Genomic DNA, 54,798 nt, shown 5'->3' with positions numbered 1-54,798 from the left:
CAACACATTTGCCAGGCGGAACCTCGGGGTTGACGGCCGTGCAACGTTCAGCAGCATTTCCCCGCCGCATACCCAAGGTGTCATACGATCTGAGCATGCCGGATCTTGCCGCGTCGATCGGACTGGTGTCCGAAGTGCTGACGTGGGCTGCCCTGGTCCCGGGACTGCTGTTGCTCTTCGTGGCCGCTGTGCTCCGCCTGGCCGGAACCCGGTGGCACCGCGCCGACGGCGTCGCGTTCGACGACGGCCGGCGCCGCGGCGTGCGCTGGTTCGACACCCGGCACGGATTCCTGGAGGGCGTCTTCCCCACCGGGACGGGCTCCGATGTAGCCGCCGGGTCGGACGTGCTGGTCTTCTACGACGCGCGGCGGCCGGACCGCTGGCAGGTCTCGGAGCCGGAGCGGCCGGGCCGGATCGTCTTGCTGCTGGGCAAGATCCTCACCGCCGTCGGCGTGCTCTCCGCCGTCGTCGGATTGTTGGCGATGGTCCTGGCCGGGGGCTAGCGGGGCCGGCCGTGGTGCTCGCCGCCCGGCTTTGGCGCTCGCCGCGTGCCCGGGTAGGGTGGAACCCGGTGCGCCGGGAAGTCTGGTCGGCAGTTCTGTTGTCGACCCTTTGAGGACCCGCCATGGCCGCCAAGACCCCCGAATCATCCGCCAAGCCCAAGGTTTTGGGACGCGGAAGTTATGCCGAAGCGCTGCGAATCGGCGAAATCCTGCGCAAGGAAACCGTCGGCGGAGCCCTGCTGGTGGCCGCCGCCGTCGTCGCCCTGATCTGGGCCAACTCGCCCGCGGCAGACAGCTACTTCGCCCTGCGCGACTTCACCGTCGGCTACGAGCCCTGGCACCTGGAGCTGAGCCTGGGGGCGTGGGCCGCCGACGGGCTGTTGGCGGTGTTCTTCTTCCTGGTGGGGCTGGAGCTCAAACGCGAGTTCGTCGCGGGGGACCTCAGCAGCCCGCGGAAGGCCATGGTGCCGGTCGCCGCCGCCGTTGGCGGAGTGGTGGTTCCCGCCATCATCTACGCAGCCATCAACTGGGGCAGTCCGGAAACCATCCGCGGCTGGGCCATCCCGACGGCGACGGACATTGCCTTCGCGGTCGCGGTCCTGGCCGTCATCGGCTCGCACTTGCCCAGCGCGCTGCGGATTTTCCTGCTGACGCTGGCCGTGGTGGACGACCTCATCGCCATCGCGATCATTGCGTTCGTCTACACCAGTGAAATTCAGGTCCCGGCCCTGCTGCTGGCCCTGGCCCCCATCGCGCTCTACGCCTTCCTCGCCCAGAAGTTCCGCAGCTTCTTCGGGAAGCATCACGCGGCGTTGTGGGCGGTCCTGCTGCCCGTCGGCATCGTGGCCTGGGCCCTGGTCCATGCCTCCGGCATTCACGCCACCATCGCCGGCGTGGTGCTCGGTTTCACCGTCCCGGTACTGCGCAGCAAGGCCAGCGGCGGACCGGAAGCGGGTCCGGGGCTCGCCGAAATCTTCGAACACCGGCTCCGGCCCGTTTCCGCCGGCTTCGCGGTTCCGGTCTTCGCGTTCTTCTCCGCGGGTGTCGCCGTGGGCGGGGTTGATGGATTTACCTCCGCCCTCGGCGATCCGGTGGCGGTCGGCGTCATCGCGGGCCTGGTGCTCGGCAAGCCGATCGGCATCCTCGGCACCACGTGGCTGATGACCAAGCTGACCCGGGCGGAGCTGGACACGTCGATGAAGTGGGTCGACCTGTTGGGCATCGCCATGCTGGCCGGCATCGGCTTCACCGTCTCCCTGCTGGTGGCCGAGCTGAGCTTCGGGCTTGGCACGCCGGCCAATGACCACGCCAAGGTGGCCATCCTCGCGGCGTCCTTGCTGGCCGCGCTGCTGGCATCGGTGGTGCTGCGCGCCCGCAACCGGCACTACCGGCGCATCGAGGCCGAAGAACATGTCGACGCCGACAACGACGGCATTCCGGACGTCTACCAGGACGGCAGGGCGTAGCCGCACCGGCTTTCGGCCCCCGCAGCGTAGCCGCCCCGGCTTTCGGCCCCCGCAGGCGCGGCTTCCGTCCGCTGCCGCGCCGGCATGGCAACACCGGCCCGGGGGCCGCTGCTCCGCGGGCTGTCAGGCCTCCAGGTCACGGCGCCGGAAGGCCAGCGTCCCGCCGACGGTGAGCAGCAGGGCGACCGCCGACATCCAGGCCAGCGGCAGCACGTCCACGTCCGCGGCCGGAACCCGCGGGACCAGTCCGAACGGCTCGGCGTCCAGCACCGCCTCCGGCAGGTTGAGCACCGGCCCGTACATGCCCGCCAGCAGTGCAGCAATCAGCAGGATCCAGACCCACCAGGTACCGCTGTGCAGCCCGTAGGCGAGGGCGCCGGCACCGGCGAAACAGAGGATCAAGGGCAGGAAAACCAGCCCGGCGGGAGCGAATTCCGCGATCACCGAGCTGTCGCCGACCACCGAGAGCGCGCCCAGGGCCAGGCCCAACCCTGAGACAACGAGCATCAGCGCCGAGGCCAGCGAGGTGACGAGCAGCGCGCTCAGGACCCAGTGCGCCCGCCCCACCGAGGCGGCGAGCACGGCCCCGGTTCGGCCGTCGGCTTCTTCCTTGCCGAGCCTGCCCATGGAGACCACGGCGAACACGGCCACGGCCATGGCGAAATACTTCAGGAACGCGGCCAGCGCGGTCCGGAGGAAGTCGGAGCTGTCGTCCAGGCCCAGCACCGCGGCCAGTTGCGGCTGTGACTCGTAGCTGTCCACCACCGCCTGGGCCAGGGACCCGGTCAGCACGGCGAAGACGAACAGGCCAAGCGACCAGCTGACGATGCTGCCGCGCTCCAACCGAAGGAACAGCCCCGGCAGCCGCACCAGCAGCGGCGTGGCATTGGCGCGGCCCCGGCGAGCGGGCACCAGCCCAGCGGCCAGGTCGCGCCGGCCCTGCAGCAGATACGCCGCCGGCACCAGCAGCGCCGCGAGCGCCAGGCACAGCAGCAAGGGCCACCAGCGCAGCTCGACATAGGCCCGCGCCTGCTGGACCCAACCGATGGGGGAGAGCCACGACAACGCGGTGCCGCCCAGCGCCTGGGCGTCGCCGATGCCGCGGAGGATGTACGCCAGCCCCAGCAGCGCCCCGGCCATGCCGCTGGCCGTCCGCGCATGTTCGCTCAGCTGCGCGGTCAGCGCCGCCACCGCGCCGAAGACGACCCCGACCAACGCCGCTCCGGCCGCCATCGCCAGGGAATCGAGTGCCGCGAGACCGTTGGCCACCAGTGCCGCGAACAGGGCCGCTGCCACCGCCAGGTTGGTGAGCAGCATGACCGCCAGCGCGGCAGTCAGCGGTGCGCGCCGTCCCACCGGCGCGGCCAGGATGAGCTCGGCACGTCCGGCTTCTTCATTGGCCCGGGTGTGCCGGATTACCGAGAAGATGGACATCAACGCGGTGGCCACCGCCAGCATCCCCAGCACTTCGTTGGCCAGCATCGGGCCCAGGCCGTAGTTCTCCAGGCCGTACCCCGGGCCTGCCAGCAGGGCGCCGGACGGGTCCTGCATGATCGCCGCCCGGCTCTGCCATGCCGCCTGGTCGCCGTACACCTGGGGCAGCACCAGCGCGAAGTAGCTGATGAACCCGCCGAGGGCCAGCGCCCAGACCGGGATCCGCACCCGGTCGACCCGCAGCGCCAGGCGGAGAAGCCGGCCGGTCCCGGCCAGCGCCTGATTCCGTGGGCTGCGCGCACGGGAGATCCCCGGCGCCGCGGTAGCGGTGCTCATGACCTGCCGCTTTCGGCCGCGGCCCGCCCATCGGGGCCGTACTGGTGAACGAACAGTTCCTCCAGCGTCGGAGGCGTGCTGGTCAGGCTGCGGACACCCAGCGGGAGCAGGGCCGACAACGCGGCCGGCAGCGCGGCTTCGTCAACGGTGAAGTGCACGCGCCCGTCTTCGCGCCGGAGGTCGTGCACGCCGGTGAGGCTGCCCACCGCGGTGGCATCGCCGTCGGCCACCACGACGACGGCGGTGCGCCGCAGGTGCCTCAGTTCCGCGAGCGAACCGGTTTGGACAGCGCGGCCGGCCCGGATGATGGTGACCTTGTCGCACAAGGCTTCCACCTCGGCCAGGATGTGGCTGGAGAGCAGCACCGTCTTGCCGGCGTGCCTCGACTCGCGGATGCACTGCTGGAATTCCAGTTCCATCAGCGGGTCCAGTCCGGACGTCGGCTCGTCCAACACCAGAAGCTCGACGTCGCTGGCCAAGGCGGCGACGAGCGCGACCTTCTGCCGGTTGCCCTTCGAATAGGAGCGTGTCTTCTTGGTGGGATCCAGCTGGAAGCGTTCCAACAGTTCGGCCTTGAGCCTGCGGTCGATCCCGCCGCGGAGGCTGGCAAACAGGTCGATCGCCTCCCCGCCGGTGAGCTTGGGCCAGAGGCTGACGTCACCGGGAACGTAGGCCAGCCGGCGGTGCAGGGGCACCGCGCGCGACCACGGGTCCTCGCCGAAGAGCCGCACGGTTCCGGCGTCGGCCTTCAACAGGCCGAGAATGATGCGGATGGTGGTGGACTTGCCGGCACCGTTGGGGCCGAGGAAGCCGTGGACCTCGCCGGGTTCCAGCACCAGGTTGAGCTGGTCCAGGGCGCGGACGGAGCCGAAGGCCTTGTCCACTTGGTTCAGGTCGATTACTTCAGACATGGAAACCACCTGCTTCGGGGCGGAATATGGAAGGAACAAGGGTGCGCGGGGCGCGGACGGGACAGAGACGCGGCGGGTCAGGAACCGGGCGGGTCCGTCACATACATCAGGTAGGCGTCGAGCAGGTCGCGGGTGGTCATCAGGCCCTGCGTGTAGAGTTCCACGTTGGCAAGGCCGTGCCGGTCCAGGTAGCCGCGCATGATGGCGGAAAAATCGGTGGGATCCTCCGGGGGGTGAAGCGTCAGGTCCAGCAGCATGGCACCGAATCCCTGGATGGTCAGATAGCGGGCGCGCGCCTGCTCGTCGACGGACGGGTGGATGGTGCCGGCGGCGACGCCTTGGGCCAGCCAGGCCTCGGCGTCCGCGGCGAAGTGCTCGATGAAGGACTGGGCCAGCTCGCCGCCGGACTGCAGGCTCCGCAAGGCGTAGCCGACCAGCGGCGCCGTTTCCTCCAGCTCCGCCATGGCCGCCAGCAGTTCCGTCGGCGAGCCGGAGTGGACTGCCTGCTGCTTGTAGGCGCCGATTTTGGCCAACACGTATTCATCGCAGGCCGTCCGCAGACCGTCTTTGGAACCGAAATGGTGCAGGATCAGCGCGGGGCTGACCCCTGCCGCGTCAGCAATGGCGCGGACACCCACCCGGAAACCCCGGCTGCCGAACAGTACGACGGCGGTGTCCCGGACCCGGGCACGGGCGGTGAGATCACTGGGTGCGGCAGCCTGCGGCGGCGCTGCTGAACGCATGTTCAGCAGTCTAAACCTGTGTTCAGCCTACGGCAATGGTTTGGTGAGGCCCGGCCGCCGTCGGAACCCGCTGCCCCTACTCAGCCGCGCGGCCGTCCCCTAGGGTGGAAGGCATGGAAGAGGTCGTCCTGGTGGGATTCGACGGCTCGGAAACCAGCGCCCGGGCGCTGGACTGGGGGTTGTTCGAGGCCCAGTCCCGCGGATGGCCGGTGCGGCTGGTCACCGTCGTCTCAACCGCGGGCGTGGACGATCCGCAGGTGGACCACCAGTATCTGGCCACCGCCCGGCGCGGCGGGGAAGGGGTGCTGCAGGCGGCGCTTGACCGCGCCGGAGCGTTGGGGCTCCAGGCCGAAGGGCACGTGGTGGCCGGGGACCCGAGCGAAGTGCTGGTGGACGAATCTGCTTCCGCCGGACTGGCCGTGGTGGGCAAGCGCGGCCGCGGCGGCTTTGCGGGACGGCTGCTGGGCAGTGTCTCCTCGGGCCTGGCGGCCCACGCCGCCTGCCCCACGGTGGTGGTGCCGCAGCGCTGGAAACCGGGCGCGACGGCCGCCGAACTCTCCCCGGATGCCGCGGCCGAACTACCCGGCGGACCGGTGCCCTGGCTGCTGCCGTCGCCGCGGGAGGGGTCGGACCGGGGGCTGCATCCGCCGGATGCCTCCGAAAAGTTCAGCTACGCGGGGCAGGTGGTGGTCGGCGTCGACCAGTCGGGGAGTGCGAATCCCGCCCTGTGGGCGGCGGCCGAGATAGCCAGCCGCCGCTCAGTCCCGCTGCGGATGCTTTCGTCCCGGGCGCCTTTCTACCGCGATTCGGTCTGGCTGGACCACGCCGAGGGTGCCCACCGGTTCCGCGAGGAGGTCGCCGCTGAGCTGGACGGCCCGCTGCGGGAGGTCCGCGGCAGCTACCCGGACCTGGATGCGAGCTGGAACTTTTATCTGGCCAAACCCGCGGAAGTCCTGGTCCACGCCACCCGCACGGCCCAGCTGATGGTGTTGGGGACGCGCGGCCACGGCGGATTTCCGGGCCTGTTGCTGGGCTCGGTCAGCCAGGCGGTGCTGCACCACGGCCTCTGCCCCATGATGGTGGTGCCCAAGGGCGTGGGGGTCAGCCGGACCCCGTGACGCCGGGAGCCCGGTAACGGACTTCGCCGGCCATGCGCAGGGCGTCGATGGTCTCGTCGATGGTCAGCAGCACGGTTGTTTCGAAGGAACTCAGCGCACCGCCTCCGCTGATGGCCAGGGCGACGGCGGCCATGGAGACGTTGTTCGGGGCCTCCCACACGCTGTAGCCGTCGTGCGCGCCGAAGGCGTACCAGAAGCCGTGCAGTTTCCCGCCGACGGATTCGATGTAGGCCTTGGCCGCCTTCCCCCGGTCCTCCGGGTTGTTGATCATCCTGGCCCAGGTCTCCGGGGTGTAGCTGAACTTCGAGAGATACAGCACCATCGGCTTTCCTTCCGAACGTGTCCGGCCCCGGATGGGCGCGGAGCAGGCGTTGGCTCAGACCTTGGCGGAACGGCGTCCCCGCCGCAGTGCCTGGGTAAACGTGGCCACGGCATGGCTGGGCAGGGACTGCGCCGCCACGAACCCGTCGGGGCGCACCAGGTACAGCTGGTCCGGATCGAGCTTCTTGTTCCCGTTGCGCGGCAGCGCGTGCATCGGCAGCCCCAGCGCTGCCTCCACGTGATTGACGACGACGGCGCCCGGGTCGCCGTACGAGTGCACCTGCCACTGAAGGCTGCGCAGGACGTCGAAGTTGCTGCCGGTGTACGGCAGCCGCCGTCCCACGACGCGGCCCCGCCGGCCGCGGGCCGCTTCCTTGGCGCCCGGGGCCATCCAGTAATGGATCCGGGTCTGCGATAGATAACCGAACACTCGGGAGGCACCGGAGGACCGCGGCACCACCCGCGCCGCCACGGGAATGAGGAACGGCAGCACCGACCTCCGGGCGGCGAGCGCCCACGGTGCCGTCGACGTGATGAAGGCGAACACCCGGTCCGTGCTTTGCAGCAGCCGCACCGCCACCGGCCGCCGTTCGGCCTCGTATCGGTCCAGGTAGGAGTCCGCGGCCCGGCCGGCGAGGACATCGGCGAACTTAAAGGCCAGGTTGTGGGCGTCCTGCAGGCCGGTGTTCATGCCCTGCGCACCGACGGGGGAATGGACGTGGGCCGCATCCCCGGCGAGGAAGACCGGCCCGTCGCGGAACCGGGCGGCGATCCGGTGATGCACGCGGTAGGTGGAGAACCAGTTCGAGGCGCCGTAGCGGACGCCGAACTTCTGAACCAGGCGCTCCCGGAGGGACTCCTCGGAGACGTCCGCCCCGCCGTCGTCGTCCCGCCCCTGGAAGCCGCCTTCGGGATCACGGATTACGCCGATCAGCCGGAGGTGGTCCGGCCCGCTCATGGGAAAGGCCAGCAGGAACTCGTCCACGCCCGCGCGGATATTGACCACGTCGCCGAAGAGGCCCCGGACCTCGGTGGCGTCGTTGACAAAGAAGGTGTGCGGACTGGTGGAGCCCTCAAACCCGATGCCGCGGCTGGTCCGCACGGTCGACGAGGCGCCGTCCGTCCCCACGCAGTAGCGGGCGCGGACCGTCGCCTTGCCAGCGGGGCCCGTCAGCTGCGCCGTGACGGGGTGGTCCGGGTGGCTGCCGCCCGCGACGTCCAGGGCGGCAACGCGGCACTCCCACAGCACCTCGCCGCCGAGTGCGTGCAGGTTCTTGAGCAGCAGCTCCTCGTTCTTGCTTTGTTCGTAGAACATGATGCCCGGGAAAGGCGTGATCCCGCGGCCCATCCGGCCCAGCGGGACCCTGCCGCGCGGCTTCGTGCCGAACCCGATGACCACCGCTTCGGCGAGGACGCCTTCGGCCATGACGGTGTCGGCGACGCCCAGCTGGTCGTAAATTTCCATGCTGCGCGCCTGCACCCCGAGGGCCCGGGATTCCCTCGTGGGGCCCGACTTGCCGTCCGCGATGATGTGGTCGACGCCCAGCTTGGCCAGCCAGTTGGCGAGCATCAGCCCGGTGGGACCTGCCCCGACAATCAGCACATCGGTTTGGAGTTCGGCTGCCATGGCGGTACCTCCTCCTCCGAGGTTACCGCTGCCCCGGGAGCAGCGGCAGGGGGGAGGGGTCCGAACGGGCGGGACCGGCGGTCACCGCCCGCGCAGGTCGCTGATGAACTCGTCCGCCCGGGTCAGGTTCAGGGCGAGCTTGTTGCGTTTTTCGTCGGCGCGCCCGATGTAGTCCTGCAAGAGTTTGCGTTCGGCTGGATGGACGGCGCCGTCGGCTAAAACGTCGATGATGTCCAGGAGCTCGGCCATCTCCTCCAGCGTGAAGCCAAGCGGTTTCATGGAGCGGATGATCAGCAAACGGTCCAGATCCGACTGGGTATAGACCCGGAAGCCGCCCTCGGTGCGCGTGGTGGCCGGCAGCAGCCCGATGTCGTCGTAGTGGCGGATGGTCCGCAGCGACAGGCCTGTGGCCTCCGCGAGTTCGCCGATGTGCATCGTGCGCGTGCCCGACGCGGTACTTTCGGCCTTGCTCATGGTCCATCCCTCCCGTGGTCACCCGGTTACAACTCTACCCTTACGTTAGGTTAGGGTTGTAACCGATATCGACGTTCTTGTCCGTCGACTACTTCCCCGCGCATCGCCGCGCCCCCAGACTTTAGATGTACGCGAAGGCCTGCCGCCTTCAGGATGCGAATGGAGCCCCCATGCCCACGACAACCGCCGCTGCCCGGCCTGAGCTGACTCCCGAGGAGCGCCAGTCCGTGCTGCGCACCCTCAAGTCGCCGCGGCTGCTGAAGACGGAAGTGCTCGGCGGTTTGGTGGTCGCGCTGGCCCTGATCCCCGAGGCCATCGCGTTCTCCATCATCGCCGGGGTGGACCCGCGCGTCGGGCTGTTCGCCTCCTTCACCATGGCTGTCTCGATCGCGTTCCTGGGCGGCCGCCCGGCGATGATTTCAGCTGCCACCGGCGCGGTGGCGCTGGTGATTGCCCCGCTGGTGGAAAGCCACGGCCTCGACTACCTGGTGGCGGCGGTCATCCTGGCCGGCGTGTTCCAGGTGCTGCTGGCGGCGCTTGGCGTCGCCAAGCTGATGCGGTTCATTCCGCGGCAGGTGATGGTGGGGTTCGTCAACGCGCTGGCCATCCTGATCTTCATGGCGCAGGTGCCTGAACTGCTGGGCGTTCCGTGGCTGGTGTACCCGCTGACCGCGCTGGCGCTGGCGATTGTTTTCGGTCTTCCGAAGCTGACCAACGCGGTTCCCGCGCCCTTGGTCGCCATCGTGGTGCTGACGCTGATCACGGTGTTCGCCTCGGTTGCGGTGCCGACCGTGGGCGACAAGGGCGAGCTGCCGGACAGCCTGCCCGCGTTGTTCTTCCCGGCAGTACCGCTGACCCTGGAAACCCTGAAGGTTATCTTCCCGTATGCCTTGGCGATGGCGTTCGTGGGGCTGCTCGAATCGCTGATGACGGCCAAGCTGGTCGACGACGTCACGGACACCCGCTCCAACAAGACCCGCGAGTCCTTGGGCCAGGGCGCCGCGAACATCATCACCGGCTTCTTCGGGGGCATGGGCGGCTGCGCGATGATCGGCCAGACCATGATCAACGTGAAGGCCTCCGGAGCCCGCACCCGCCTCTCCACCTTCCTCGCCGGCCTGTTCCTGCTCATCCTCGTGGTGGTTCTCGGCGACATCGTGGCGCTGATCCCGATGGCGGCCCTGGTGGCCGTGATGGTCTTCGTGTCCTGGGCGACGTTCGACTGGCACAGCATCAAACCCTCGACCCTGAAGATGATGCCGAAGAGCGAGACCGCGGTCATGCTCGTCACCGTCATCGCCACCGTCGCCACGAACAACCTGGCCATCGGCGTCGGGCTCGGCGTGCTGACCGCCATGGTGCTGTTCGCCAACCGGGTATCGCACCTGGTGACCGTCGAGCGGACGGTGCTGGAACTGAACGGCGAGGAGACAGCCACCTACGTGGTCGACGGCGAGCTCTTCTTCGCGTCCTCGAACGACCTCTACACCCAGTTCCAGTACGCACTGGACCCGGACAAGGTCATCATCGACATGCACGCCTCGCACCTGTGGGACGCCTCGACCGTGGCGGCACTGGACGCGATCACCGAGAAGTACCGCGCCCACGGCAAGGACGTGCGGATCATCGGGCTGAACTCGGCCAGTGTGGCCATGCGGGAGCGGATGGCCGGCAAGCTCAACGGCTGACCGGCTGACCGGATAACGGCTGACGGGCCCGGCTGACCGGCTGACCCGGCCCGGCCGCCACCGGCTGACCTGACCGCCGCCGCGGCGGGGAGCGTCCCGTGACAGGCGTCCACCCCATGTACCGCGGCAACGGCGTATTCTAGGGGCACCCTGGTCCGGACCTGCCGGACCGTCCGGCCGACGGGAGGCACAGATGAGCGAGAGCTTGACCCACGACGATGTGGAGCACTTCGCCGCGCTGCTGGACGCCCGCGAGGCGTCGGACCGCGCCCAGGTGGAGCGCCTCACGGTCGACATTGCCGAGGTCACCGCGGCGACCCGGGACGTCCCGGCCGACGACGAACACGACCCCGAGGGCTCCACGGCCACGCTGGAACGCGCGCGCGAGGTGGCGCTGCTGGCCAGCACGGAAAAGGCGCTGGCGGACATCGCCGCCGCCCGGGCCCGGCTCGCGGCCGGCACCTACGGGACGTGCGCCTCGTGCGGCAACCCCATCCCGCGCGAACGCCTGGAGATCCGGCCGGAAGCACAATTTTGCGTGACCTGTGCGGCGAAGCGGCGCCGTGCCTGAGCGAAGCACCGTGGATCATGCCCAGCCCGGGGCCGGCACCGCCGTCGTTGTTCCGGAAGGCGCCCCCGTCACCGCGGTGACCGCGACCCGTTTGGCGGACGGCCGGGAGTTGCTTTTTTTCGACGACGGCGCGCGGCCGGTTCCGCGGGATTCGCGGGACACCCGGGACCTGCCGGAACGGCCGCCGGTGGGGGAGCTGCGCTACGACGTGCTGACGGGGGAGTGGGTGGCGCTGGCCGCGCACCGGCAGACCCGCACCTACCTGCCGCCGGCGGACGCGTGCCCGCTGTGCCCGAGCACGCCGGACTACGCCTCCGAAATCCCGGCGGCCGACTATGACGTGGCCGTGTTCGAGAACCGGTTTCCGTCGCTCGGGCCGGACCTGCTGGCAACGCCCGAGGACCCGGAGTGGGGCCGCGCCTACACCGCCGGCGGGCGCTGCGAGGTGGTCTCCTTCACCTCGGCGCATACCGGATCCTTCGCCGGGCTGGACACCCGCCGCGTGCGCTCCGTGATCGACGCGTGGGCGCACCGGACCGCGGCGCTCAGCGCGATGGACGGGATTGCCCAGGTCTTCTGCTTCGAAAACCGCGGCGCCCAGATCGGCGTGACGCTGCACCATCCGCACGGTCAGATCTACGCCTACTCCTACCTGCCGCCCCGCGGGGCAGTCATGGCGGCGGCGGCCCGGAAACACTTCGAGGCCACCGGCGGGCGGCAGACGCTGACCGGGGCGGTGCTCGGCCGCGAGCGCTCCGACGGCTCCCGGATGGTTCTCGAAGGCGAACACTTCAGCGCCTACGTGCCGTTCGCCGCGCGCTGGCCGCTGGAGGTGCACCTGGTGCCGCACCGGCAGGTCGCGGATCTCGCCGGGCTCACGGGCGCGGAGCGGGACGAACTGGCGGTGCTGTACCCGCAGCTGCTGGGCCGGTTCGACGCGCTCTACGACAGCCCCACCCCGTACATCGCCGCCTGGCACCAGGCGCCGGTCGCCCGGGCGCTGCGGGAAGCGGGTTACCTGCACCTGCAGCTGACCTCGCCGCGACGGGCCGCCGACAAGCTGAAGTACCTGGCGGGCTCCGAGGCAGCGATGGGCGCCTTCATCAACGACACCCTGCCGGAGCAGGTGGCCGCCGCCCTGCGGGACGCGGATCCTGGCCGCATTCCGGGTGCCGGCAGCGGCGGACCGGACGGGACACGCGCGGCGGGCGAAGGGACCCGGGCCGCCGGCGGGGCGCCGGCGGGGAGGCCCCGTGACCGCTGAAGCTTTGGCCGCACGCACCGCCGACGCCTTCGCCGCACGATTCGGGCGAGACCCGGACGGGGTCTGGGCGGGACCGGGACGGGCCAACCTGATCGGCGAACACACCGATTACAACGGCGGCTTCGTGCTGCCCTTCGCCATCGACAAGATCACGACGGCGGCGCTCGCCGTGCGCGGCGACCGCACCGTTCGGGCCGCCTCGGCGCTGCCGGGCGCCGAGGCGGTGGAGATCGGGCTGGACGATCTCGGCCCCGGCTCGGTTTCCGGTTGGTCGGCGTACCCGCTGGGCGTGGCCTGGGCGCTTGGGCAGGCGGGAGTACGCCTGCCCGGCTTCGACCTGCTGGTGGATTCGGACGTTCCGGTCGGTGCCGGCTTGTCCTCGTCTGCCGCGCTGGAATGCGCGGTAGCCCTCGGCCTGGCCGAACTGGTGGGAGGGCGGCGGGCGGATGCAGGGCCGGATAGGGCGGCGCCGGACCGGGCGGGGCTGGATCGGGCAGGGCTGGCTGCCGCCGGGCGGCGCGCGGAGAACGAGGTGGTCGGCGCGCCCACCGGCATCATGGACCAGTACGCCTCCCTGTTCGGGGCGGCCGGGTCCGCGGTGTTTCTGGACTGCCGCAGCGAAGCCGTGGAACTGGTGCCGCTGGACCTCGAGGCTGCGGGCCTGGCCTGCCTGGTCATGGACACCAGGGTTTCGCACGCCCATGCCACCGGCGACTATGCCCGCCGCCGCGACTCCTGCAACCGGGCCGCGGAAGCCCTGGGTGTGCCGCTGCTGCGCGACGTACCGCTCGACCGGCTGCCGGAAGCTCAACGGCTGCTCGACGATGAGACCTTCCGCCGCGCCCGGCATATCGTTACCGAAAACGCGCGCGTGGTGGAGACCGTGGAATTGCTGCGCTCCGAGGGGCCCGCGGCCGTCGGCCGGTTGCTGGACGCCAGCCACGTTTCCATGCGCGATGACTTCGAAATTTCCTGTCCGGAGCTGGACCTGGCCGTAGAGACCGCTCAGGCGAACGGCGCCCTGGGTGCCCGCATGACCGGCGGGGGATTCGGCGGTTCAGCCGTCGCCCTGGTCCCGGCAGACGAGGTGGATGCGGTGCGCGATGCGGTCTTGCCGGCGTTCGCTTCGCGCGGCTTCCGGCAACCGGAAATGTTCACCGTCACCTCCGCGGACGCTGCCCGCCGGCTGTTGTAAGCCCGGGACTATCCGGGCAGCGGGCCGGCCAGCGCGACCACGAGCGTGGCGGTGATCATGGACGGGCCAAACGGGATGTCCGAATCCCGCTTAAGCACGCGGGCCAGCATGAGCAGGACGATGGCCGCGGCGTTCAGCAGGAACGCCCCCAGCAGCACGGCCACCCAGGCCGCTGCGCCGTCATAGCCGGCATACAGGCCCGCGACGGCAGCAAGCTTCACGTCTCCCATGCCGATGCCGCCGGGCTTGATCAAGGCCGCCAGCAGGTAGGCGGCAAACATCGCCAGCGAGCCGAGCAGCCCGGCCAGGACCGGCCGCCACATGGAGCCCGTCAAGGCAGGCAGGAGCAGCAGCGCCACTGCCGTCCCCAGGAACGGAAGGACCACGCGATTCGGCAGCAACTTGTGCCGCAGGTCGATCGCGGCCAGCAGCACGCCCAGGACGGCGAGAAGGCCGAAGGCGGGAAGCTCTGCGGCTTCCCGGGCCGGAGCCAGGAGGCCGCAGAGGATGCCCGTTGCGGACGCCATCGGCCAGCGCCACGCTGCAGGAAGTACCGTGCGGTCCTCCCGCTGCGCGAGTGCAAAGACGCACCAGCCGGCCACGGCTCCCAGCGCGGCAAGCAGGAGCGGTAACACCACGGTCACCGGACCCGCTCACAGGCCACAGCCCTTGTTCCTTTAGGTCCCTCGGCTCTGTGGATCGTTGGTCACCCTTTCATCACATCACTGCCCGACATAGGCTCACAGTAGAAAGAATCGATTAACCTCTAGGAGTATCAGAGATCCGGGCTTCTGCAGAGGCCCGTATGGCCTTCGGGCAGCCCGACGCGGACCGTGCAGGGAGGAGATGCAAAATGAGTGACCCGGGTGCGGCCGTAGTGATCGAAGACGACGTGGACATCCGCAATCTGGTGAGCGCCGTCCTCCTGCAATCAGGATTCGACGTGCAGGCGGCCGCGAGCGGGCGGGAAGGGATCCATGCCGTGCGGCAACGGATCACCACCGTCGTCACCCTGGACATCTCGCTGCCGGACATCGACGGCTTCGAAGTGCTCCGGCGGATCCGCCAGTTCAGCAACTGCTACATCGTGATGCTCACCAGCAGGAACGAAGAACTCGACACGCTCACGGCGTTGCAGCTTGGCGCAGACGACTATATGACGAAACCGTTCCGTCCCCGCGAGCTGCGGGCCAGGATCCATGCGATGATGCGCCGGCCCCGCACCCCCCATCCGCTGGAAGCCATCCCGGCCAACGCGCCGCCGCTGCCGGCGGCCCCGCCCGCCGACAGCAGAATCCTCGAGCACAATGGGCTCGTCCTTGATTCGGATCGGCGTACGGCGTCGCGCGAGGGCGAGGAATTGCGGCTCACCAGGAGCGAGTTCAACGTGCTCCAGGAGATGCTGCGCAGCTCGGGGGCGGTCCGCTCGAAGGCCGAACTGGTCAAGGTAGTGCGCGGGGACTATTACCCGGAGGACGCCTATATCAGCGAAGCCGACGAGCGGGCGATCGAAGTCCACGTGGGCAATCTGCGGCGCAAACTGAAGGAAGATCCGCACCGCCCGCGCTGGCTCGTTACGGTGCGGGGAATCGGTTATCGGCTGGCTCCGGAGCGCTCGGTGTAGCGGGTGCTTCTGGCTCGGCCCTCATGCCCTGCATTTCGCTGACCGTGGCCGTACCGCACTGCTGGATGAGACCAAGCAGGGCCGTTGCCTCGGCGAAATCCGCCGCACGAATATGAGCCTCCACCTCGCCGGCCAGCCAGGCGAGTCGGCTGGCACCCACCATCATCGAGGCGGTCTTCAGGCTGAGGGCTGCGTCCAGGGAATCGGTCCGGTCCTGGCTGTCCAACGCGGTCTCCAGACAGCTAAACCGTTCCGGCCATGCCTCGGAAAAGTCTTGGACCAAGCCGCGGGCGATGCCGTGGTCGGCCAAACCGTCGCCGAGGTCCTCCACTACCGCGCGGTCAACCAGCGGCAGGACGTCGTGCTGGTCAGCGGCCATCATGGCAGGCGCCGCACGCGGCGGGTCCCCGCCGGGGCCAGCCCGGTCGGTGCACAGTGGGTGGATGGGGAGGGCATGGTTCGAGACTACTTTCCGATGTCGGGCGGGTCTGCCGGTTTTCCGGTTTCTTTGGCCAATGTTGCGGGATTGCTGAGGTTGCCGACGTGCCTGCCGGTCCTCGTCAGCCGCCCAGGGTGGCGATGATGTTCAGTGCCGCAGGGCCGAGCAGCGCGATAAAAAGCACCGGAAGAATGCAGAACATCAGCGGGAAGACTACCTTGACCGGGATCTGCATGGCCTTTTCCTCGGCGCGCTGGCGCCGCTTGACGCGCATTTCGGCCGCCTGCGTGCGGAGCACGCCGGAGACGGAAACGCCGTAGGCGTCCGCCTGGATGACGGCGCGAACGAACTGCTGCAGGTCCTTCGAGGTGGTCCTGCCGGCCAGCGAGTCGTAGGCCTCGCGGCGCGAGCGGCCTACCTGCATGTCCTGCAGGACGCGGATCAGTTCGGCGGCCAGCGGACCGGAACCGTTCGCTCCTACCCGGGCGACCGCCGCGTCAAAGCCCAGGCCGGCCTCCACGGCGATGGTCATTTGGTCCAACGTGTCCGGCAGCTCCTCGCTAATCGTCGCCTGGCGCTTCTGGCCCGCGCTGTGCAGCAGAAGATCAGGGAGGCAGTAGGCGACGACGGCGATGACGATGGCCAGTAAAACGCTGGACCCCCCGGATGCGGCTGCCACGTACAGGAGCCCGACCACAATGCCCGCCACGGCAAGCACGATCTTGGCGGCCATGAGCCGCTTCAGCGGCCAGGCCTCGGGGCGTCCGGCCAGCGCCAGCTGGCGTTCCAAACGCTGGGCAAAGGTTGCCGGCGTGAACCGGCTGGCCAGCGCCTCAAACCGGCGCCCGCGCTTGCGTTTGACCGCGCGCGGCCCGGCCAGGCCACGGGACAGATTTGCCCGGATGGCCTCGTGCTGGGGATGCTTGCCGCCCAGTAGGGACCAGGCAAACAGCGGGAGCGACAGCACCAGGGCTGCGGCAGCCACCATGACAGTCAGCGGCATCGGCGGACTCCTTTACTTACGGTGCTGAACTTAGAACTTGAAGCTGACGACTTTGCGCATCCACAGCCCGCCCGCGACGAGCAGGGCTCCGGCCACGAACAGCAGGGAGAAACCGAGCGGGCTCTGGGTGAAACTATCCAGGTAGCCGGGGCTGGACACGAACAGGAACGCGCTGAGTCCAAAGGGCAGGACCATCAGGACCAAGGCGGAGATCCGTCCTTCGGCGCTGAGCGCCTTGACCTGGCCCCGGATCTGGGAGCGCTCCCTGATCGTCTGGCCCACCTGGTCCAGGACCTCGGCCAGGTTGCCACCTACCTCGCGGTGGATATCTATGGCCTGGGCGACCCAGTGGAAGTCTTCGCTGCCCATCCTGTCGGCGGTATCGTGCAGCGATTCGCCGAGGTCTCGACCCAGCCGCGTTTCGTTGACCACCCGCCGCAGCTCTTCGGACGTCGGTGCCGCCGATTCGGCGGAGACCGCGTCCACGGCGCGCAGCAGGCTGTGGCCGGCACGCAGTCCGCTAGCCAGCAGCTGGAGCGTGTCGTCGAGCTGGTCGGCGAAGGCCGTCCGGCGCCGGCCGGCGCGGAAGACCAGGACCGCCTTGGCGACGGCCGGGGCCGCAACGGCCAGGAGCAGGCCGGTGGCGGGTCCGGCGAGCATAAGCCCGAGGGCCCCGCCGACCACGGCACCCGACAAGACCAGGATCACCAGTTCCGCCGGGCTGAGCCTCAGCCCGGCGGCTTCGAGGGCGCCAGCCATCGCCGGGGCTTCCCGGCGGCGGGCCAGGAGCCGTTCGATGGCAGCGGTGGAACGGGCGGCCACGTCACTGAGCCGGGAGCCCTGTTCCGGGGCGCCACGGCGGGCCGGCGAAAGCCTCAGGGACCGCGTGCCGAAGGCGGCCGACACCAGCAGGGCCAGCGAGCCGTAGCAAAACAGCATCCCTACAACCAGGACCGCCGGGGTCATCGCGTCGCCGCCTGGGGGCGCAACGGGCCGGCGGCCGGCTCGAAGATGTCGGCCGGCAGGTCGATGCCCAGTTCCCGGAACCGGTCGGTAAACCGGGGACGAACCCCGGTAGGCATGGGTTTGCCCAGGAACCTGCCGCTGCCATCCACACCGGCACTGTAGTCGAAGACAAAGGCGTCCTGCAGCGTCACGATGTCGCCTTCCATGCCCTGTACCTCGGTCACATGCGTGACCCGGCGGGTACCGTCGCGCAGGCGGGTCAACTGAACGATGACGTCCACCGCGGAGGCGATTTGTTCCCGGATCGCGCGCAGGGGCAGGTCCATCCCGGCCATCAGCACCAGGGTCTCCAGGCGCGCGATGGCGTCCCGGGGGGAGTTCGAATGCACCGTGGACAGCGATCCGTCGTGCCCGGTGTTCATGGCCTGGAGCATGTCCAGTGTTTCTCCGCCGCGGACCTCGCCCACCACGATCCGGTCCGGCCGCATGCGTAGCGAGTTACGGACGAGGTCGCGGATGGTGATCGCGCCCTTGCCCTCGATGTTGCTCGGGCGGCTTTCCAGCCGGACCACGTGGTCCTGCTGCAGCTGCAGTTCCACGGCGTCTTCGATGGTGACGATGCGTTCGCCGGCTGGAATGAAGGAGGAGAGCACGTTGAGCAGCGTGGTCTTCCCGGTGCCGGTGCCGCCGGAGACGATGATGTTCAGCCGTGACCGGACGCAGGCGTCCAACAACGCGGCCATTTCCGGGGAGAGCGTGCCGAAACCAATGAGGTCCTGGATCTGGAAGGGGTCGGCGGCAAACTTCCGGATGGTCAGGGAGGACCCGTTGACCGCCAGCGGCGGGATGACCGCATTCACGCGCGAGCCGTCGGCCAAACGAGCGTCAACGAGCGGCGACGATTCGTCGATCCGGCGGCCGACCCTGGACACGATGCGTTCAATGACCCTGCGCAGCTGGTCCTCGGACAGGAACCGGGCCGAACTGCGCGAGAGCTTGCCCTTGTGCTCCACGTAGATCATGTCGGGTCCGTTCACCATGATTTCGGAGACGTCCGGATCCTCCAGCAGCGGCTGCAGCGGACCGTAGCCGAGCACGTCGTCGCTGACTTCGCGGATCAGGCGCTGGCGCTCCTGATGGCTGAGCGAATTCTCTTCTTCCTCGACCACCTTGGCTAGCTCCTGCTGCACCACGAGATGCAGCTTGTCCTCATCCAGGGAAGCATCCAGCAGCCGTGATCCCATGCGTTCGAAAAGGACCGTGCTCGCACGTTCCTTCATCTTGGACAGGGCATCCTGCGCCGGGGGAAGGGCGGCCGGGGGAGCCGTGCGGCCGGCAGCGGCCGGCTGCGCCTCGGCCACTGTGGACAAAGCCGTCGCCGCCGTCGCCGCCGCCGGAACAGCGGACGCGGAAGCAGCCGGTGCCGGTGCCGGCGCTGTGGTGGCGGGGGCAGCGGGCGCGGCCGCATGGTGGCGGGCGGGGGGAGCTGTCGGGGCGGTGCCGTGCACTGCCTGAAGCCGTTGGGCAAGGTTCATGGCTATCCTCTTCGGTGACGACCGCGGCGCTTGAGCAGGCCGGCCGGGGCGGGGGCAAAGCGGTCCACCACCTTGTGCAAGGCGCGGGCCGCAGGATCGCGCGGGGAGCTTTCGAGCACCGGCACGCCTTGGTTGGTGGAAATCCGGACCGCGCGGGTGTCCGGGATGACGTCGTCGACTTTGCAGCCGAGGGTGGTCTCCGCATCGCGGCGGGTGAGCCCGTCGCGCGGATCTGCCCCGTTCAACACGATGTGGCGGGTGAGCGGTTCCATGCCCAGCTCGCGCAGGATTTCCAGCTCCTTTCGGAGCCCGCGGATGCTGGGAACGTCCATGCCGCCCACGAAGATATAGTCCGTGGCGCGATCCAGCGCGGCCAGCGTGTGCTCCGACAGCCCCGGGGACGTGTCGATGATGACGTGCGCGTACTGCGCGGCCAACTGGTCGAGGAGCAGCGATACCTGCTCGCCGGTGACCTGGTCGGCATCGGCCGGGGACGGCGGTGCACACAGCGCATACAGCCCGCTGGGGTGCCGGGCCAGGAAAGACTTGAGCACAATGCTGTCCTTCTGTGCGTGCGGCTGCACGGCGTCGACCAGGGAATGTTCCGGCTCCAGGCAGAGCGCGCTGGCCACGTCGCCGAACTGCAGGTCCAGGTCGACGATGACGGTCTGCTGCTCCGAGGCGACAGCCAGCCCGACGGCGAGGTTGGTCGCCACCGTGGTCTTCCCGGCGCCGCCCTTGGGGGAGACGACGGCGACGACGCGGCCGTGCGCGGCCTGGCCATCGGACGAGGGAACGCTGTGCCGCCGGTGGCTGGCGCTGCGTACCGCGCGGTGCAGCAGTGCGGCCATATCGCGGACATCGGCGTGGGGAGCCACGACGTCGCGGATGCCGGCACGCATGGCGGCCAGCACGACGTCGGGGCTCGGCGCCGCGACCAGCAGCACCGAAACCTCGGGCCGCTGCGACTCGAATTCGGCCGCCAGGGCCAACGCCTGACCGGTGGCCAGACCGGGGCCAAGCACCACGGCATCCAGGAGCTGCGGGTTGGACAGCACGGCGAAGACATCGTTGGGTTCGGTGGGGAGGCCCGCGCCGTTCCACAGCTGGGTATGGCCAGCCAGGGAACCTACCGCGGCGGCGGCGAAGCGATGTTCGAAGTCGGCGTCTGTGCCCACCAGTACGTAGCGGCTCATTTGTAGACCTCGTCCGTGTCGACCAGACGCGTTCCCTTGTCGCTGGCGTCGGCCGGTTCCTTCGAGAGCCAGGTGCGGGCAAACTCCTGGGCGTACACGATCTTTTCGGCGTCCGGTGCCTTGACCGCCAGGGTGACCAGCACGTTGTTGGCGGGGACGGTGGCATCGCCGGACTCAGCGGCGACCGCCACGCCCTGCACCCGGGTGACCAAGACTTTATGCAGGGTCAGGTGCGTGACGCCCTTAGTGTCGCCGGGGCCATCTTCCATCGAGACGAAGACACCCACGGTGTCGCCGGCCTTCAACTGCCCGCCCACAACGCGGGCAGGGTCCAGGGAGATGGAGAGTTCTTGCATGCCCTCGGGGACGGCGACGGTTCCCGCTTCCTGCAGGTCCGAGGGCGGGGCAAAGCGGGCGGCCAGCAACTGTTCGCCGGCGAGCAGGTCGACGGTGGCGACCTGTCCGGTGAGCTTCTGCACGTCCGTTACCACCCCGGCCGCCGCGACCTTGGCCGGAACTAGCTCGGCCGCAACGTACGCGCCGAGCTCTTCGGCGGGCGTTCCGGCCGGCACGTTCTCTGCGACCACCAGGACCTCCACCGTTTTGGTGCCGGCCAGGGCGCGCTGATCGGCGCTGCCGATGTAGGCGAGGACCATCATGGTTCCGACGACGGCCATCAGCAGGGCCGCTATGGCCCCGATAATTCTCTTTTTCACCGACGGTGCTCCTAATGGACAAGCGTGACGAGGGAGGCGCCGAAGGTGTTGTTGGCGCCGCCGAAGATGAAGTCTTGTTCGCCGGCGTCGAGCGTCACGAACGTTTCGAACTCGCCGATCAGTGCCCGGCAGCTGCCGGTGCACTGCACGGAGGCCGGGCTGAGGTTGTTGTGGGACGTGCTGCTGAAGTTCCAGCCGGCGACCTTGAAGGCCGCGAACCCGATGACGTGGTACCAGCCATTCGTCCCCTGGCCGCCGACCTTGTCATACAGCGGCAGCAGGACGGTGGTGCCGGCAATCTGCTGCAGCATGTTGGTCTGCTTGCAGGCGGACGGCACGTCGTTACCCGTATCGCTGGCGACTTCAGGATCGACGGGGAAGCCCGGAAGGCCGGTCGCGCCGATGTTGATCTTGGCCTGGCACGGCCGGGCCGGATCTTGCTTCAGCCAGCCGAAGCCGCCCGGAATCGTGTAGTCCGTCCCGGTGCTGCCCGGCACCGTTGAGCTGGAACATCCAGACGTGTGGTTCAGCCCGTTCGGGTTGAATTCCACCCGCTGCAGGCCGCCATCGAGCATGCCCACGAACTGGCAGTAGGAAATGGCGATGGGGAGGACGGATGTGCCAGCGACGGGGGCTCCCCAGCGGGCCTGGGATTCAGTGGTAATGGAGGCGGAGTCGCCGAGGCCGAGGATGGGCGCGAAGTGTTGGGCCAGGAAGTGGCCGTCGGAAGACCGCGTGGTGGTGGTGACCGTCGCGGTGGCAGCGGCGGGATCCAGTTGGACGCTGGCGTTGGCCAGGCCGTCGTTCGCGTTCTGGCTGGCGAGCGACGTGGCGAGGGCCGTGAAGTCCGCATCGCAGTGGCCTGCCGCGCAGTTCTGGGCGACGGCCAGCGCGCCGGCGTCGGCGCCGTTCTTCAACTGGGCGCGCTCGAAGTACAGGGCCCCGATGTCCACGACGACGGCGGCCATGCCGAGCAGGACCACCATGAAAAGGGCGGTGGTGACGGCCGTGGCGCCGCGTTCGTCGCTCAGACGCTGCACTGCATGACTCCTTTGCCGGTCAAGGTGATGCTGGCCCCGAAGAGGCCGGAGAGAGAAGCCATGGGGTAGGCCACGGTGACCGTGGCGACCGATCCCGGAGCACAGACACCGGTGGCGCTGGGGGAAACGGCGACGGTGACTTGCTCCGGTGCAATCCGCGGGTTTAGTGCAGGGGCCGAGGCGATCACTGCCGCCCGGGATTCCGCCGCGCTTGACGCCGTGCCGTTGATGGTCATGACACGCGCCCCGTCCCGTGCCGCTGCGGTGAGCTGCATCTGGGCGTTGTAGACGCGTCCGAACTCGACGATCCCCAGCAGCAGCAACAACAGAACGGGCAAGACCAGGGCGAACTCGACGGCTGCCGCCCCGCGTTCCGATGTCATGCGCTTCATGTGTTGCTCTTTCACGGTTCGGTGGCTGGGACGGGAGCGAACGGTGCCGCCGTCCCAGCCACCCAGGAGGTGGATTTGTCCAATCCAGATGAACTAGGAGCCGGATTGGTTAGCCGCCGATGGTGCCGGTCTTGCTGCCGTCGAGGTTGAGCTTGCCGCCCAGCCCGCCGAAGAAGTCACGCAACTGCGGGCCGAAGATAGTCAGGCCGGCGATGAGAACGACGGCGATCAGGCCCACCATGAGGGCGTATTCGACGGCGGTGGCGCCGGTCTCCTCGCGCTGGAGGCGGTTCTTCACGGTGAAACCGAGGGTCTGGAGGGTGGCGATGATGGAAAGCATGAGAACTCCTGTGCGATTGAATCGCTGGCATTCTGGCCAGCGGCCGGCTGGCACCTCGCCAGCTCTTCAAGAAAATTAGCAAGCCGAAAGCCCCCAAACGGCCGGCTTTTGCCTATCCTGCGACACCTGCCGGGGAATGCTTCCCTGCATGGGTAAACGGTGCACTTTCGCTGCGTTTTAATGGTTTTTCCTGCGGAAAAGGCGGGAACATAAGACCCCCTTCCACCCGCTCGGAAGACCCGCTTCCGCTCGTCGAAAGGACCACCCAGCCGCCGCCGTCCCCCTGCCGGTTCCCGCAGGCCAACTCTCCCCACACATCATCGACTATTCGGACGACGCCGCTTTTCGGGCCTGAAAGGGGCGTTATCTGACTTCTCGATCGTGGGGCGGGGTAGGGGGTGGGGCGAGATGGGGCAGGGGCTGCAGCGGGCGTGCCGGGGTCAGGCGGAGCGGGCGGCCTCGAGCTGCATCTCCAGGCCGGCGATCAGCGCCTCAAGACCCAGCCGGAAGGCCGCGTCGGCAGCCGAGCCAGCGGGGCCGGCATCCTGCGACCGCACGGCGGAGGTGAAGGCCGGGTTCGCCGCGGCCAGCTCGCCCGATTCGAAGATGTCCGCCGGCGCGGTCACGTCGAAGGCCGAGCCGAAGATGAAGGACTCCAAAGCCACGATCGCCGGCACGACCTGCGGCTCCGGCCAGCCGGCCTTTAGGAAGCCGGCGGTGACGGCCTCGTACATGGCCAGAGTGTGCGGTGCGCCGGTGACTGGCAGCACCGCGATCACGGGAATCAGCGGGGCGTGGTGGGTGAAGGCGTCGCGGTAGGACCACGCCCAGCGGCGCACCGCGTCCGCCCACTCCAGGTCGGAAAACACGCTCACGTCCACGCCGGCCATCACGTGGTCCTGAAGGAGCAGCAGCACGTCGTGCTTCGACGCCACATGGTTGTAGAGCGCTGACGGGGCCACCCCGAGGGTGCGCGCCAGGGCCGACATGGTGAGCCCCTCGTAGCCGCGCGATTCGATCAGGCCGAGCGCCGCCGTCGTCATCAGTTCCTTGGACAGCAGTTTCTGCACGGGGCGTCCGGCGGGGCGGTTCCCGTTCCGGACGGAGGCGTCCTCGCCGGCTGGGCGTGCTGTTACCACGGGCTCCCTCTTCCCTCGGCCGTGCGGGCCGCGGCGGTGCGGCCTGTAGGGCCATCCTACGCAACGCTTTCCGAACGTCCGTGGAGGCACCGGTTTTCAAAACGCTGTGGCACGGGTTACAGTGTTGACGCTAAATGAATGTCGTTCATTTAGCGGGCGGGGCCAGACACCAAGCGGCCGGACCGCCACGGCACGAATGGGAGTTGAACACAGTGAGCAAGTTGAAGCGGGACGTAGTAATCATCGGCGCCGGGCCCTCCGGGCTGACCGCGGCCCGGGACCTGAAGCGGGCGGGCATGTCCGTGGCCGTGTTGGAGGCGCGTGACCGCGTGGGCGGCCGCACCTGGACCGACGTGGTGGACGGAGCCATGCTCGAAATCGGCGGACAGTGGGTCTCACCGGACCAGACGGCCCTGCTGGAGCTGCTCGACGAGCTGGGGCTCGAGACTTACAGCCGCTACCGCGACGGCGAGAGCATCTACCTGGACCCCACGGGCGAAGCCAAGCGCTACACCGGCGCCATGTTCCCGGTCAGCGCCTCCACGGAGTCCGAGATGAACCGGCTGATCGGGCTGCTGGACGCCCTGGCCGGCGAGGTCGGCGCCGACGAACCGTGGGCCCACCCCAAGGCCCGCGAGTTGGACACCATCTCCTTCGACCAGTGGCTGCGCCAGCAGTCCGCGGACGAGGAAGCCTGCAACAACATCGGCCTGTTCGTGGCCGGCGGCATGCTGACCAAGCCGGCGCACTCGTTCTCGGTGCTGCAGGCGGTGCTGATGGCCGCGTCCGCCGGCTCGTTCAGCAACCTGGTCGACGACGAATTCATCCTGGACAAGCGCGTGGTGGGCGGCATGCAGGAGGTCTCCGTGCGCCTGGCCGCCGAACTGGGCGACGACGTCGTGCTCAACGCACCCGTGCGCGCGCTGCGCTGGAACGACGACGGCGTGACCGCCACCGCGGACGGCGTCACCGTGGAGGCCCGCTACGCCGTGATGGCCGTGCCGCCGAACCTGTATTCGCGTGTCTCCTACGACCCGCCGCTGCCGCGCCGGCAGCACCAGATGCACCAGCACCAGTCCCTGGGCCTGGTGATCAAGGTCCACGCCGTCTACGAAACGCCGTTCTGGCGGGCCGACGGCCTCTCGGGAACGTGCTTCGGCGCCAACTCGGTGGTCCAGGAGGTGTACGACAACACCAACCACGGCGACCCCCGCGGAACGCTGGTCGGCTTCGTGAGCGACGAGAAGGCCGACGCGATGTTCGAACTCAGCGCGGGGGAGCGCAAGGCCGCGATCCTCTCCGCTGTCGCCGACTACCTGGGCCCGGCCGCGCTGGACCCGGTGGTGTACTACGAGTCGGACTGGGGATCCGAAGAATGGACCCGCGGCGCCTACGCCTCCAGTTACGATCTGGGCGGCCTGTCCCGCTACGGCAAGGACCAGTCGACCCCGGTGGGACCGATCCATTGGTCCTGTTCCGATCTGGCCGGCGCCGGCTACCAGCACGTGGACGGCGCAGTGCGGATGGGCCGCGCGACCGCCGCCCGCATCCTCGCGGCACACACGGCCGACGACGGTGAGCTCGTCCCTGCTGCCGGCCGGGAGGGCTAGGCATGCGGCGTTATGTTGTTGCCTACACCGCCACGGACAGCGGACGCGAGGCGGTCAACCTCGCGACGGCGCTGGCGCGCCGGCAGGGTGGCAGCCTCGACCTGGTCATGGTGCTGCCCGAATCCTCGCCCTACTCGGGCGCCTATCCGCGGCCCGAATCGGGCTTCGGCGGGATCCTCTCCGACCAAATCCGGCAGTGGCTGGCCGAGGGACTGGACCTGGTGCCCGACGACGTTCCGGCCCGCGCCCATGTTCGCCCCGCCAACTCCAACGCCGAGGGCCTGATTGCCGCGGCCGAGGAATTCGGCGCGGCGCTGATCGTGATCGGTGCCGGGCGCAACAGTGTTTTCCGCCGCTTCAGCGTCGGCACCGTCGCCAGTGGACTGCTCCACGCGTCCACGGTCCCCGTGGCGTTGGCGCCGCGCGGCTACCGGCGCACCGACTCCGTCTCGCGGATCACGGTGGGCATCGGCAACCGGGCCGGGGCGGACGAGGTCATGCAGGTCGCCTTGAATGCCGGCCATCGGCGGGACCTGGACCTGCGGCTGCTCTCGCTGGTGCCGCTGGATTCCTCCGACGCGGACGCGGTATCCCGCGCCGAAACCCACGTGAAGGAACGGCTGGCAGAGGCAGAAGCGGTGCTGCCCGGCCGGGTGACCGCCGGCGTCGCTGAGGGCCGCTCGATCGAAGACGCCATCGACGCGCTGGAGTGGGACGACGGCGAAGTGATGCTGATCGGCTCCAGCCGGCTGGCGCCGCACAACCGCATGTTCCTCGGGGCGACGGCCAGCAAGGTGCTGCGCGCGCTGCCGGTGCCCATGGTGGTGGTCCCGCGCGGCTACCTGGGCGCCCCACAACTTACCGAAGATCCCGGCGAGCCCACGGGGCCTGAAGATTCCGACGGCGCCGGCCGCAAGGAGGCATGACCATGACCACTACCATCACCAAGCCCGGGCGTACCGCGGGCGGACTGAGCCGGAAGGGCCTGAAATCCGGTTCGGTCGGCCTGCTCGGCGCCGTCGTCATCGGCGTCTCCTGCATTGCCCCGGCGTACACGCTGACCGGGGCGCTCGGCCCCACCATCGCCGAGGTCGGCGTGCACCTGCCGGCGATTTTCCTGGTGGGCTTCATCCCGATGCTGCTGGTGGCCCTCGGCTACCGGGAACTGAACAACGCCATGCCGGATTCCGGCACGTCCTTCACCTGGGCCACCCGTGCCTTCGGTCCCTGGGTGGGCTGGATGGGCGGCTGGGGCCTGATCGCCGCAACGGTGATCGTGCTCTCCAACCTGGCGGCGGTGGCGGTCGACTTCTTCTACCTGATGCTCGCCCAGCTCACCGGCAACGCAGCGCTCGCCGACCTGACCAACAACCTGCCGCTGAACATCGCCACCACCTGGATCTTCATCGGACTGGCCTGCTGGATCTCGTACCGGGGCATGGAAACCACCAAGACCTTCCAGTACGTGCTGGTGGCGTTCCAGGTGGTGGTGCTCGTCTGGTTCGCCGTGGCCGCCTTCGGCCACGTGGCGGGAGGCACCGCGTTCGACGCGCTGGAGATCTCCGCCGACTGGTTCAACCCGTTCGGCGTCGAATCCTTCTCGGCCTTCGCAGCCGGCATCTCGCTGTCCATCTTCATCTTCTGGGGCTGGGACGTCACCCTCACCATGAACGAGGAGACGAAAGACCCGGAAAAGACGCCGGGCCGTGCCGCCGCGGCAACCATCATGGTCATCGTCGTGATCTACATGACCGTGGCACTGGCCGTGCTGGCCTACGCCGGCGTGGGCACCGAGGGCCTGGGCGCCGGCAACCCGGAGAACCAGGAGAGCATCTTCGCCACGCTCGCCGGTCCGGTGATGGGACCGTTCGCCATCCTGATGTCCCTGGCCGTGCTGAGCAGTTCGGCCGCGTCGCTGCAGTCCACCTTCGTCTCGCCCGCCCGGACCATGCTCGCCATGGGCCACTACCGGGCGCTGCCGGCCGGTTACGCCACGATCAGCCCGAGGTTCAAGTCGCCCAGCTACGCCACCGTCGCGGCCGCGGTGGCTGCCGGCGGCTTCTACACCGTCACCCGGATCATGTCCGAGAACGCGCTGTGGGACACCATCACCGCGCTGGGCATGATGATCTGCTTCTACTACGGCGTCACCGCCCTGGCGTGCGTCTGGTACTTCCGGGCCGATGCCTTCGCCTCGCTGCGCGGCTTCGGGCTCAAGTTCCTGGCGCCGCTGCTGGGAGGGGTCATCCTGCTGGTGTTGTTCGTGCAGACGGCCGTGGACTCGATGGATCCTGCCTACGGCTCCGGTTCTTCGATCGGCGGCCTGGGCCTGGTATTTGTGCTCGGCTGCGGCGTGATCCTGCTCGGGGCGGTGCTGATGGTGCTCATGTACCGGCGCAACCCGGAGTTCTTCCGCGGCGCCACCCTGCGCCAGGGAGTGGCAGCCGACGACGTGGCGGACCGCGGCTGACCGAAGAGGACGGCCGTCCTCCGGGAACCGTCGACGGCGGTGCCTCCCCACGCGGGGCGGGGCACCGCCGTCGTGCTAGCCGCAGTACCGCCGTCGTGCTTGCCGCAGTGATGGCGGCGGTACGGCGGGGGCATTAAGGGCCGGGCAGGCGCCGTGGCGGGCTGGCATGGCCTCCGCGCGGGCTTGTGGCTACAGTGGCACACAGCCGACCGGAGGTATCCATGAGCGCAGCGCACGACTACACGCCGGACTCCGTCGCGGACCTCGCCGCACAAAACGGGCTGGCCATCGATCCACGCTCCGTCCGGTTCAACGAAGCAGGGCTGGACTACCTGGTGGCCTATGCCACCGCCCATGACGGCAAGAAGTGGGTGCTCAGGATCCCGCGGCGGCCTGACGTCGCATCGAAGATGGCCGACGAGGCCAGCATCCTGAACCTGGTCAAGAACAGGATTTCCGCCGCGGTGCCGGACTGGCGGATCCGGAACCGTGGCCTGGTCGCCTACCCCGAACTGCCGGGCGAGCCGGGCCTGACGCTCGAGGACGGGGAGCCCGTCTGGCACTTCGACCGCGAGTCTCCCGCCTACTGCGCGTCGTTGGGACGGCTGATCGCCCAGCTGCAGCGCATCAGCGCGGACGAGGCGCGGCAGGCCGGCATTCCGGCTTTGACGGCTGCCGAGGTCCGTCAAGAGATGCGAACCAACCTGGACAAAGTGAGATCGGAGTTCCGGGTGGCGGCGGACCTGCTGCGACGGTGGGACGCCTGGCTGGGCGACGACAGCTATTGGCCGGACTTCACCGCTTTCAGCCACGGCGAGCTGTACCCGGCCCACCTGCTGCTGGACGAGAACGCCGAGATCCGGTCGGTGCTGGACTGGACGAGCGCCAGGGTGGGGGATCCGGCCCTGGACTTCAGCCTGCACTACATGATGTCCACGCCCGAGGCCTTCGAAATGACCGTGCGGACCTTCCGGGAAGCGGGCGGCCGGGTGCCGCAGCGGCTGGCCGAGCATTGTGCCGAACTGGTTTCGGCCGGTCCGATCAACTACGGGTTGTATGCCATGGCCACCGGCGACCCGGACCTCCAGGCGGCGGCCGCCGCCCAGCTGGATCCGTCCCGGGGCTGACCGGCAACCGCGAAGCTCCGCCCGAGCGCGGGCAGCGGGCGGCGTGTGGCAAGAATAATGGCCGGCGCCCGTTCGCTGACGCCGGCCATTGGATGGTGGGGCCGCTACTTCCGGCGGCCTTTGCCCTTCTTGAGCGGGTTGCCCTTGGCCAGCGGCGGGGCGGTGCAGGCCGATCCCGTCGCTGGGTCTGCCGCCCGGTTTTCGGCGACGGCAGGCCTTTCCCCGCCCGGTGCCGCCGCAGCCGGGGCGCCGGGCATGGCTTCGGCTTGCGCCGTGGGGGCAGCGAGTGCGTAGACCGGCCGCGCATCGGCGTCGGTGCGTGCGGCCTCAAGCTGCAGTCGGGGAGCCGCGGACGGCAGCGCAGCGAAGGCGCTGCTGGCCGCCGGGGACATGGTGCTGCCGGCCGCCGGCCCAGTGGCGCTCCGTGCCAGGCTGCCGGACGCGGCCGGAACCGGCCCGATGTCGTCGGCATGCTCGAACAGAACCTCGGTGAACCTGTCGGCGTAGCCCAACCGCTTGACGATCAGCCAGACGGAGGCGCCGACAATGACCATCGTGGCGATCACCGCGATCCCGGTGCCGTAGATACGCAGCAACGCGTTGACGGGGGAGAGGGCGTGGACGGGGGCGGTGTCCAGCAGCCAGACGATGGACCAGAACACGGCCGTACCGGCCAGGGTCAGCAGCGGGAACAGCAAACCGGCGGTACGTACTTTCTGGGTCAGCAGCTGCCGGGTTGCGGTCAACCGTGTAGAAAGCGTATGCAGATCGTGTTTGCCACCTTGCTCAAGAGCCTTCGATGACATCGCCGGTCGTGTTCCTTTCTGAGTCGCTTCGGGTGGACGCTTCACCGCGCAGCAGTTGCTCGGCGAAGCGGGTAAAGAATTGGGCAAAAGCTTCGCGGTCTTCGTCGGACCAATCCGCCAGGATTTCATCGACGACGGCCGCGCCGGCCTTGCCGATGTTCCGGTGCATCCGCCGTCCGGCCGTGGACGCCGTCACCAGGGTGGCCCGGCCGTCGTCCGGATCGGACTGTTTGTCTACCAGCCCTTTGTCCTCCAGGCGGCGGACCTGCGGGGTCATGGTGGATTTGTCCACGCCCTGCTGCGAGGCCAGTTCCGAGACCCGGACGGGGCCGTTGTCGTCGATGTACTCGAGCAAGGCCACGTCGGTGGGCGTCAGGCCAACCTCGCGCGGGTCGAACAGCTGTTTTCGCGTCTCCGCATGGGATGCCCAGCGCACCACTTGAGCCACGGCGTCACGGATCATGACGCCCGGATCGGGCTGTTTGCGGGAGTTGGCGGGCATGCCTCAAGTTTAGCCGTTTCCGTTTGGTTTTGCCAATCAAACCAAACCGGCGCTTTCGGGGGGCTGGCCGGCACCGGTTCCGGGCAGGGAAGCCGGCCTAGGAGCGCGCCCGGGAACCCGGAAATACCGCCGGGGCTCACGGTTGAGTTGTCCGGGCCAAGGGTCCGACGACGGGTGGCGGATCGGGGCGCTTTGCGAAGGGTTTGCCCGCTGCCCACCACGCCGTTTCGCAGACCCAGAGCAGCAGGGCCCCGGCGGCGGCTGCGGCCAGCACGGGCGAGAACAACGCGAACGCCGGAGCCAGGACGGCGACCACCGCCCAGTCGCGGCTCCAAGCCAAACAGAGGGCGCCGGTCAGGAGGACAGCCGCGGCCAGGGGCAGCAGGCCGGCGCCGGTTGTCGCGAGCACGGCGCCGGCCAGCAGCCCGACGGCACCTGCCCCGACGGACGCCGTCAGCAGCCGGCCGCGGGCGCCGCCATGCTGAAGGTAAGCCTGGACCGTCACCACCGCCCACATGAGCCGGGCGCGCAAGGCGGCCACCCCGGTGTCCAGCAGTGCGCGGCGGAATTCCTCGTCGTAGATGCGGCGCAGCTGCAGCGCCTGGTCGCCCGGCATGCTGGAACACATCGTCGTGCGCTGGTCGTGAAGCAGGGCCGGAGCGGTCTGCCGTCCGTAGCTGGCGATGAGTCCCCACATCCAGGTGGGCACCGACGCCAGGTCGGTGGAATTGTGCTCGAGCCCGGCGGAGAGATCGTGCGCCTCGATCCGGACCACGGGGGAGGTTGTTTCCGCCCGGTAGAAAATCGGCGCCGCGAGCTGGAAGCATCTCTTGGTGCGCTGGACCAGGGGAATGGCCGTCAGCGCTTCGGTGGCGGAGGGGTCCTGGTAAAACGGCATGCGGCCAGTCTTACATCCGGGGCGGACGTTCCGCACGGGTCCTCTGCGGAATGCGCGGCCTGTGAGCCGATACGCGCCGCGGCCGTGGGCCCGCCCGGTGGTACCTTCGCGGCGGCGGTCGTGGCACACTCGTGCCATGAGCCCTGTGAGCCGCAAGCGCAAGCCGAAAAAGCTGAAGAACAGCCGGTTCGGTGGCCGGCAGGGCGGGCCGGCCGGCGACCCGCTGCTGGAGCTCTACCGCGAGTTGGAAGGGCCGTTCGCCGACACACTGGACTCGCCCAGCCCCATCGACGCCCATTCCTTGGCCGGTTACCTGCTGGACCTGTGGGACACGGCCGACGCATCCGGCCAGCAGCGCCGTCATGAGTTGTTTTACGCCTGGCTGGATTTGGCCGAGGACCGAACCGGCCCCGGGACCGTGCCGATGCTGCGCGCGCTGGCCTTCCTGATCGATCGTCCGGACATGCGCCGCGACGCCGAAACCCTGGCCGACCGGCTGGTGGCCGACGGGTTCACCGAGCCGGAATGGGCCAAGCATCCGGTGGCCGTGACGGCCCTGCACCGTTATGCGGACGTCTTCGGCGACGAAGCCAACATGCTCTTCGAATTCACCACCGGCACCGAGAAGGTGGGGCTGCTGGCACTGCTGGACGGCAACATCTTCGGCGGCACGGTGATGGAAACCGGGCTCGTGGACGATCCGGCCGCCGCGCTCAAAGACCTGAACGCGGACGCCCAGGAAGCCGGGCTGGTGCTCGACGCGGACGCAGACCTGACCGGCGCCGCGCTGGACGCCTGGGAAGGACTGGATGCCTCGACGGACCTGCCGGAGCACATGGTGGACGAGGACTTCGGTGCGCGCCGCTGGGTGGCCCAGGCGTGGCTGCGGACGATCATCGAGCTCGCGGACGACACCGAGGACGAGAGCGAAGACTGGCTCTCCGACGAGGACTATGCCGAGCTCGACGACGCCGAGGCGGGGGCAGGGGCAGTGGCGGGGACAACTGTGGCGGGCACCGGGGCCGAGGCCGCCGACGCGCCCGCCGCCGGCGCGCTGCCGTCCGGCGGCGGTGAACCAGGGCCTGTCCGGGAAGAAGAACTCGAGGCGCTCCGCCAGGAGGAAATCGAGGAGACGGCCGCCCGCTATGTGCGGGAGACCGGGCGCGATTCGCCCGCCGAACGCGCCATGCTGAACCTGGTTCTCGGCTACGGCTGGGACTACGACGGCGGACGCCTCACCCGGGTGAGCCCGGTCAAGCTGGATCTGATCAGCGAAACCGTGCTGGCCGAAGGGGGACTGGAGCCGGTTGACCCGGGCGAGGTGACCGCCTTCCTGCACCGCTGGGTGGACTGGTGCGCACCGCGGGAGGAACTGTCCGCGCATGCGGCGGCCGTCCTGCACCGGCACCTGGACGGGAGCTAGGAACCTGGCCGCTCCACGGCAGCTGGTGGCCCGCCCCCATCACCCGTTCGGCCCGGTCACCGTTTGGCGGCCGGAACCCGAGCACCGGTCCGGTCAGAAGCGCGCGGCGGCCAGTTGGTCCGGGTCCGCCCGGTAGCCGAGCACCAGGTCGGGATCCAATCGCACGGTCTCACCGTTGGCGATGTAGCCCCGCGGCGTGCCGTGGAGGAGATTCAGCGTGAGCCGCAGGATCGTGCCGTGGGCCACCACGATGATGTTGCGGCCCGGGTAGGTGCGGAGCACTTCCTGCAGGCCGGCTACGCCGCGCGCGGCCACCTCGCGTTCGGGCTCGGCCTGCCGCATGAGCGCGTCGATCTCCGGCCGTTCCAGGCCGCGCAGCACGGTGCCTTCGATTCCGCGGTAGTCGCGCTCCGAGAGGTCCGGCACGGTTTCCGCCAACTCCAGCCCCACCCGGCTGCCGATAAGGCGGGCGGTCTCCATCGCGCGGCCCAACGGCGAGGACACGATGACGTTCCAATCGCTCTCGGCGAGCCAGCCGCCGGCGTCCAGCGCCTGCCGTCTGCCCACGCTGTTGAGCGGCACATCCGTATGCCCCTGCAGCCGGCCCTCAGCGTTCCAGTCGGTCTGCCCGTGACGTACCAGTGCCAGCACTTTTCCCCTTTTTTGCCCGGTGGATGGGACGGTTCCCGCAGTGACTTGTCCCCTGATCAACCATAGCCCGGCGGCGGTGCGCGCCGGCTCGGATGCGGCTTCCGGAAGGCGGGGGAACTTCCAAGCGCGGCAGGCTGAACGGCATGGGGAGCGCGGGTGACGGCAGGGTAAACGGTTCATGAGAAAGCCCTCATGCGGCTGTCATGTTCGTTTCATTGCGGATGTGTTGACTCATTCCTGACGGACCCAACAACCAAGGAGCAGGCCATGACCATCACAGATCTCCCCGCAGGCACCGCTGGAACAACAGGACTCGAAGCACTAGGAACCCCTGCAGCACCGGCGGCCGGCGCGGCGGCGGAGGTTTTCTCCGTTGCCGCATCGGCCGTCGGTGCGGCCGAGGAGCTTTTCGGCCCGGCGGCCGCTCCGGTGGACCCGCAGCGGCTGCGCCGGGCCAAGAAGGCGTACACCACTCGGTTCCTGGCCGAGCGTCTCTGCCTCGACGCCACCGGCTACCAATTGCTCCAGGCCGCCCCGGCCGCCGGCGACGTGGTGCTGGCCCGGGTCGTCGAGATCGGCAAGCACACCCGCTTGGAGAGCCCGGCCTCACGGCGGCAGGCAATGTTCGTCGGCGACGAGATCCTGGTGGCCTACGGCAACCGGTACGCGCCGGACCAGTTCCTGGCGGTTGTACCCGCCGACCTGTCGGAATGCTCGCTGGTGGCCGGCGGCGGACTGGCGGCGCGGGTGCTGGAACAGCACGCCGGCATCGACATGGCCACCCGCATCCAGCCCATCGGCCTGCTGGCACGGGACGGGCGCGCGGTCAACCTGGCCGACCTGGCGCCGCACTCGATCGGTGCCGGCACCGCGCTGCCGGGACGGCCGCCGGTTATTGCGGTGCTCGGCACGTCCATGAACTCCGGCAAGTCGACCACGCTTGGCTGCCTGGTCAAGGGCCTGACCGCGGCCGGCCTGCACGTGTCCGCGGGAAAGGCCACCGGCACCGGCGCCGGCAACGACCCGCTGCTGTTCGCCGATGCCGGAGCCGCGAAAGTGCTCGACTTCACCGACTTCGGCTTCCCGACCACCTACCTGCTGGACTACGAGCGCGTGCGCGGCCTGCTCACCAGCCTGATCGACGCGCTGACCACTTCCGAGACCGACGTGGTGGTGGTGGAAATTGCCGACGGCGTCTATCAGGGCGAAACGGCCCGGCTGCTGGCCGACCCGGTCTTCCATGCCGCCGTGGACCACGTGGTGTTTTCCGCGGCCGACGCCCTGGGCGCCACCGCCGGCGTGGCCGTCCTGCGCGATGCCGGCGTCAGCGTGCCCGCCGTCTCCGGCCTGCTGACCGCCTCGCCGCTGGCCGCCCGGGAAGCAGCCGGCGTCATTGATGCCCCGGTGATCAACACCTACGACCTGTGCGACCCGGCGACGGCCCTGCAGCTGCTGCCGGAGCGGAGGTAACAGTGGCGGCCCGGGTGGCCAAGGCCGCGCCGGCCGCACGGAATCGGGCGGACTCACCGCGGGAAGATCCGCCGCCGGCCGACGGGCGGCTGCCTCAGCTGCTGCGCGGCCGGCGCCGCTGGCTGATGGCGGCCCTGCTGGGGACCGGCCTGCTGATGGCCGCGGCCGCCGGGGCGAGCGCTCTGCTGATGACCCGGCTGCTCGGCGGCAACGCGCCGGATGCTGCCGGCATCTTGCCGCCCGCCCTCGGCCTGGCTGCAGCGGCGCTGGGGCTGGGCGGCCTACGGGCCCTCGAGCGCGTCCTGGCCGAGCAGCTAGGGCAGGACTACATCCACGAGATCCGCAAGGGACTGGTGGCCTCCGCCCTGGCCACCGACCGCGGACCGTCGCCGGGGGTGACCATCGCGCGCAGTACCAACGACCTCTCCAGCGTCCGGAACTGGATCGCGCTGGGCATCGCGCCGCTGGCGGTCGGCATCCCGCTGATCGCGGGAACCACGGTGGCACTGTGGTTCCTGTCCCCGGTGCTGGCGTTCGCCGTCGTCGTTCCCCTGGTGCTGCTGGCCGCCGGCCTCGCACTGCTGTCCCGGCCGGCGTTCCGGCGCGCCGGCGCCTTGCGCCGCCACCGGGGGCGGCTGGCCGCCCGGCTCGCCGACACGGTGATTGCCGCCGGCACCATCCGTGCCGCCGGCGGCGAGGACCGGGAGGTCAGGCAGATCGACAAGGCCGGGCGGAAGGTGGTGGACGCGGCCGTGCACCGCGCCGCTGCCGCCGGTTACATCCGCGGGGCGGCGGCCGCAGCCGCCTCGCTCGCCGGCGCCGCCGTGGCCGCGGTCGGAACCTGGCAGGCGGTGCCCACTGCGAGCATCGCCGCCGGGCTGACCATTGTGGGGATGATCTCCGCGCCCGTCACGGACCTGGGTCGGGTGGTGGAATACCGGCAGAACTTCCGGGCCGCGCGGCGCATTCTCGGTCCGGCCCTCGCGGTGGCCGCCGCGGCGCGGGATGCTCGACCACGGCGCCCGGCAGCCCGGTCCGGAACCAGTGAGGGGGCCGCGACTGGGACGGCAGCGTCCGGCGCAGCGGCGGAGGCAACCGTCCCGGCGGTTTCCCGCGACGGCGGGGCCGTGCTGGTGGAGGGCCTGGCCGCCTGCCGGAACTGCCCGGTGCCGCCCTTGTCGGCCGGCGCTGGCGCGCGGATCCGAATCCGTACCGCCGATCCGGCGGCCGGGACCAGGGCACTGGAGACACTGGTCGGGATCCGCAGCGACCCGCACGCGGTGGCCATGGTGGGCGGCCGGCACCTGCTGGAAAGCGGCAGCCGCACCCGCCGAAAACTGGTGGGCTACGCCGCCGCGGGCATGTACGTGGAGCGCGGCTCGATCGCCCGCAGCGTGCGGTACCGCCGGCCCGACCTCCCGCCGGACGACGGATCGGCGGCCCTGGAACGCGTCGGCCTCGCCGGCCGCATCGGGCAATTGGAGCGGGGCGAGGAGACCCAGCTCAAGCGCGGCGGCGAACCGTTGACCACCTCCGAGCTGGCCCGGCTGATGCTGGCGAGGGCCTCGCTGGGCGATCCGCCGCTGCTGGTCCTGAACCGGCTCGACGCCGATCTGGACCGGCAGGGAATCGACATGCTGGCGGAGTTCATCCGGGACTACCCGGGGGTGGTGGTGTTCGCCTCCGACCATCCGGACGCGCTCGGCGTGGGGTACACGGACTGGAACATAGACTGCGCCCACGCGGGCCTGGACCTGGTCTGGCGCCGGCATGCTGGAGGCAGGTGACTTGCCCGGGGAGGAAACGTTTGGCGTGAGCGAAGCCTCTGGCGGCCCCACCGTCCATGGGGAGGGCGGGTCGGCGCGACCCGGCGCTTGGGGGGAAGGGCCGGGCCGGCGTGAGCGGGCGGCGCGTACTCGGCTGGCCCGCACTCCGGCCGGCGGGCGTGAGCGGAAGCACCACGCAGCATCCCGCGGTGCCCGGGCGGGCGGGGATATCTTTAGTCCGTGGTCAAAGTTGTGGGAATCATTCAGCCGGTGGAAACCAAGGAGTTGTCGGCCGAGGGTGACACGTATGCCGAAGCCAAGGCCGCGATCGAAGCGCAGGTGCCCGAAGGCTGGCGGCTGCTGCAAATCAAGACGCAGTAGGCGCTGAGGCACTCAAAACGCAGTAGGCACTGAGGTGCTGCCGGGTGCTGGCTACTCGCCGAACAGCCCGCGGATGTCGGTGGCAGTGAGTTTGGAGGAGAACATCGCATCGTCTTCGAGCACCGAGGCGATCAGTTTGGCCTTGCGTTCCTTCAGGGCCATGACCTTCTCTTCGATCGTCCCGCGGGCCACCATCCGGTAGACCATGACGTTCTTGGTCTGGCCGATCCGGTGCGTGCGGTCCACGGCCTGGGCCTCGGTGGCCGGGTTCCACCAGGGGTCCAGCAGGAAACAGTAGTCGGCCTCGGTGAGGTTCAGGCCGAAGCCGCCGGCCTTGAGGCTGATCAGGAACACCGGCGCGTTGCCGTTCTTGAACGTGTCGATGACGTCGGCGCGGCGGCGGGTGGAGCCGTCCAGATAGCAGTACTCGATGCCGGCCGCGTCCAACTGCTGGGCGGTCTTCTTGAGGTAGCTGGTGAACTGGCTGAAGATCAGCGCCCGATGCCCCTCGCCGAGGACGTCTTCGAGTTGCTCGAACAGGACGCCCAGCTTGCTGGAGGGGACCGACGAGTATTTCGGATCCACCAGCGAGGGATCCAGGCTCAGGAGCCGCAACAGGGTCAGCGACTGGAAGATCGTGAACCGGTTCTTGTCCATGTCCTCGACCAGCCGCAGCACCTTCTGCCGTTCGCGCTGCAGGTGCGTGTCGTAGATCCGCCGGTGCTTGGGCGTCAGCTCCACCTCGAGGATCTGCTCCTGCTTCTCCGGCAGGTCGTCGGCCACGGCCTCCTTGCTGCGGCGCATCATCAGCGGTTTGATCCGGTGGCGCAGTTTCTGCAGCAGCTCCTTGTCCTGGCTGCGTTCGATCGGCCGCTGGTACTGGTCCACAAACCGGACCGCGGACGGGAAGAGCCCGGGCGCGACGATGGAGAAGATGGACCAGAGCTCCATGAGGTTGTTCTCCATGGGCGTGCCGGTGATGGCCATCTTGAAGGGCGCGTGCAGATCGCGGGCGCACTGATGGACCTTGGTGGCGCGGTTCTTGACGAACTGGGCTTCATCCAGGATCAGCCCGGCCCAGTCCATCTCCTTGTAGGTGTCGAAATCCAGCCGGAACAGCGTGTAGGACGTGACGATGACGTCGGTGTCCGCCGCGATCTCGGACAGCGGCCGGCCGCGGCCCTGGGTGTCGGTGATGCTCTCGACCCGGAGGTCGGGGGCGAAGCGCCGGCTCTCGTTGACCCAGTTGGACACCACCGAGGTGGGTGCCACGACCAGGAACGGCCGGGCGTTGGCCGGGTCGCCCTGCTGTTTGGCATGCAGCAGCAGGGCCAGGGTCTGCAGCGTCTTGCCCAGTCCCATGTCGTCCGCCAGCACGCCGCCCAACCGGTGCCGCCAGAGGAAGGCGAGCCAGTTGAAGCCTTCGGCCTGGTAGGGGCGGAGGTCGGCGTGCAGGCCGGCCGGCAGCGGGGTCTGCTCGACTGTTTCCAGTTCCAGCAGCCCCTGCACCGATTCGCGCCAGGTACGCGCCTGCACCGTTTCGGTGGCGACTTCCTCAAGGTCCTCCCAGAGGGACGCCTGGTAGCGGCTGATCTGCAGCTGTTCGCCCGATTCCCGGTCCTGCATGTGGCGGGCTTCGTCCACGAGCTGGCGGAGCCGGTCGAAGACCGGCTGCTCCAGCGACAGGTAGGACTTGTCCACCAGCAACAGCCGCGTCTGGCCGCGGGCCAGGGCCTTGAAGATGTTCCCGAACGGGACGGTGCGGCCGGCCACGCGGACCATGACGCCCAGGTCGAACCAGTCGCTCTCGTCGGTCTCCACCGTGCTGATGGTCAGCTCGGGTGCCTCGGTGAGTTCCTGGTAGTCGGGCTTGTCGCCGACAATATCCACGCGCACGCCGTCGAGCTGTTCGAGCGCCGGCAGCGCGTAGCGGGTGAAATCCACGGTGGCCATGTCCCGGAGGGTGCGCGCCGCCGTCGTGCCCACGCCCGGCACCGCCTCGGCCGCCTCCAGCAGGTCCTGCTCGGCCGACAGATCGCGGTAGTGGCTGCCGTCGGGCTGCTCGTCGACCGGCAGGCGCAGCGGCTTGTCCCCGTGGCGATACTCGAGGTGCCAGCCGAGCTGCAGCACGTTGCCTTTTCGGTAGGAGGCGGTCAGCACGAGCTCCGGGGGGACGATCTCCGGGAAGCTCACCGAACCGTCGCTGCTGACGACGTCGATGCGCTGGCTGAGCACGGGGTAGTAGCGCTCCATGAATTGCTCGACGTCGGCGGCCGGCACCTTCAGGGGGGTGCCGGAGAGCAGCAGGTTCGCTTCCTGGTCGGTCACCGGATGCCCGGTCGGGGCCAGCGTGATGACGGTCTGTCCGTCGACGGCGTAGTGGTAGACGCCGTGCGTGCCGACGATGCCCGCCGTCCCGGTGGGCAGTTCCCGCCCGTCGATCCGCAGCGACGGCGTGAGGACCAGGTCGCCGGTCGCGGGGCCGGTCTCCCCGCCGGTCTCCGGGGTGGGGGCTTCCGCCGCGGCTTCGGCCGCGGGGGCTTCCGCGGCGGCTTCCGGAGTGGCGGCGTCAGCGTAAGCGTCGGCCGGGCCGTCGCGGTGGGCGTCCAGGCCGATCACGGCCTGTTCCCGGACCTCGACGACGGTGTCGGCCTTGGCGCCGATCAGGGCGATGCCCAGCCGCTTGGCCTCGGCGAAGAGTTCCCACAAGAGCGGGCTGCTGAACTCGTCGAGGAAGAGCCAGTCGTTGTCTTCGCCGAAGTAGGTGAGGCCGGTGGCCCGGTGCAGCGGTGCAAACTGGCTGAACCAGCGGTGCTGTTCGGGGTCCAGCGGCAGGCCGTAGGTCTTGTAGCTGATGGTGTTCCAGCGCAGCTTGCTGCGGATCCATCGCCCGGTCTCGTTCTGCAGCACGGGACGGACCCCGACGCGCAGCCGGTTCCCGGCCTTGCGCGTCCAGTTCGGGCCCGGCGCGGAGGCCTGCGGCAGGGAGAGGCCCGAGGGCCGGTACTGGCGGTCCTGCCGCCGTCCGGGTTCCAGGAGGTCGAACTGCAGTCCGAGCGGAGACGTACTTTTCGCCTTGGCCTTTGACGGCTTGCCGGTATCCTGCCGGGCGGGGTCCGGCGTTCCGCCGATCAGCCCCTCCAACGAGTCCTGCCAGCCGGCCGGTGCCGGTTCCGGCTCGCGCGCGAAGGCCTGGCTGGAGATGAGGTGCTGGCTGTTGCTGGCCAAGAGCACCGCGGCCACGTGCTTGCAGTCGTCGCCCACCGGGCAACTGCAGGAGGACGATGCCGGGCGCCACTGCCCGCTCTTGCCGGTTTCCAGGTAAATCCGGCAGCGGTACGGCAGGGCGGCGGTGCCAATGACCTTGGCGGTCAGCAGCCGGACGGAGGGGTCCCATACGGGTTCTGCAACGGAGCCGTCGGAGGCGTAGATCTTGCCGCGCGCAAAGGCGGCGCCGCCCACCAGCCGGATGATTTCGCTGACGTCAACCAGCGGAAAAGTGAGAGCGGCCATGGCTTCCATCATCTCACGCTGAAACCGGCGTCCGGCACCTGCCGCTGGCGCTGGGGACGGGGAGGACGACGCCGGAGGGGACGCTCCGCCGTCGTCCTGCGCCGCGGAAGTTACAGGGTGGTGAGGACCTTCGGCTTCTTGTCCTTCGTGTCCAGGATCAGCGCCAGCGCGATGCCGAGCAGCCAGACGTCCTTGGCCACGGGGGTGCCCTCGGAGCTGGGGCGGACGCCGCCTTCGGTGGTCATGTGGGGGGTGTTGAAGTACATGGCCAGCAGCGAACCGGAGAATGCGGCCAGCCCCAGGCCGGCCAGCCGGCTGGGCACGAACGGCAGCAGCAGGGCGGCGCCGAGGGCGGTCTCGCCGTACGCGAGCAGCTTGCCGAACTTCTCGGGTTCCATTTCCTTTAACTGGGGGATCGCGCGGCTGCCCATTTCCTGCATCGCCGCGGCACTGTCTCGGTCCAGGTTCCGCTTGCCCAGACCGGAGTTGAGGATGAACGCGCCGGTGGAAAGGCGCAGGGGAATATGGCTCAGTTTCATCGGGACTGTCCTTCTCCGGTAGGTGGCTGTCATGTTCGAGCCTACGGTCCCGCCGCAGTGTCCGCTAGGGTCCCGACGCAGGGTCCGCCAAGGCGGGAGCGGGCTCTTGGAGGGAAGCTTGCCGGGCACGGTTCTCGCGGCCTGCACCGGCTTCCGCGCCGTTGTCCCTGGCCGGCGCTGCCTACTTCTTGGCGGCCCGGACCACGCGGGCCAGGGCCCGCCCGGTGATCCAGACCAGGGGGATCAGCACGGTGAACAACGCAACCGTGTTTGGCCGGAACGTGGCGGGTCCGGTGCCGTTGCCGATGTAGGCGCCGAGTGGAACGGCCATCCCGCCGCCGCCTCCGCCGGCAGCTCCCCCGGAGTCGCCGCCGCCGAATCCGTACTGGACCATGGCCACGGGCACCACGGTGTCGCCGCCCACCTGCAGCGGTTCTCCGTAGGTCCGGGCGACACCCAGGGACTTGAACTGCTCGGCCAGCCGCTCCGGCACGGACTGCCCGGCCGAAGCGCGCTGCTCCTGTCCGGTCGGCACGCGCTGCTCCTGTCGCAGGGAGGAGCCACTGTCGGGCGGGACGGAACCGGTTTCTGTTGGCATGGCCACATCCTAGTCGAGGCAGGGAGGGGGTCCACCGGTCCGGGCCGGGCTGAAGCTTTCACCCGGTGAGAAAGCCGAGCACGCCGCGGGCTTCGAGGTTAAGGGCGCGGCGCTTGACCCGGATGGCCAGCCGGTAATAGTCCACCAGCTGCTCGCAGAGCACCGGCCAGGTGCGGCCCTGCACCGAGTCGAAGGCGGCCCTGCCCAGCGCGCGGCGCTTGGTGTCGTCGCCCACCAAATCCTGGACGTACCCGCGCAGTTGGTCCAGCCTCCCGGGCTCGTAGATCCAGCCGGTCCGCGAGGGATCGACCAGGTCCACCGGGCCGCCGCGGCCCACAGCGACGACGGGCACGCCGCTGGCCATGGCCTCCTGGATGGTTTGGCAGAACGTTTCGGATTCGCCGGGGTGGACAAAGAGGTCGAAGGAAGCCACATGCCGGGCCAGGTCTTCGCCGCCCTGGAAACCGGCGAAGTGGGCGCCGGGCAGCCTCTCCTGCAGCTCCTCCTTCAGCGGACCCGAGCCGACCACCACCAGCCGCGTGCCGGTTAGGTCGGCCAGCACGGCCAGGTCCTCCACCTGCTTTTCCGCCGCCAGGCGGCCCACATAGCCGATGATCCGTTCGCCGCGCGGCGCCACGGACGCCCGCCAGCCGGCGTCGTGCTTATCCGGATGGAAACGGCTGGTGTCCACGCCGCGGCGCCACAGGTGGACGCGGATGCCGCGGCCGCGCAACTGCTCCATGGCGAACGACGACGGCGCCAGGGTCAGGGTGGAGGCCTTGTGAATGTTCTCCACCCGCTGCCACAGCAGCTCCTGCAGCCAGGGCGCGCCGTAGCGGGCCGCGTAGGCGGGCACCTCGGTCTGGTAGACGGAGACCGTGGGCAGGCCGAGCTGCTTTGCGGCCTGCACCGCACGCCAGCCCAGGATGAAGGGCGACGCCACGTGGACCACGTCCGGACCGAAGTCCGCCAGCACGCGGCGGAGGCGAGCCACGGTTCCGGCCGCCACCCGCACGTTGGGATAACCGCGCAGCGGGATGGACGGCAGGCGGTGGACCGGGTAGCCCTCCACCGTGGCCGGGGCGGTGTCCTCCAGCCAGGACGACGCCGGTGCGATCACCAGGACGTCGTCGCCGCGGCGGCGCAGGTGGGCGATGACCTGCAACAGCGACTGGGTGACCCCGTTCATGTGCGGAAGGAACGATTCGGCAACGATAGCTATCCTCACACCGCCCAGCCTGCCCGCGGCCGGCGACCGGCAGGCAAGCACGTGTGATCGTGTCGGTGAACGGCGGCCTAACTCCACTCTGGGAGGGTGGTCGGGTGACCATGGGACTCCTGGCGCTGATCACCGGCGCAATCTTCTTCGGTTCGGTGGCCCAGCGCATCGCGGGCATCGGGTTCGCGCTGCTGGTGGCGCCGATCCTGGCGATCCTGCTCGGGCCGCACGAGGGCATCATGATGATCAACATTTGCGCCGTCGTCTCCTGCGGGCTGATCGTGCCCCGGGTCTGGCAGGAGATTGACTGGAACCTGCTGCTGTGGTTGTCCGTCCCGGCCGCCGCCGGCACGGTTTTCGGTTCCTGGCTTGCGGTGCAGGTCGCGCCCGCAGTGCTCTCCGCCGTGGTGGGCGGGGTGGTGATGGCGGGGCTGGCCGTGGCGGTGGTGTTGGGCCGTGCCGATGTCACCGTTTCCGGGCAGTTGCCCAAGGTGCTCGCGGGTTTCGGCTCCGGGCTGACCAACGCGCTCGCCGGCGTGGGTGGCCCCACCGTCAGCGCGTACGCCATTCTGTCCCACTGGCCGCCGCGCCGGTTCGCTGCGACGCTGCAGCCATTCTTCCTGCAGCTGTGCATCATCACCGTGGGCGCGAAGCTGGCGGTGGACCCGGGCAGCGTGCCGCAGTTGGACTGGTGGATGTGGGCGGTGATTGTGCTTTCGATCATCATGGGCATCGTTGCCGGCGAACGGCTCGGACGGCGGCTGCGGGACGAGCACGCCAGGACCGCAGTAGTCGTGCTTGCCTTTCTGGGAGCTGCGGGTGCATTGGCCAAGGGGCTGGCGGACTTGATGGCCTGAATCCGGGCCTTTTCCGGTATTCCGGGGAGCAGGAATAGGGGGCTGGCTTTATTTCCCAAAGCGGGTATGGTCTTTAGCAAGACATCCCGCTTGAGAAAGAGGAGCACGAATGTCAGGTAAAACGCCGTCACGCGAGAGTGCCAAGAAACAAGGCAGAAGCATCAAAGAAAAGCGTGCCGAAAAGCGCGAAAAGGCGGTCCTGGAGAACGAAACCGTTCCCAAGCGGCGCAAGCGCTAACACACCGGTAACCAACACCGTCCCTCAAATCGACAGCCCTTGCGGTGCTGCGGTCTAGAGGCGTACGGAATGCCGATGCCGAAAGAATCGTTGAAACACGGTTCTTGCAGACTGGCGGAGCCACGGAAAGAGTCCGCGGAATTTGGTTTCCTGCGTTGAATTTTCGTTGAGCAAATATCCGCCTGCGGGGCGGCCGGATTGATGTCAATGTCATCCGGCCGCCCATTCCATTGTTGAGCCCGACTCTCGAAGCAGTATGAGTTTCCCGGACAAAGCGGGCCGTTCCGAGTTGCGGTGGGGGAGAGCGGCGCGCCGCTGGGAGCGTGGCTGCGGGGTGAGAGGCGTTGAGGCCCATCAGCGGCGCACTTGATAGCGCACGTGAAGCACCCGGTTGCCCTGAATCACTACGTCGGGATCCTCCAGCAGGTGCTGTGCGTGGACCGACCCGAAGTAGCGCTTGCCGGACCCGAACACGACGGGTACGACGTCCATGCGAACCTCGTCGACCAGGCCCGCGGCAAGCATCTGGCCACCGACGTCACCGGCGGCGACCTCGATGATGCGGTCACCCGCAAGCTCTTGCGCCTTGGCCATGGCTGCCTCGACGCCGTCGACGAAGTGAAACGGCGCCTCGGGGTCCCAGCCCTCGGGCTCCGGCCGGTGCGTCACGACGACCACGTGGTCGACCCCGCTCGGAGGCTTCCCGTCCCAGCCGTCCGTCAGGTCGAAGACGTGGCGGCCGACCAGTGTCACCCCGATCTGGTCCCAGTACGGCCGCGTGTAGTCGTAGGACGTCTGCGACACGTTCAACTCGCCACTCTCGTCCAACGGGACGTCGCCGTTGGACAACCAGTCGAACAGAGGTCCGGGCTGGTCATCCTCGTCCGCGACGAAGCCATCCACCGACACCGAGCTGTACATGACCACCTTGCCCACGGGGCTCTCCTCTGCTTCGGGTGCCCCCACACTAACGTCTCGTGAGCTGGTGCTCCAGCAACAAGCGCGGGGAAACTGCAGCGACTCGAACCCGCTGCCAAAGCCCAGCCCGGCACCCGCTGCGTCGGCAGGGTCCGCTCGAGCGCGCCGTGTGCCAATTGCCACGGCACCGAGTCGCTGAACGGACAGGGGCAGCCGGGCTGGCACGATAGAAGCAATGAAACTCACGTCGCGACCGGAAGGCCAGGCCGGACTGCCGATGCCCCTGTGGCTGCAGGGTGTCTTCGAGTTCTTTCAGTGCGCCCTGCTCTCGGCCATCCTGGTGCTGCTGCCGCTGGTAGGTGTGTGGTTCGCGGACGGCTTCGACGACCGCAGCTTCGATTCGCTGGCGCGGCTCGGAGGCCAGGCATGGCTGCTGATCCACGGCGTCCCGCTGGAACTGGCCATCCAGACCGGCTCCAGTTCGGCGGAAACCCTGCGCGGCACGTTATCTCTGGTGCCGCTGGGACTCATGCTCGTTCCGTTCTTCCTCTCCTGGCGCGCCGGACGGCGCTTGGCGAGGGCCTCGTACACCGACCAACTGTGGCAGGCGCTGGGCGGCGCGCTGGGAACGTACGCGGCGGCGGGAGCCGCAACCGCCTACATGGTGCGCACCGACGAAGTGGATATTTCCACTGTGGCCGGCGCGCTCATCCCGCTGCTGCCCGCCGGTGCCGGGCTGATTGTCGGCGCGTACCGGGAGGCCGGATCGTGGGGGCGCTTGATCGGCGTGGATGCAGCGGCCTGGGTCGCCCGCACCAGCCAGCACTCACGCTGGGCGGGATCTTACGTCTGGGCGGCGGTCCGCGCGGGGCTGCTGGCGGTGACGGCCGCGGTGTCCCTCTCGGCCTTGCTGCTCGCCGTGGATCTCGGACTGCACTGGGCCGAAATCGTGGAAATTTACGAACAGCTCGGCGCGGGCATTATCGGCGGCGCAGTGCTCACGGTGGCGCAGCTTGGGCTGGTCCCGAACCTCGTGGTGTGGACGCTGGCATGGTCCTCGGGGGCCGGCTTTGCTATCGGCTCGGGCAGTTCAATCGGTCCGCTGGCCACCACGGTGGGCCCGATGCCCGCGTTCCCGGTGCTGGGGGCGCTGCCCACGGGGGAGCTGTCCTATGGCCTCGCGGCCCTGGCCTTGCCCGTGCTTGCCGGGGTGCTGGCCGGATGGTGGTTCCTGCGCGAGGGCGAGAACCATTTCGACGAGTGGCTCTCCATCAAGATCCAAGCCCGCTGGTTCACCGCATCAGGCTCCACCGTGGTTTTGGGCCTGTTCGTCGGTGCTGTCGCCGGGGCCGTGACCGCCGGGTTGGTGTGGCTGTCCAACGGTTCGCTGGGGATCGGACGGTTGACGGAGATCGGACCCGATCCGATCTCGACCGCCCTCTGGGTGGCGGGCGAAGTCGCCGTCGGCACGATGCTCGGCTACGCGGTGGCCCCTTGGCTGGAACGCGAGCCGGCCAAATCCCGCAGCCGGAAGTAACCTACGGCCTCAGCAGATCGTTCAGGTTCAGCAGCTCGTCTTCATAGGCGGCCAGGCATTCTTCGCGGGCTGACTGCGTAACGGCCATCTGGTTGCAGGCCTCGAACTCGGCCGTCAGCGGCCAGAAAAGCACTTGCGCCAGCGTGGTCAGCAGGAAGAAGCCGCCAGCACCGACACCCAGCACATAGGTAAGCCGGAGCGATCCCGGCAGGCCGGCGCGCACCGCTTTGACGAGTCCGATCACGGCCACCACAATGCTGGCCACGGCAAGCGCGGGAGCCACGGCCTTCCAGGGGAGCGGGAGCGCCGTCGCCAGGAACGTGGAAGCCAGTAGCAGCAGCAGCACACGGATGAAAAGCCCCGCCGACTTGGTCTGTTCCTCGGTCGGCGCCGGGCGCGTGTTCTGCAACATGGGTTTAAGCCTAGGCGAGAGGGACGCATAAAGTTGCTTCCATGCGCATTGTGGTCCTCGTTTCCGGCTCCGGCACCAATCTTCAGGCCGTCATCGACGCTATCGGCGACGGTCGCCTGAACGCCGAGATCGTGGCCGTGGGCAGCGACGTGCCCGGCTGCCGCGGCCTGGAACGTGCCGCCGCTGCGGGCATTGAGACGTTCAGCGTGGCTCCCGGAGACTTCGCCGCCCGGCCGGAATGGAACCGGGCGTTGGAAGAAGCTACCGCCGCCTTCCAACCGGACGTGGTGCTGCTGGCAGGGTTCATGCGCATCCTCGACGCCGTATTTGTTGCCCGCTTCGAGGGGCGGCTGCTCAATACCCATCCGGCGCTGTTGCCCTCGTTCCCCGGCGCCCACGGCGTGCGCGATGCCCTTGCCCACGGGGTCAAGATCACCGGCGTGACAGTGCATCTGGTCGATTCCGGGGTCGATACGGGACCCATTCTCGCCCAGGCCGCGGTGCCGGTGCTCGACGACGACACTGAAGAATCCCTCCACGAACGGATCAAGGTTGAGGAACGCCAACTTCTGGTGCAAACCCTCGCCAACTTCGCCTAGCCTCGGCTCAACAACGACGTCGGTGTCTCGTCGGGGTGCTCCGGCTCGCTTCTCCTTCCCAACACCGAGAATAGGGAGAGTGTTGTCAAGGGACGGCTGACGTTTCGACGTGCTGCAGACCAAACCTGTGGAAAACCTCCGCATCCGCGGAGGCGTCTGGCTAGACTGGCACGCACCTAGCGTCTAGCCGACCAGCACCGGGGGGTCTGAGTGAGCGAGCAGCTACCACTCTCAGCAGGAACGCGCGCTGCCCGTGTCCTTGCCCCGCTCCTCGCAGCGGCTGCCCTCGCCCTATCGGGCTGCACCGGCTCTGCCGGGGCCGAGCCCTCCGCTCCGTCCGCTACTTCTACTCCAGCCAGTCAGACTCCGCCGCCGGTTCCAACCCCGTCACCCGCGCCGACTTACAAACCTGCAACCGAGGAAGGCCCGGCGGAAAATGTGCCGGTGCCAAAACTCCCGAAAGCCGCCTCGGAGAAGTCGAAAAAGGGACTTACCGCCTTCGGTAAGCACTGGCTCGACGTTGTTTCGTACGCATACGAATCAGGAGACGTCATACCGTTGGATACCATTAGTGGTGAGCGGTGCACCATATGTCAACAAGTAGTGACAACCGTTGACGATTGGATGTCAGACGGACATTGGATTGACGGTGGAAAAGTGGAACTGCTGACGTCTCAAACTACCTTTCAGGAGACAGTGGATGAGAGGTATCAAATAGTTCTGCACTTTTCACAGGAAGAGTTGGATTTCTATCGTCCTGACGGAACTTTGAACAATTCCACTGAATCACATGACTCGCTGTTGATGATGGAAGCGACCTATTCAAGTGGCGCGTGGACTGCTGAAGTCGTTGAACTGATGGCCAGCTAGTGAGATGCCTGATTTTCGAGGAGACGCAGCCAGGACAATAGGTGCGCTGTTTGCCGCATTGATAGGCCTGATGGTTTTAGGGGACACTGTATGGGCGGATCGCAAAGATGGAGTTGGGCTGGGTAGTGGTGGTGCTCAAGCGTCGTCGTGGTATTTCCACCCAGGCATGGGTGTGTGGTCAAGCGAGAATTACGCGTCATCTACTGACCCATTTGCTTACCAGTTTCGGCCTCTGTGTTTAGAAGACAAAGCCCACATCTCACCTGGATGCGTGGCTCGTACCGCGCGCTGCACAGAAGGTGACCAGCCCCAACTTGTGCAATGGTACCGAGGCCTTCGAGGAACCGACACAAGTGACTGGGTCGCATTCGGTGGCAATGTTTGTGTGTATGCGGATGAGCCTGCGGACATCATGGAAGAAATCGCGGGGCAAATCCAGCATCAGTTTGAGCAACGGCCGGTGATAGCTGGGGAGGTCTTACTCCAACCGAATGAGCACACACTGAGAGGAGCTAACACAAATATCTACGCTGTGGCCCAGGAGCAGATCTTTGAACTCAATATGCTCGGACAAGAAGTTGTTATCAGGGTTGAGCCCGTGGGCTATGCATGGACTTACGGGGACGGGAGCGGGTTTGGCCCGGTCACAACTCCAGGCGGACCGGTGCCGCTCGAGCGTTGGGGCGAGCAGACGGCGACGAGCCACATCTACCAACAGACGGGGGACTTTCAGATCCTCCTGACTACTACTTTCAGGGGTTATTACTCTGTGAATGGCGGCCAAGAGATCCCAATTCCCAACACTGCTGATTTCCGTTCAGCACCTGTTGCAATCAGCGTCTGGCGTTCAGTGGTCAATAACTACGCAGATAATTGCCTGGAGAATCCCGAGGGTGCGGGCTGTTAGCCAGGAGCCAATTACGTGTTGTGACATGCAGCACTTGAAGCAGTTTTTTCAGAATATGCGGCCGACCCGCGGATAGGGTATGTGACGGTGCTGACGCCACCGAGACGAGCGGCAGTCGGCCCTCGCATACCGTTATTCCAGGGGAGAGCATGAAGAAGTTGATGATGTCCGGCGCCGTGATGGCCGTGGCGGCGATTGCGCTTGTCGGCTGTGGCAGCGAGGCCGGTACCGACAAGCCAGCCGACAGCAACAAACCGGTAGCAGCTACCACCGAAGCGCCGGCGCAGAATGTGCGGACTCCGGAGAAGAACGACCGGATGGCCGAGGATTCGGCCGAAGGCCTGGCCTCCTTCACGTACTACTACTTTGACGCCAAGAATTACGCGGTCCAGACCGGTGATGCAGATCTGATGCGTGAAGTTGCCGCGGATTGCACAGGCTGCATGGCAGAAGCTGACGCCCTCGAGGCTGTTTACGCGGACGGCGGCTGGATTGCCGGCGGCCAGCCGAAGGCGCTGAACGTCGTGGCGTTGGCTAAGGCCAAGGACGACGAAGGCAACCTGAGCGCAGTCGTTCCGTTCATGGAAGATGCCCGTACCACCCTGGACAAGGACGGCCAGACCGTCGAGACCAAGGAATGGGATTCGGACGGAACCACTCTGACAGTGACTGCCAACTACGCCGACGGCGCGTGGTCGATGGTGTCTGTCGAAGAGACGCCGGACGCCGAGATCCCGGAGTAAACCCCGGTCGGCTCCTAGCCACGTGCGCCCTTCCGCCTGATGGCGGAAGGGCGCACTGCCGTCTGCGGGGCGGGGCGGGGCTTTGCACTAGAGAAGTTCGGCGCCCTTGGTCTCGGGAGAGAAGCGCGCCATCCACAACACGGCGAGCAGCACCAGGACTCCGGCGATGGCGAAGGACCAGGCCAGCCCGAGGTAGGGCCACATGACCGAGGCGAAGATGAGTGGGCCGAAGCCCGCGCCGACGCGGGAGAACGTCGATGCCCAGCCGAAGCCCGACCCGCGCAGCTCCGTAGGGTAGAGCTCGGAGACGTAGGTGTACAGCACGGGGATGGCAATCTGCACGATCATGCCGTAGGCCAGCAGCAGAGCCACCACCGCCGCGGGGACATCGATCAGAAGCGCGACGACGACCAGCGTCAGTGCGGACAACGGCCCGGTGATGGCTAGGATCCACTTGCGCCCGGTCTTCTCGACGAAGTAGGCGGCGATGATGACGCCCACCAAGCCCACGGCGGCCATGCCCGCCGTGGTCAGGAAGGCCCGCGCTGCGGCGAACCCGGCGTCGATGAGGATGATCGGCATCCAAGTCAGGGCAAGGTAGTAGACCAGCAGAATGCTGAAGAACAAAGCCCACGCCGCCGTCGTAATTTTCCAGTTGAATTTCCAGACCGCGCGGAACTGCTCCAGGACGTTGACGGCCGACAGGCGCGGCGCCTCGCTCGGTTCAGGCAGCCGCCAGTCGCGAACTGTTGCGCCGGTTCGCTCGATCATGCTGTTGATAACCTGCTCGGCCTCCGCCGTGCGGCCCCGGCTGACCAGATAGAGCGGGGATTCGGGCACCGACCGGCGGACCCAGAAGACAAGCAGCGCCGGCAGCACCATGATCAGCATAGTGAATCGCCAATCGGCCACGGTGGCCATGATGAGGGCCGAGACGACGCCGCAGAGCGCGGCCCCGACCGGCCACCAGCCGTCCATGGCAGTAAGGACCCGCCCGCGAAGCCGCCGCGGCGTGAATTCGCCGACCAGCGCATAGTCCACGGGGACACAACCGCCAAGTCCAAAGCCCGCAATGAACCGGAAAACGCAGAACCAGACGAGGTCTGGGGCGAAGGCTCCGAGGACCGTGAAGAGCGAGAAGACCAGCAACGTGGCAGTGAACGCCGTCTTACGGCCGATGATGTCGGCAATCGATCCCCAGATGAAGGCGCCCAGGGCCATGCCGATGAGGTTCGCGGTGCCGATCCACGCGGCCTGCGCCGGAACGAGGTCCCAGTGGTCAGACAGCAGCGGGATCAGGACGCCGTTGAGCGTGACGTCCCACGCGTCGAACATGAAGCCGAGGCCGCCAAGCAGGAAGATCTTGCCCTGCACCCGCCAGCGCCAGGGGAGTTCCTGCACGATTTGGTCGCCGGTGGGCAGGTGAGCGGTCTGCGTCATTCGTGGCCTTCCAGGGAGTAGCTATGGATACTTTAGTCGCGGGCGGCAGATGAGAACGTTCTCATGGAGTTCTCCTGAACGTCTCACGGTCGGCGTGCATTGTTGATTCATCAGCACCTCACCGCAGGATGAAAGGCATCAACATGAACAAGCGCACTTTGTGGATCGCGACCGGAACCCTCGGCATCATGGCAATCGGTGCCGGTGCCGCCGTCGCGGACTCCGGGTTCGGAAGCCAGGATCTGGGCCCGGGCATCGTCCAGGCGCCGGAAGCACCGGCAGTTGCCCCCGTCGTGAGCAGCAGCGTGTCCCCGACTGCGGTGAATCTGGACAGGCAGGATGTGAAGACAGCGGCCTCCGCCGCTACGGCCGAGAGCCCGACCAGCCCGGTCTCGGCCCAGAGCGCGCCGTCGCCGGTCTCGGCGCAGTCACCCGCCAGCCCGGTCTCGGCCCAGAGCGCGCCCTCGCCGGTCTCGGCGCAGTCCGCGGTTTCGGCCCCGAGCGCGCAGAGTGCTGACTAACGGAGCGCCAATGCTGCCCGGGGTCCCGGAAGTTGCCCAGGTACCGCGTCAGTAATCCACTACGCGTCCGAACGACGGCGGTGCCTGCGGCAGGCGCCGGCAGGCGATGCGGCCGCGCAGCCGCTGGAAGATGTGCGGTGGCAGGTCCAGGGCGGCGGCGAAGTCCTGTTCAGAGGTGAACCCGCCGCGCTTTTCCCTGACCTGGACGGCCTTTTTGGCAAGCGCACGCGAGAATCCGGGCAGCGTTTCGAGTTCGCGGGCGGTGGCCGCATTCACATCTACCGGTTCGAACGCGGCATCGGCCGTCGCCCGTGAGGCAGCCGCCGGAGCTCCAGCCTGCCGGCCAAGTGGTCCGGCCAAACCTGGCGCGTCCGGCCGGGCCGCCCGGGGTTCCCCGCCAGTGTCGGCTCCGGGTGCCGGGGCGCCCTTGCGGGAACCGGCACGGCTACGGTGCGCGGACCTGGGGCTGCCCGAGCCGGACCGGTTGCGCGACCGACCGCGGGAGTTCAGCTGGCTGCCGGAGCGCGCCCGTGTTGTTGACCCCGAGGTGCGGGAAGGACGGGCCGCGCCGCGGTCCCGGTCCCACTTGAAGCGCAGGTATTCGGGGTTGATGGCCAGAGCGAAGCTGCTGCCGGCCAGCCAGCATGCCAGGAGCAGCCACGTGGCGATTTCTTCCTGCACGCCGGTGCCGTCGACCAGGGCTATGGCCACGGCCGTGAGGGTGAGGTGGACCAGACCGAGGATCCACCACAGCGGCCGCCCCGCCCGCGAACCGACCACCAGCAAGGCAGCTCCGCCCAGGAACCCGAAGGTTCCCAAGGGGACCAGCAGCCAGAGGCTCTGGCGCAGATTCCACATCAGGCTCGGTTGGGCCGAAGACATCAGTAATCCACCGACCTTCCAAACGGCACCGGTTTGGCCGGCGGAAGCTTGCAGACCACCAACCGGTTCAACCGTGCGAGCTCTGGATCCCGCACATCCAAAGCGGCGGCGAAGTCCGCCACGGTGCGGAAGGGCCCACGCTCCAGGCGCAACCGCACGGCCTTGCGCGCCTTGTGCCTGCTGATCCCTGGCAGCTTCTGCAGGGCCGCCGCCGGTGCCGAGTTCACGTCCACGGGCTCGCCCGGCAGCGCAGAAGACGCGCCTGCTCCCGGTCTGCCGGATTGGGCGTAGTAGCTTGCCGCGTCGAGCCCGGGGTCGTTGAGGAGATCGGCCGCGGCCCCCGCGGGGGCCGGAGCAGTCCCTGCAAGTGGCGAGGCGGAACGGGGACGACGGCGGAACATGGCAGCGGCGGTGGGCATCGCCGTCGTGCTGTCCATTCCGGTGCCCGCTGGAGTCCGGCGGACGAGGGCACTCCACGCGCTGCCGGAGGAGCGGGACGCCTGGTTCCAGCGGTTGCGCAGCCAGGCCTGATTGATGCCCAGCGCATGCAGTGAGCTGATGGCCCAGAGCAGGAGCCGGGCCGTCGGGCCGGCCTCTTCGTTCATGAACAGCGAAACCAGCAGTGCCACCAAATAGAGGCCGCCGGCGGACAGCCAGGCGGCGCGGCGCGCCAGCAGGCCGATGATCACGAAGCCGGCCCAGCCCAAGACCCCGAGGCCGAGCAGCGGCAGCAGCAGCCACAGGCTGGCGACACCCAGCCAGGGAATGGGCGGTGTTCCGGTCCGGCCCGCGAGGGCGGCGGGAGAGTCAGCGGCGGACATTCAGGACCATGGTGACGCTCTGGTCTTCCTCGACCCTCTCCGATGCGAGCTCCAGGCCGGCGGTGTGCGCGCGTTCCCGCAGCTTCTGCAGCACCGCCTGCTGGACTTGGCGCGCGTACGCGGCGTCGATCGCCTGGACGATCTCGGCCGCGCGCCGCCGGTCGACGTCTTCACCGCTGAAGTGGACCTGCCAAATGCCGTCGGCGTCGCGTTCGAAGACCGCCGCCACGTCTGCCCAGTCCGCCTCGAGGGAGGCCTCGGTGACACGGGAAACCTTCGCCTGCGTATCTTCTAGGGCAGCCTGCAGCAGGTTCAGGTCCCGCATCCGGGTTTGCACCTGGATTTGGGGCACGGCAGCAATCTCCGGCACCGTGTCCGCGGTACGGCTCTTGGCCCTGCCCTCGAGGGCGGCATTGACCGTGGCGACGGCGGCGATGGCCGCGGGGATCAGCAGAACGGAAACACTCATGGGGTTTCTCCTGGTTCGGCGCCGGCCGGAACCGGGCGGGGCATGGTGGCGGGGGCGAGCGGGCTGCGGCGGGCGGCCGGGCGGTCGGCCCGGGCGCCCAGGTCCGCCAGCAGGGCGTCCAATTGGTCGTCGGTGGCCCAGCCGTTCAGGCCGACGGTGCCGTCGGCCGCGACCCGGATCTCGATCCGGTCGGGCTGTGCCTGAATGTCTTCCAGCAGGTTGCGGTAGCGGCCGGTCAGCGCGGTCAGGCCCTGGTTGGTTGAACCGATCCAGGGCCGGTGCAGTTCCGGCCGGTCCCTCAGGTACGGTCCGTCCGCGAGCAGGTCGGTGGCAGCGAGCAGCCCGGCAATGTCTTCGCGGTCCGCGGCCCAGCGCCGCAGGTCACGGTGCAGGTAGCCGGTGAACGTCATCACGGACAGGCCGGCGGCCTGGAAAGCGCGCGCGACGACGGCGCTGGCCGCCGCCTGTTCAAAGGGTTCGCCGCCCAGCAGGGTCAGGCCTTCGGCGCCCGCCGCCACCGCCTGGTCGACGAGATCGGCGGCGAATTGCCGGGTCGGGACGAGCTCTGCC

56 protein-coding genes (1 of these 56 running past the window's edge) are annotated in these 54,798 nt (G+C 68.5%); 24 read left to right on the top strand and 32 right to left on the bottom strand.

Translation table 11 applies throughout. The features are described 5' to 3' along the window. Nucleotides 1-95: 95 nt before the first annotated feature. Nucleotides 96-503: a sortase gene (locus tag AC5RWG_RS15295; protein WP_494069558.1), complete on the top strand. Its 408-nt coding sequence runs from the start codon at nt 96-98 to the stop codon at nt 501-503. A 122-nt stretch (nt 504-625) separates the two neighbouring features. Next, nucleotides 626-1,969: a Na+/H+ antiporter NhaA gene (nhaA, locus tag AC5RWG_RS15290; protein WP_494167268.1), complete on the top strand. Its 1,344-nt coding sequence runs from the start codon at nt 626-628 to the stop codon at nt 1,967-1,969. Nucleotides 1,970-2,092: 123 nt separating this feature from the next. On the opposite strand, the gene AC5RWG_RS15285 is transcribed toward nhaA, so the two are convergent. The 3 genes from AC5RWG_RS15285 to AC5RWG_RS15275 form a co-directional block, all read right to left on the bottom strand. Further along, nucleotides 2,093-3,739, bottom strand: a complete 1,647-nt coding sequence (locus AC5RWG_RS15285) for an ABC transporter permease (RefSeq protein ID WP_494167267.1) — start codon at nt 3,737-3,739, stop codon at nt 2,093-2,095. Continuing rightward, entirely contained in the window at nt 3,736-4,650 is a 915-nt protein-coding gene (locus AC5RWG_RS15280) for an ABC transporter ATP-binding protein (protein WP_494023564.1), read from the bottom strand. Before AC5RWG_RS15280 ends, AC5RWG_RS15285 begins: the two co-directional genes overlap by 4 nt. 77 nt (nt 4,651-4,727) lie before the next feature. Then, nucleotides 4,728-5,393, bottom strand: a complete 666-nt coding sequence (locus AC5RWG_RS15275; protein WP_494014474.1) for a TetR/AcrR family transcriptional regulator — start codon at nt 5,391-5,393, stop codon at nt 4,728-4,730. A 113-nt stretch (nt 5,394-5,506) separates the two neighbouring features. Here AC5RWG_RS15275 and AC5RWG_RS15270 point away from each other — a divergent pair, with 113 nt between their 5' ends. After that, the gene (locus AC5RWG_RS15270; protein WP_494014473.1) at nt 5,507-6,511 is read left to right on the top strand and encodes a universal stress protein; all 1,005 of its coding nucleotides are present in this window, start codon (nt 5,507-5,509) and stop codon (nt 6,509-6,511) included. On the opposite strand, the gene AC5RWG_RS15265 is transcribed toward AC5RWG_RS15270, so the two are convergent. From AC5RWG_RS15265 to AC5RWG_RS15255, 3 genes are all read right to left on the bottom strand, one after another. Continuing rightward, nucleotides 6,495-6,833, bottom strand: coding sequence for a GYD domain-containing protein (locus AC5RWG_RS15265; protein WP_493987808.1), 339 nt, complete (start codon nt 6,831-6,833; stop codon nt 6,495-6,497). The two genes, AC5RWG_RS15270 and AC5RWG_RS15265, sit on opposite strands and share 17 nt — an antisense overlap. Before the next feature lie 54 nt (nt 6,834-6,887). Beyond that, entirely contained in the window at nt 6,888-8,459 is a 1,572-nt protein-coding gene (locus AC5RWG_RS15260) for an FAD-dependent monooxygenase (RefSeq protein ID WP_494014472.1), read from the bottom strand. A gap of 81 nt (nt 8,460-8,540) precedes the next feature. Next, nucleotides 8,541-8,933: a MerR family transcriptional regulator gene (locus AC5RWG_RS15255; protein ID WP_494001570.1), complete on the bottom strand. Its 393-nt coding sequence runs from the start codon at nt 8,931-8,933 to the stop codon at nt 8,541-8,543. A 170-nt stretch (nt 8,934-9,103) separates the two neighbouring features. Between AC5RWG_RS15255 and AC5RWG_RS15250 the strand changes: the two genes are divergently transcribed. From AC5RWG_RS15250 to galK, 4 genes are all read left to right on the top strand, one after another. Beyond that, a complete protein-coding gene (locus AC5RWG_RS15250) occupies nt 9,104-10,621 on the top strand; it encodes a SulP family inorganic anion transporter (RefSeq protein WP_494014471.1) in 1,518 nt (505 codons plus the stop codon). Between the two features lie 193 nt (nt 10,622-10,814). Further along, complete coding sequence (locus tag AC5RWG_RS15245) at nt 10,815-11,192, top strand: TraR/DksA family transcriptional regulator (RefSeq protein ID WP_494001568.1); 378 nt, start codon at nt 10,815-10,817, stop codon at nt 11,190-11,192. 76 nt (nt 11,193-11,268) lie between these two features. Further along, nucleotides 11,269-12,456 carry a galactose-1-phosphate uridylyltransferase gene (gene galT, locus AC5RWG_RS15240; RefSeq protein ID WP_494167411.1) on the top strand — a complete coding sequence of 396 codons (1,188 nt, stop codon included), beginning with the start codon at nt 11,269-11,271 and terminating at the stop codon, nt 12,454-12,456. Further along, a complete protein-coding gene (gene galK, locus AC5RWG_RS15235) occupies nt 12,446-13,651 on the top strand; it encodes a galactokinase (RefSeq protein WP_494167266.1) in 1,206 nt (401 codons plus the stop codon). The genes galT and galK overlap by 11 nt, the downstream gene beginning before the upstream one ends. An 8-nt stretch (nt 13,652-13,659) precedes the next feature. On the opposite strand, the gene AC5RWG_RS15230 is transcribed toward galK, so the two are convergent. Continuing rightward, on the bottom strand, nt 13,660-14,295 hold the full coding sequence (locus AC5RWG_RS15230) for a prepilin peptidase (protein ID WP_494167265.1): 636 nt from the start codon (nt 14,293-14,295) through the stop codon (nt 13,660-13,662). Nucleotides 14,296-14,504: 209 nt separating this feature from the next. On the opposite strand from AC5RWG_RS15230, the gene AC5RWG_RS15225 reads away from it, so the two are divergent. After that, complete coding sequence (locus AC5RWG_RS15225; RefSeq protein ID WP_494139772.1) at nt 14,505-15,275, top strand: response regulator transcription factor; 771 nt, start codon at nt 14,505-14,507, stop codon at nt 15,273-15,275. Here AC5RWG_RS15225 and AC5RWG_RS15220 read toward each other — a convergent pair. The 10 genes from AC5RWG_RS15220 to AC5RWG_RS15175 form a co-directional block, all read right to left on the bottom strand. Next, the gene (locus tag AC5RWG_RS15220; RefSeq protein WP_494167264.1) at nt 15,226-15,654 is read right to left on the bottom strand and encodes an Hpt domain-containing protein; all 429 of its coding nucleotides are present in this window, start codon (nt 15,652-15,654) and stop codon (nt 15,226-15,228) included. The genes AC5RWG_RS15225 and AC5RWG_RS15220 overlap by 50 nt on opposite strands. Nucleotides 15,655-15,835: 181 nt before the next feature. Then, on the bottom strand, nt 15,836-16,717 hold the full coding sequence (locus tag AC5RWG_RS15215) for a type II secretion system F family protein (protein WP_494167263.1): 882 nt from the start codon (nt 16,715-16,717) through the stop codon (nt 15,836-15,838). Between the two features lie 30 nt (nt 16,718-16,747). After that, on the bottom strand, nt 16,748-17,683 hold the full coding sequence (locus AC5RWG_RS15210; protein ID WP_494167262.1) for a type II secretion system F family protein: 936 nt from the start codon (nt 17,681-17,683) through the stop codon (nt 16,748-16,750). Then, nucleotides 17,680-19,218: a TadA family conjugal transfer-associated ATPase gene (locus AC5RWG_RS15205; RefSeq protein WP_494167261.1), complete on the bottom strand. Its 1,539-nt coding sequence runs from the start codon at nt 19,216-19,218 to the stop codon at nt 17,680-17,682. The genes AC5RWG_RS15210 and AC5RWG_RS15205 overlap by 4 nt, the downstream gene beginning before the upstream one ends. A gap of 2 nt (nt 19,219-19,220) precedes the next feature. Beyond that, entirely contained in the window at nt 19,221-20,414 is a 1,194-nt protein-coding gene (locus AC5RWG_RS15200) for a CpaE/TadZ family protein (RefSeq protein ID WP_494167260.1), read from the bottom strand. After that, nucleotides 20,411-21,130, bottom strand: a complete 720-nt coding sequence (cpaB, locus tag AC5RWG_RS15195) for a Flp pilus assembly protein CpaB (protein WP_494026138.1) — start codon at nt 21,128-21,130, stop codon at nt 20,411-20,413. The genes AC5RWG_RS15200 and cpaB overlap by 4 nt, the downstream gene beginning before the upstream one ends. Nucleotides 21,131-21,141: 11 nt before the next feature. Then, complete coding sequence (locus tag AC5RWG_RS15190; protein ID WP_494167259.1) at nt 21,142-22,170, bottom strand: pilus assembly protein TadG-related protein; 1,029 nt, start codon at nt 22,168-22,170, stop codon at nt 21,142-21,144. Beyond that, nucleotides 22,158-22,562 (bottom strand): TadE/TadG family type IV pilus assembly protein, encoded by a 405-nt coding sequence (locus AC5RWG_RS15185; RefSeq protein ID WP_494167258.1) that lies wholly within the window; start codon nt 22,560-22,562, stop codon nt 22,158-22,160. The genes AC5RWG_RS15190 and AC5RWG_RS15185 overlap by 13 nt, the downstream gene beginning before the upstream one ends. 109 nt (nt 22,563-22,671) lie before the next feature. Then, nucleotides 22,672-22,902 (bottom strand): Flp family type IVb pilin, encoded by a 231-nt coding sequence (locus AC5RWG_RS15180; RefSeq protein WP_494139764.1) that lies wholly within the window; start codon nt 22,900-22,902, stop codon nt 22,672-22,674. A 440-nt stretch (nt 22,903-23,342) separates the two neighbouring features. Further along, on the bottom strand, nt 23,343-24,041 hold the full coding sequence (locus AC5RWG_RS15175; protein WP_494001556.1) for a TetR/AcrR family transcriptional regulator C-terminal domain-containing protein: 699 nt from the start codon (nt 24,039-24,041) through the stop codon (nt 23,343-23,345). A 212-nt stretch (nt 24,042-24,253) separates the two neighbouring features. Between AC5RWG_RS15175 and AC5RWG_RS15170 the strand changes: the two genes are divergently transcribed. The 4 genes from AC5RWG_RS15170 (at nt 24,254) to AC5RWG_RS15155 (ending at nt 29,248) form a co-directional block, all read left to right on the top strand. Further along, nucleotides 24,254-25,651, top strand: a complete 1,398-nt coding sequence (locus tag AC5RWG_RS15170) for a flavin monoamine oxidase family protein (protein WP_494167257.1) — start codon at nt 24,254-24,256, stop codon at nt 25,649-25,651. Nucleotides 25,652-25,653: 2 nt separating this feature from the next. Next, the gene (locus AC5RWG_RS15165) at nt 25,654-26,577 is read left to right on the top strand and encodes a universal stress protein (protein WP_494167256.1); all 924 of its coding nucleotides are present in this window, start codon (nt 25,654-25,656) and stop codon (nt 26,575-26,577) included. Between the two features lie 2 nt (nt 26,578-26,579). Continuing rightward, nucleotides 26,580-28,121, top strand: coding sequence for an APC family permease (locus AC5RWG_RS15160; RefSeq protein ID WP_494167410.1), 1,542 nt, complete (start codon nt 26,580-26,582; stop codon nt 28,119-28,121). 221 nt (nt 28,122-28,342) lie between these two features. Next, nucleotides 28,343-29,248: a macrolide 2'-phosphotransferase gene (locus tag AC5RWG_RS15155; RefSeq protein WP_494167255.1), complete on the top strand. Its 906-nt coding sequence runs from the start codon at nt 28,343-28,345 to the stop codon at nt 29,246-29,248. A 104-nt stretch (nt 29,249-29,352) separates the two neighbouring features. Here the strand turns inward: AC5RWG_RS15155 and AC5RWG_RS15150 are convergent, their stop codons facing one another. The 3 genes from AC5RWG_RS15150 to AC5RWG_RS15140 all read right to left on the bottom strand — a co-directional run bounded on the left by AC5RWG_RS15150 (nt 29,353) and on the right by AC5RWG_RS15140 (nt 31,454). Beyond that, entirely contained in the window at nt 29,353-29,994 is a 642-nt protein-coding gene (locus AC5RWG_RS15150) for a hypothetical protein (protein ID WP_494157701.1), read from the bottom strand. A gap of 40 nt (nt 29,995-30,034) precedes the next feature. Then, entirely contained in the window at nt 30,035-30,556 is a 522-nt protein-coding gene (locus tag AC5RWG_RS15145) for a MarR family winged helix-turn-helix transcriptional regulator (RefSeq protein WP_494026129.1), read from the bottom strand. Nucleotides 30,557-30,692: 136 nt separating this feature from the next. After that, nucleotides 30,693-31,454, bottom strand: a complete 762-nt coding sequence (locus tag AC5RWG_RS15140) for a DUF1353 domain-containing protein (RefSeq protein WP_494026128.1) — start codon at nt 31,452-31,454, stop codon at nt 30,693-30,695. Nucleotides 31,455-31,590: 136 nt separating this feature from the next. On the opposite strand from AC5RWG_RS15140, the gene AC5RWG_RS15135 reads away from it, so the two are divergent. Beyond that, nucleotides 31,591-32,877, top strand: coding sequence for a hypothetical protein (locus AC5RWG_RS15135; protein WP_494026127.1), 1,287 nt, complete (start codon nt 31,591-31,593; stop codon nt 32,875-32,877). Nucleotides 32,878-32,970: 93 nt separating this feature from the next. Here the strand turns inward: AC5RWG_RS15135 and AC5RWG_RS15130 are convergent, their stop codons facing one another. Continuing rightward, complete coding sequence (locus tag AC5RWG_RS15130; protein ID WP_494026126.1) at nt 32,971-33,528, bottom strand: histidine phosphatase family protein; 558 nt, start codon at nt 33,526-33,528, stop codon at nt 32,971-32,973. A gap of 267 nt (nt 33,529-33,795) precedes the next feature. On the opposite strand from AC5RWG_RS15130, the gene AC5RWG_RS15125 reads away from it, so the two are divergent. The 3 genes from AC5RWG_RS15125 to AC5RWG_RS15115 all read left to right on the top strand — a co-directional run bounded on the left by AC5RWG_RS15125 (nt 33,796) and on the right by AC5RWG_RS15115 (nt 37,145). Continuing rightward, nucleotides 33,796-34,998, top strand: coding sequence for a P-loop NTPase family protein (locus AC5RWG_RS15125; RefSeq protein ID WP_494026125.1), 1,203 nt, complete (start codon nt 33,796-33,798; stop codon nt 34,996-34,998). A 2-nt stretch (nt 34,999-35,000) separates the two neighbouring features. Further along, nucleotides 35,001-36,785, top strand: a complete 1,785-nt coding sequence (locus AC5RWG_RS15120; RefSeq protein WP_494026124.1) for an ABC transporter transmembrane domain-containing protein — start codon at nt 35,001-35,003, stop codon at nt 36,783-36,785. 219 nt (nt 36,786-37,004) lie between these two features. Then, complete coding sequence (locus AC5RWG_RS15115) at nt 37,005-37,145, top strand: hypothetical protein (RefSeq protein WP_494001544.1); 141 nt, start codon at nt 37,005-37,007, stop codon at nt 37,143-37,145. A 51-nt stretch (nt 37,146-37,196) separates the two neighbouring features. Here the strand turns inward: AC5RWG_RS15115 and AC5RWG_RS15110 are convergent, their stop codons facing one another. From AC5RWG_RS15110 to AC5RWG_RS15095, 4 genes are all read right to left on the bottom strand, one after another. Next, nucleotides 37,197-40,658 carry a DEAD/DEAH box helicase gene (locus tag AC5RWG_RS15110; RefSeq protein WP_494167254.1) on the bottom strand — a complete coding sequence of 1,154 codons (3,462 nt, stop codon included), beginning with the start codon at nt 40,656-40,658 and terminating at the stop codon, nt 37,197-37,199. Between the two features lie 110 nt (nt 40,659-40,768). Next, nucleotides 40,769-41,197, bottom strand: a complete 429-nt coding sequence (locus tag AC5RWG_RS15105; protein ID WP_494014448.1) for a hypothetical protein — start codon at nt 41,195-41,197, stop codon at nt 40,769-40,771. A gap of 181 nt (nt 41,198-41,378) precedes the next feature. Next, entirely contained in the window at nt 41,379-41,795 is a 417-nt protein-coding gene (locus AC5RWG_RS15100; RefSeq protein ID WP_494014447.1) for a hypothetical protein, read from the bottom strand. A 58-nt stretch (nt 41,796-41,853) separates the two neighbouring features. Continuing rightward, nucleotides 41,854-43,023, bottom strand: a complete 1,170-nt coding sequence (locus AC5RWG_RS15095; protein ID WP_494014446.1) for a glycosyltransferase family 4 protein — start codon at nt 43,021-43,023, stop codon at nt 41,854-41,856. A gap of 101 nt (nt 43,024-43,124) precedes the next feature. Between AC5RWG_RS15095 and AC5RWG_RS15090 the strand changes: the two genes are divergently transcribed. Further along, nucleotides 43,125-43,871: a sulfite exporter TauE/SafE family protein gene (locus tag AC5RWG_RS15090; protein ID WP_494014572.1), complete on the top strand. Its 747-nt coding sequence runs from the start codon at nt 43,125-43,127 to the stop codon at nt 43,869-43,871. Nucleotides 43,872-43,980: 109 nt separating this feature from the next. Next, nucleotides 43,981-44,109, top strand: coding sequence for a hypothetical protein (locus tag AC5RWG_RS15085; protein ID WP_493978854.1), 129 nt, complete (start codon nt 43,981-43,983; stop codon nt 44,107-44,109). Nucleotides 44,110-44,463: 354 nt separating this feature from the next. Here AC5RWG_RS15085 and AC5RWG_RS15080 read toward each other — a convergent pair whose 3' ends face one another. Beyond that, the gene (locus AC5RWG_RS15080; RefSeq protein ID WP_494014445.1) at nt 44,464-45,045 is read right to left on the bottom strand and encodes a dihydrofolate reductase family protein; all 582 of its coding nucleotides are present in this window, start codon (nt 45,043-45,045) and stop codon (nt 44,464-44,466) included. A gap of 217 nt (nt 45,046-45,262) precedes the next feature. On the opposite strand from AC5RWG_RS15080, the gene AC5RWG_RS15075 reads away from it, so the two are divergent. Then, a complete protein-coding gene (locus AC5RWG_RS15075; RefSeq protein WP_494014444.1) occupies nt 45,263-46,564 on the top strand; it encodes a cell division protein PerM in 1,302 nt (433 codons plus the stop codon). Between the two features lies 1 nt (nt 46,565). Here the strand turns inward: AC5RWG_RS15075 and AC5RWG_RS15070 are convergent, their stop codons facing one another. After that, the gene (locus tag AC5RWG_RS15070; RefSeq protein ID WP_494001537.1) at nt 46,566-46,976 is read right to left on the bottom strand and encodes a hypothetical protein; all 411 of its coding nucleotides are present in this window, start codon (nt 46,974-46,976) and stop codon (nt 46,566-46,568) included. A 41-nt stretch (nt 46,977-47,017) separates the two neighbouring features. Between AC5RWG_RS15070 and purN the strand changes: the two genes are divergently transcribed. From purN to AC5RWG_RS15050, 4 genes are all read left to right on the top strand, one after another. Then, the gene (gene purN / locus AC5RWG_RS15065; RefSeq protein ID WP_494014443.1) at nt 47,018-47,575 is read left to right on the top strand and encodes a phosphoribosylglycinamide formyltransferase; all 558 of its coding nucleotides are present in this window, start codon (nt 47,018-47,020) and stop codon (nt 47,573-47,575) included. A gap of 210 nt (nt 47,576-47,785) precedes the next feature. Next, on the top strand, nt 47,786-48,445 hold the full coding sequence (locus AC5RWG_RS15060; RefSeq protein ID WP_494014442.1) for a DUF6318 family protein: 660 nt from the start codon (nt 47,786-47,788) through the stop codon (nt 48,443-48,445). Nucleotides 48,446-48,857: 412 nt separating this feature from the next. Further along, entirely contained in the window at nt 48,858-49,352 is a 495-nt protein-coding gene (locus AC5RWG_RS15055; RefSeq protein ID WP_494014441.1) for a hypothetical protein, read from the top strand. A 164-nt stretch (nt 49,353-49,516) separates the two neighbouring features. Next, the gene (locus AC5RWG_RS15050; RefSeq protein WP_494026121.1) at nt 49,517-50,095 is read left to right on the top strand and encodes a DUF6318 family protein; all 579 of its coding nucleotides are present in this window, start codon (nt 49,517-49,519) and stop codon (nt 50,093-50,095) included. Nucleotides 50,096-50,182: 87 nt separating this feature from the next. On the opposite strand, the gene AC5RWG_RS15045 is transcribed toward AC5RWG_RS15050, so the two are convergent. Continuing rightward, nucleotides 50,183-51,535, bottom strand: a complete 1,353-nt coding sequence (locus tag AC5RWG_RS15045; protein WP_494014439.1) for an MFS transporter — start codon at nt 51,533-51,535, stop codon at nt 50,183-50,185. A 143-nt stretch (nt 51,536-51,678) separates the two neighbouring features. On the opposite strand from AC5RWG_RS15045, the gene AC5RWG_RS15040 reads away from it, so the two are divergent. Further along, nucleotides 51,679-52,056 (top strand): hypothetical protein, encoded by a 378-nt coding sequence (locus AC5RWG_RS15040; protein ID WP_494014438.1) that lies wholly within the window; start codon nt 51,679-51,681, stop codon nt 52,054-52,056. Between the two features lie 48 nt (nt 52,057-52,104). Here the strand turns inward: AC5RWG_RS15040 and AC5RWG_RS15035 are convergent, their stop codons facing one another. The 4 genes in view from AC5RWG_RS15035 to AC5RWG_RS15020 are tightly spaced (each overlapping or abutting the next) and all read right to left on the bottom strand, a layout consistent with a single transcriptional unit that may run on beyond the window. Then, nucleotides 52,105-52,938: a ComEA family DNA-binding protein gene (locus tag AC5RWG_RS15035; RefSeq protein ID WP_494014437.1), complete on the bottom strand. Its 834-nt coding sequence runs from the start codon at nt 52,936-52,938 to the stop codon at nt 52,105-52,107. Next, nucleotides 52,938-53,759, bottom strand: a complete 822-nt coding sequence (locus tag AC5RWG_RS15030; protein ID WP_494026119.1) for a ComEA family DNA-binding protein — start codon at nt 53,757-53,759, stop codon at nt 52,938-52,940. Before AC5RWG_RS15030 ends, AC5RWG_RS15035 begins: the two co-directional genes overlap by 1 nt. After that, nucleotides 53,746-54,228 (bottom strand): hypothetical protein, encoded by a 483-nt coding sequence (locus tag AC5RWG_RS15025; protein ID WP_494001529.1) that lies wholly within the window; start codon nt 54,226-54,228, stop codon nt 53,746-53,748. The genes AC5RWG_RS15030 and AC5RWG_RS15025 overlap by 14 nt, the downstream gene beginning before the upstream one ends. Then, nucleotides 54,225-54,798, bottom strand: partial view of a 4Fe-4S single cluster domain-containing protein gene (locus AC5RWG_RS15020; RefSeq protein ID WP_494014435.1) — the 3' portion only. The gene runs 236 nt beyond the window's last position; the window shows 574 of its 810 coding nt (coding positions 237-810); the start codon falls outside the window, past its right edge — the gene reads right to left on this strand; it ends in the stop codon at nt 54,225-54,227. The genes AC5RWG_RS15025 and AC5RWG_RS15020 overlap by 4 nt, the downstream gene beginning before the upstream one ends.

Source organism: Arthrobacter sp. Y3221160, assembly GCF_059092585.1.
This window is presented reverse-complemented; position numbering and strand designations above follow the sequence as displayed.

Excerpts from the sequence above, each read along its gene's own strand:
- AC5RWG_RS15260 (WP_494014472.1), bottom strand. The coding sequence starts at position 8,459 with ATGGCAGCCGAACTCCAAACCGATGTGCTGATTGTCGGGGCAGGTCCC.
- AC5RWG_RS15100 (WP_494014447.1), bottom strand. The coding sequence starts at position 41,795 with ATGCCAACAGAAACCGGTTCCGTCCCGCCCGACAGTGGCTCCTCCCTG.
- AC5RWG_RS15125 (WP_494026125.1), top strand. The coding sequence starts at position 33,796 with ATGACCATCACAGATCTCCCCGCAGGCACCGCTGGAACAACAGGACTC.
- AC5RWG_RS15110 (WP_494167254.1), bottom strand. The coding sequence starts at position 40,658 with ATGGCCGCTCTCACTTTTCCGCTGGTTGACGTCAGCGAAATCATCCGG.
- AC5RWG_RS15140 (WP_494026128.1), bottom strand. The coding sequence starts at position 31,454 with ATGCCGTTTTACCAGGACCCCTCCGCCACCGAAGCGCTGACGGCCATT.
- AC5RWG_RS15090 (WP_494014572.1), top strand. The coding sequence starts at position 43,125 with ATGGGACTCCTGGCGCTGATCACCGGCGCAATCTTCTTCGGTTCGGTG.
- AC5RWG_RS15085 (WP_493978854.1), top strand. The coding sequence starts at position 43,981 with ATGTCAGGTAAAACGCCGTCACGCGAGAGTGCCAAGAAACAAGGCAGA.
- AC5RWG_RS15070 (WP_494001537.1), bottom strand. The coding sequence starts at position 46,976 with ATGTTGCAGAACACGCGCCCGGCGCCGACCGAGGAACAGACCAAGTCG.
- AC5RWG_RS15255 (WP_494001570.1), bottom strand. The coding sequence starts at position 8,933 with ATGAGCAAGGCCGAAAGTACCGCGTCGGGCACGCGCACGATGCACATC.
- AC5RWG_RS15025 (WP_494001529.1), bottom strand. The coding sequence starts at position 54,228 with ATGAGTGTTTCCGTTCTGCTGATCCCCGCGGCCATCGCCGCCGTCGCC.
- AC5RWG_RS15270 (WP_494014473.1), top strand. The coding sequence starts at position 5,507 with ATGGAAGAGGTCGTCCTGGTGGGATTCGACGGCTCGGAAACCAGCGCC.
- AC5RWG_RS15160 (WP_494167410.1), top strand. The coding sequence starts at position 26,580 with ATGACCACTACCATCACCAAGCCCGGGCGTACCGCGGGCGGACTGAGC.
- AC5RWG_RS15030 (WP_494026119.1), bottom strand. The coding sequence starts at position 53,759 with ATGTCCGCCGCTGACTCTCCCGCCGCCCTCGCGGGCCGGACCGGAACA.
- AC5RWG_RS15295 (WP_494069558.1), top strand. The coding sequence starts at position 96 with ATGCCGGATCTTGCCGCGTCGATCGGACTGGTGTCCGAAGTGCTGACG.
- AC5RWG_RS15155 (WP_494167255.1), top strand. The coding sequence starts at position 28,343 with ATGAGCGCAGCGCACGACTACACGCCGGACTCCGTCGCGGACCTCGCC.
- AC5RWG_RS15055 (WP_494014441.1), top strand. The coding sequence starts at position 48,858 with ATGGAAGAAATCGCGGGGCAAATCCAGCATCAGTTTGAGCAACGGCCG.
- AC5RWG_RS15180 (WP_494139764.1), bottom strand. The coding sequence starts at position 22,902 with ATGCTTTCCATCATCGCCACCCTCCAGACCCTCGGTTTCACCGTGAAG.
- AC5RWG_RS15215 (WP_494167263.1), bottom strand. The coding sequence starts at position 16,717 with ATGCCGCTGACTGTCATGGTGGCTGCCGCAGCCCTGGTGCTGTCGCTC.
- nhaA (WP_494167268.1), top strand. The coding sequence starts at position 626 with ATGGCCGCCAAGACCCCCGAATCATCCGCCAAGCCCAAGGTTTTGGGA.
- AC5RWG_RS15045 (WP_494014439.1), bottom strand. The coding sequence starts at position 51,535 with ATGACGCAGACCGCTCACCTGCCCACCGGCGACCAAATCGTGCAGGAA.
- AC5RWG_RS15280 (WP_494023564.1), bottom strand. The coding sequence starts at position 4,650 with ATGTCTGAAGTAATCGACCTGAACCAAGTGGACAAGGCCTTCGGCTCC.
- AC5RWG_RS15185 (WP_494167258.1), bottom strand. The coding sequence starts at position 22,562 with ATGAAGCGCATGACATCGGAACGCGGGGCGGCAGCCGTCGAGTTCGCC.
- AC5RWG_RS15135 (WP_494026127.1), top strand. The coding sequence starts at position 31,591 with ATGAGCCCTGTGAGCCGCAAGCGCAAGCCGAAAAAGCTGAAGAACAGC.
- AC5RWG_RS15165 (WP_494167256.1), top strand. The coding sequence starts at position 25,654 with ATGCGGCGTTATGTTGTTGCCTACACCGCCACGGACAGCGGACGCGAG.
- AC5RWG_RS15275 (WP_494014474.1), bottom strand. The coding sequence starts at position 5,393 with ATGCGTTCAGCAGCGCCGCCGCAGGCTGCCGCACCCAGTGATCTCACC.
- AC5RWG_RS15225 (WP_494139772.1), top strand. The coding sequence starts at position 14,505 with ATGAGTGACCCGGGTGCGGCCGTAGTGATCGAAGACGACGTGGACATC.
- AC5RWG_RS15205 (WP_494167261.1), bottom strand. The coding sequence starts at position 19,218 with ATGAACCTTGCCCAACGGCTTCAGGCAGTGCACGGCACCGCCCCGACA.
- AC5RWG_RS15050 (WP_494026121.1), top strand. The coding sequence starts at position 49,517 with ATGTCCGGCGCCGTGATGGCCGTGGCGGCGATTGCGCTTGTCGGCTGT.
- purN (WP_494014443.1), top strand. The coding sequence starts at position 47,018 with ATGCGCATTGTGGTCCTCGTTTCCGGCTCCGGCACCAATCTTCAGGCC.
- AC5RWG_RS15075 (WP_494014444.1), top strand. The coding sequence starts at position 45,263 with ATGAAACTCACGTCGCGACCGGAAGGCCAGGCCGGACTGCCGATGCCC.
- AC5RWG_RS15105 (WP_494014448.1), bottom strand. The coding sequence starts at position 41,197 with ATGAAACTGAGCCATATTCCCCTGCGCCTTTCCACCGGCGCGTTCATC.
- AC5RWG_RS15210 (WP_494167262.1), bottom strand. The coding sequence starts at position 17,683 with ATGACCCCGGCGGTCCTGGTTGTAGGGATGCTGTTTTGCTACGGCTCG.
- AC5RWG_RS15040 (WP_494014438.1), top strand. The coding sequence starts at position 51,679 with ATGAACAAGCGCACTTTGTGGATCGCGACCGGAACCCTCGGCATCATG.
- AC5RWG_RS15220 (WP_494167264.1), bottom strand. The coding sequence starts at position 15,654 with ATGGCCGCTGACCAGCACGACGTCCTGCCGCTGGTTGACCGCGCGGTA.
- AC5RWG_RS15200 (WP_494167260.1), bottom strand. The coding sequence starts at position 20,414 with ATGAGCCGCTACGTACTGGTGGGCACAGACGCCGACTTCGAACATCGC.
- AC5RWG_RS15285 (WP_494167267.1), bottom strand. The coding sequence starts at position 3,739 with ATGAGCACCGCTACCGCGGCGCCGGGGATCTCCCGTGCGCGCAGCCCA.
- AC5RWG_RS15145 (WP_494026129.1), bottom strand. The coding sequence starts at position 30,556 with ATGCCCGCCAACTCCCGCAAACAGCCCGATCCGGGCGTCATGATCCGT.
- AC5RWG_RS15250 (WP_494014471.1), top strand. The coding sequence starts at position 9,104 with ATGCCCACGACAACCGCCGCTGCCCGGCCTGAGCTGACTCCCGAGGAG.
- AC5RWG_RS15265 (WP_493987808.1), bottom strand. The coding sequence starts at position 6,833 with ATGGTGCTGTATCTCTCGAAGTTCAGCTACACCCCGGAGACCTGGGCC.
- AC5RWG_RS15035 (WP_494014437.1), bottom strand. The coding sequence starts at position 52,938 with ATGTCTTCGGCCCAACCGAGCCTGATGTGGAATCTGCGCCAGAGCCTC.
- AC5RWG_RS15245 (WP_494001568.1), top strand. The coding sequence starts at position 10,815 with ATGAGCGAGAGCTTGACCCACGACGATGTGGAGCACTTCGCCGCGCTG.